We start from the raw sequence: 55,846 nt of genomic DNA, 5'->3' as shown, positions 1-55,846 counted from the left end.
GCCGCATCCGTCCTTCTGTACCACGCTATCGGGGTTGCGAGTCAGCGCGATGCCGGGAGGGAACTGGCCGCCACGGTGACGGACCGCGCGGCATTTCTCGACTCCACGCGCACAGCAGTGACGGACACCGGCGACTATCCGTTCCTGACCCGGATCGCGTCGCAGTTCGCACGCCACGACGACCGCGAGCAGTTCCAGGCCGGAGTCGACATCATCCTGGCCGGCATCGACCGAGGTTGAACCGACCGCCAGCCCACACCCCCGCTTGACAGGCTTGGAACAGTGTTCCATTCTTGGTTGGAACGGCGTTCCAACAACGAGCGGAGACAGTCATGGGTTCATCCATCTCGATCATCGGTGCAGGCCTCGGCGGCCTGGTGCTGGCACGGGTTCTGCACGTGCACGGAATCGCCGCCACGGTGTACGAGGCCGACGCCACGCCTGACGTGCGCACACAAGGCGGGCAGCTCGACATCCACGAGCACGACGGGCAAGTCGCCCTGGCCGCAGCCGGGCTCACCGAGCAGTTTCGGGCCATCATTCACGAGGGAGGCGAAGCGACTCGCGTACTACGCCCGAACGGCGAGGCTCTGTTCGACGAATCCGACGACGGCACCGGGGGTCGACCGGAGGTGCTGCGCGGCGACCTGCGACGCATTCTGCTCGACTCACTGCCCGCCGACACCGTTCAGTGGGGACACAAGCTCGCCTCCGTGCGCCCACTGGGCAATGGGCAACACGACATCGAGTTCGAGAACGGAACCACCACGGTCAGTGATCTGCTCGTCGGCGCCGACGGCGCGTGGTCACGAGTCCGATCTCTGCTCTCCGCCGCCGTGCCCGAATATGTGGGCACGGTCTTCATCGAGACCTACCTGCACGACGTCGATGCACGTCACCCCGCCACCGCCCGGGCAGTCGGTGGTGGCGCAATGTTCGCCCTCAGCCCGGGTAAGGGAATCACCGTGCACCGAGAGGTCGGCGGCATCCTGCACACCTACGTTCAGCTCAACCGCAGCCCCGAGTGGATCGACTCGATCGACTTCGCCGACGCCGCTTCCGCCAAAGCAACGATCGCAGCCGAGTTCGACGGGTGGGCAACGGAATTGACGGCGTTGATCACCGACGGGGAGACCGCGCTGGTTCCCCGCAGGATCTTCACGCTGCCCAACGACCACCACTGGGATCACACATCGGGAGTGACACTCCTGGGCGACGCCGCACACCTGATGCCGCCATCCGGCGACGGCGCGAATCTGGCGATGTTCGACGGTGCCGAACTCGCTCGCGCGATCGCCGATCACCGCGGCGACCTCGACACAGCTCTGTCGGTCTTCGAGAAGGCCATGTTCACCCGAAGTGAAGCGGTGGCCGTCCAGGCACACGAAACGCTCGACCTGTGTCTCGGGGAACGATCCCCGTTCGGGCTGATCGACCTGATCACCGGCGTCACCACCGGCAGCTCCGGTGATCGCCTCGCGCAGTAGCGCATTCGCTGTCCGCCGCGATGTCGAGTGCGAGGGTGGGACCCGACCGCCTCCTTGTCGGTCATGATGTACCGGTGCCGACTACCGATCCGTTCCATGCCCTCGTTCTGATGAACGCAGTGTTCGCCTCTGCCGCATGGAGTCTCGCCAAGCCCTCGTGGCCCGCAGCGATATCGCTGGTTGTCGCCTCCATCCTGTGGTTGTTCTTCAACGCCCCCATCGAAGGCGCAGTGTTGTACGTGGTCGACGCGGACAGAGGGTTGACCGAATCCGACTTTCTCACTGTTGCCGGGGTGATCCTGGCTGGGGTGACTGTTGCCAGAGTCCGTCGCGGCCGGCGACCGGGCGTCGACTCCTGAGCTGGTACCTCGTCGGTCAGATGTAGTCCTGTAGATGGATGCGCAGTCGAGTACCCGGTGATTGACTCTTCCCCGTGAGTCGTCCGATGAGTGTGTCCGTCACCCGAAGTCGCTGGTCGATCGTCGTATTGGCATGCGGCGGGGCGGCGTTGGTGGCCGCGTTCGTACTCGGCCCAGCTGCGTTGCTGCGCGGACGCTATCCGCAGTTCCAGGATCGATCCGTCATGAGTGAGCTGCTCGGCCGCGGCTTGGTCGAGTACTGGGGCAGCGGCGTCCGCACCTATCCGCCCGGCTTGGCGGAGATGGTGGACTACTGGTTCGAGTGGCACGCGATCAAGATCGTCATCTCGATGCTGCTGACCGTGGTTCTGGGTCTGCTCGCGGCGACTCTGTGGCGGCGATCTCTGACGGCAGGCGTAGGTTACGTGCTCACTGCGGCCACTACGACTGTGCTGTCGTTGTTTTCGGTGTTCGTGGCTGTGCTCAACATCCAGTCGACGGTCGCACCCGTGATCGCCCTGCTTCCGATGCTCTCCGCTGACAATGCGGACGGGCGAGCGGCGCAGTCTCTGATCGAGAACGGCGTGCAGAGCGGAGACACCAGGCCGCCTCTGCTCGAGTTGCTCACACAGGCCGAGCACTACAACTGGGCGGTGATCGTCGCTACCGCCGTCGTGATCGCGGTCGTCGCCACCGGAACCGTCATCGCCTTCCGACGCTACGGATCGACGGACGGTGCTCACCGCCGAATGTTCGTCATCCTCGGATCACTTGGTGCAGTGATGACGATCGCGATGGCGCTGCTGTTCGTCGCGGCCGTTGTTGCCGTCGTCGATCCTGGAGCAGCCCTGCTCGGCGCGGTCGGTTTCTGACTCTATTGCCGGCTGCGATCGCGGGCACGGGCACGGAATTGGCCGAGTGCGAGGACGATCAACGCGACCCCCAACAGGGTGAGGGGAATGTGGGCGAGGGGAGCGTAGATGTCGAGTACGACGAGCTGCCAAACCACCCACCCGATGGTCACCAGCCCCACGCACGCGACGTACACCGCCGCTTCGGACGCATCGACGAGCACCGCGGCCACGCAGATCAACGGCCCGAGGCCGAGAAAGAACAGCACGAACAACCCGGATACGCGGTAGTCCCAGGTGTGCCACGAAGGGAGCATTCCGACGTCTAACCCGAGCGACCGCCCACTGGGGTCGGAGGTCAAGGACAGTCCGTTGAACATCCCGGCTGCACCGAGCACGATCAGCAATGCCACCGTCGAGAGCTTGTTCACGGTGGCGTCATGAGTTGGTCGTCCTTCGGTCGTGGCCGCCGCACCCCGGCGTAGCTGTTGATCCTGCCAGAAGGAGGCCGCTCGGTCTTGTTCTATCCGAGAAAGCACTATGCGAGACTCAGCGTATGAGCATCAAGCTCGAAAACGTCGGCATCGCCGTCCGCGACATCGAAGCCACGATCGACTTCTTCACCGAGCTCGGCCTCACGGTCCTCGGCCGCGACACGGTCAGCGGTGAGTGGGCGGACACCGCCGTCGGTCTCGACGGCAACCACGCCAAGATCGCAGTGCTGCAAACCCCGGACGGCCTCGGCCGTATCGAGCTTTTCGAGTACATCCACCCCGACGCCATCGAGACGACGCCGACGCTGCCCAACGAGATCGGCATGCACCGCATCGCGTTCTCGGTCGACGACATCGACGCCGCTCTGGCGATTGCAGCCCGCCACGGTTACTTACCCCTGCGAGGCGTGGCTAATTACGAGGGCGTCTACAAGCTCACCTACCTCCGCGGGCCGAGCGACATTCTTCTGATGTTCGCGCAATCGCTTTCGACTCCCGAAAGCTAGGTCACCGCGTTGGCGGCTCGAACAACCGCGTCGAGGGTGGCGATACCGTGTCACACAGGACTGAGTCGTGCTCGCAGCAAACAGAATTCGTTACCTTCAGGATCGGCGAGCACGTGCCACGACTCCTGGCCGGTCTGACCGATGTCCACTCGTCGTGCGCCGAGCGCGAGAAGTCGTTCCAATTCGGCGTCCTGATCCCGATCGGTTGCGCTGACGTCGATATGCAAGCGAGGCTTCGCCTTTTCGGGATTCTCGTTACGACTGAGGATGATGGTCGGCTGCGACCCTCCGAACCCGTCGCGCGCACCGATCTCCACGGAACCGTCGTCCTCCCTGTCCAATACGACGAAGTCCAACACCTCACACCAGAACGTGGCCAAGGCCTCCGGATCGCGACAATCGAGCACGAGTTCACTGATTCGACATGCCATGGAGCGAATCTACACCTGGCTCAGGGTCGAAAAGTGCGTTGACGGCCGACCTCCTCCGAACACCTCTGTTCTCATCGGAATTGCCCAGGTATGCGCCCTTGACGGCCGAACACGCTACCGATCCCGCGCCAACCGCGGCAGATCCCGACGGGCGGACAAGAACGACGAGAAGGATGCGCAAGCCGTGGAGCAGGGTCGCAAACTGCGGGAGGAACACAACCCGGAACAGTGAGCTCAGCGAAAGAGCTAGACTTCCCGACGCCGTGCCCAACCACCTTTGGAGTCTCCACATGCCCCAGCTGAAGACCGTCAGCGAATTCACCGGCAAGTGGTTCGCCCTGATCGTCGTGGCCGCAGGAGCGCTGGCCCTGATCACTCCCGACACGTTCAGCGGCGGCACACCGGCCGTTCCGTGGCTGCTGTCGATCATCATGCTCGGCATGGGAATGACGTTGCGGCTCTCCGACTTCGCTGTCGTCGCCCGGCGACCGTGGGCTCTGTTGCTCGGGGTCGCCGCGCAGTTCATCGCGATGCCGCTCCTCGGACTCGGCATTGCCAACGCACTCGGACTGTCGGCGGCACTGACCGCAGGCATGGTGTTGGTCGGCTCCGCACCGGGCGGTACCGCATCCAACGTGATGGTCTATCTGGCCAAAGGCGATACCGCACTGTCGGTGGCGATGACGTCGGTGTCCACCCTGCTCGCACCGATACTCACGCCGCTGCTGGTGCTCTGGCTCGCCGGTGAGTATCTGCCGGTCGACGCCGGTGGACTGTTCGTCTCGATCCTGCAGATCGTGCTGGTACCAGTTGTGCTGGGAGTTGTTCTGCGCCTGCTGTTTCCGGCGATCATCGACCGCATGCTCGATGCTCTGCCGTTGATCTCGGTCGCCGGAATCACCGCCGTCGTCGTTCTCGTCGTGGCTGCCAGTGCACCCACACTGCTCTCGATCGGAGCACTCATCGTCGTGGCCGTGGTTCTGCACAATTCGCTCGGACTCGCGGTGGGGTACGGCATCGGCAAGGCGTGCGGACTCGATGTCGCCAGCCGACGCGCGATCAGCATCGAGGTGGGTATGCAGAACTCCGGCCTGGCCGCAGCACTCGCGTCGGTCCATTTCAGTCCCGCGGCAGCTCTGCCCGCGGCCATCTTCTCCGTGTGGCACAACGTCTCCGGCTCACTTCTGGCCAGCTACTGGTCCAGGCGATCGATCGAACCGCGGCCGACCGAGCGCACGCCGGAACCGACACGTACGACGACCGAGTAGAACCCGCACGCTGGATTTCGACACAGAATCCGGTGCAGCTGACCGCGCTGAGCGCGGTCGGCTGCACCGGATTTTTCGGTTCTGCTCCGCACCGTCCTTGCGTTATCTGCATTCATTATGCAATATATGCATTACGCTCAGTGTCCGCCGAGCTCGACGTCGAGGAGGCCCCATGATCACAGTGACCAGCGCCGCGGGTGGTGTCGGACGCTTGCTCGTTCGACAGCTCGCTGCGCAGAACGTGCCGGTCCGGGCGGTGGTCAAGAACACGACGCAAGCCGAGACCACCCGCGGCGACGGAGCCACCGAGGTCGTCGTGGGTGATCTCCGATCTCAGGACACGCTCCATACCGCCCTGGCAGGGACCGACGTCATCTACCACGCTGCACCGACGCAGATCATCGACGAGAAGCCGATCATCGATCACCTGATCGCAGTGGGACCGGCAAGCGGATTACAGCACATAGTTTTTCATTCCGTGATCCATCCGAACCTGCACCAACTGACGCACCATCACCAGAAGGACATCGCCGAAGGGATGCTGCGCGACAGCGGAATTCCCACTACGGTGCTCAGGCCGTCGCACTACATGCAGAACTACTTGGAAGTGTGGGAATTTCTGCAGGCCGGAGTGATGCCCTACCCGGTTTCTCCGGACAGCGTCATGGGCGTTGTCGACGTAGCCGACGTGGCCGAAGCCGCCGCGAACATCCTGATCGACCCATCGCCGCACAAGGGTCGCGTCTACGACCTGTCCACCGTGGAACTCACGCGTCACGAGATGGCAGAGATCTGGTCCGATGTGCTCGGCCACAAGGTGACTGCTCTTCGAATCCCGCCGTCGTCGCTGACGAACTCACTGACGGTGCTGCCTGCGCTTGCCCCGGTCATCGGACATGCGTTGGTCTCGACCAAACTGAAATCCATCGGCCACCTCGTTCGTGGTGCCAAGGCTGCGTCCAACCCGCGTGACATGAAGAACTGGCCCGCCGACGCACGCACGGCGTACCGAACGATGATGACCCACTACGACGGCTACGGCCTACCGGCAGGAGACCTGAAGGTTCTTCCGACGCTGCTCGGCCGTGCTCCCACATCGTACGAACAGTTCGCACGGCGTTCGGCCGCTGAGCTCGGGCGGTCGGACCGATGATCCGCCGAGGGCCCCACTACCGTCCCGGCCGGTCGTTGGTCACCGGCGCGAGTTCCGGAATCGGTGCCGAATTCGCCCGAGCGCTGGCGGCACGAGGATCCGATCTCGTACTCGTCGCACGACGAGAAGAGCGACTGACCGCTCTCGCGGAGGAGCTCGAGCAGAAGCACGGAATCCGTTGCCGCACAGTGGCCTGGGACCTGTCGGAAAAGTCGAGCGGACGCCGACTGCGTGAGCTGGTGCCCGAGCGGATCGATCTCGTCGTCAACAATGCAGGGTTCGCCGTACAGGGACCGTTCGCAGACGGCGATGCCGACGACTTCGAGCGCCTCGTCGCCGTAGACATTCGCGCGGTCGTCGACATCTGTTCGGCGTTCCTGCCGGACATGATCGACCGCAGGGACGGGACCATCGTCAACGTGACCAGCACGACTGCGTTCCAGCCCGTTCCGTCGCTCGCGGTGTATGCGGCCGCCAAAGCATTCGTTCTGAGCTTCAGCCAGTCCCTGTGGTACGAGTCTGCCAAGAACGGAGTCAGGGTGTTCGCACTCAATCCCGGGCCGACCCGCACCGAATTCTTCGATGTCATCGGAGACTCCGCCGCAGCGACCGGTACCTACCAAACACCGAACGAAGTCGTGGACACTGCCATGCGCGCACTCGACGCCAGAAGATCTCGGCCGCAGGTGATCTCGGGCCGACGAAATACCGCTCAGGCCATCGCGGCGGGTCTGGTCCCCGCGCGAATTCTGTTGCCCGCCCTCGCGCGCATGCTTCACTAGTACGGTTCCGAACGCGGCGTTCTCCCGACTCCCCCACCGAAATGTAGTGTCACGAACATGGCCAGGGTCTCCAGATTCACACTCGCCGATCGGCAGGAAGCGGTCGCGCGCGCCTTCGGCGGTGCCGAAAGCCCAGCGAGCGTGGCGACCTCGCTGGGTATCCACACCACCACGCTCTATCGCTGGGCCGGATCGTCGACCACCGACGAGCCCGGGCCCGCAGCGGCCCGACTGATCGAGGCCACCCAGGAGCTGTTGCGTCACGCCGACTACTCGGACATCACGATCGAAAGCGTTGCTGCCCGATGCGGTCTCGCACCGAGAACGGCGTTCCACCACTTCCCCACCAAACGTGAGCTGTTCCAGGCGGCGGTCGACGACGCCGCCACCGTACTGATCGGCCGCATTCACGAGGGCTCGATCGCCGCGACGTGGCCCGACTCGCCACTCGAGCAATTGCAGACGTTTCTTCACATCGCGGCAGCGAGCATCTACGACACCCCGCGTACCCATGTGCTGTTCCGCAATCTCGGAGTACCGAGATCCGAGGGCTCGGCAGAACGCTGGCACGACAGCTTCGTCGATGCGATCGCACAACTACTGAGGGCCGCGGCGGAAGCACGACAGATTCGCAGCGACACGGACATCGTCGCGACCGCACACCTCCTCACCGGCACCATGCGAGGGATTCACACAGCAGTATTCGAGGGCACGGACGCTGCCACCGCATTGAGTCTCGTCGACAGGGTTCACCTGTTGGTCCCACCGCGCTGACATCAAGTACGAGTCGAATACCTGAGCACAACAACGGAATTACGGTTCGGTGAAGGGCCGGTCGCACTACGCCCGCGAACGAAAATCATCTCGAGCCGGACCTGCTACCTCGACTTGTACTTCTCTCGGTGTGGTCATCGATCTCTCTCGGACAACCCCGCCCATACGCCGTGACGTTCCTCGAACGTCATGCAATGGTCGTAACACGAGTCGATGACCGGACACGCCGTGCAGATCAGCTTGGCGGCGCGTTCGCGCTCGGACTGTTCGCGACTGCTCTCGTTTCCGTCGCCGTAGAACAGATACCCGAAGCCGCGACAGTGTGCGTCTGCCTGCCATACCCACTGTTCGACCAGTGGCACCAGCACTTTCCGATTCCCGCTGTTCATTGCTTTCGACCCAGTCTTCTTTCACTGCGCACGATGGGCCCCGAGGCGTCCTGCCTCGGGGCCGATCGATCAGTCCGTGGTGATGACTTTCCCTCGAGTTTCGGGAACCAGAAGGCACCCGAGCATTCCCACGACCGCTCCGATGACTCCGAACCCCATTGCACGATGGATGTTTCCGTCGGCCAGCATGATCGCGAACAGCGGAAACAGTCCCGACCCGATACCGCGTGCCACGTAGTACGTGGCACCCGAACCGAGGGCTCGGTAGCGCGTGGGGTAGAACTCCGATATCCAGGTGCCGATCACACCGAATCCCGCATAGCCGATGGCACAGCCGGCCAGAGCTGCTGTGGCGGCGGTCCACACACTGCCCGTACCGGCAGGCATCTCGGTGTCCGACCCGATCGACAGAAACAGCCCGAATCCGACCACACCTACTGCACAGGACCAGAATGTGGATCCGCGGCGACCGATCCTGTCCGACAACGCTCCGAACGTGATGTACGAAGCGATGCCGAGCACAGTTCCGATCGAAAGCACGATCGTCGCCCAGCCCAACGACAACCCGGCGTATTCGCGCAGGTAGGTGGGACCGAACGTGATGTAGCAATAGCTGGCGGCGAAAATTCCGGTGGTGGCAAGGGTCAGGAACAGTCCACCGACGATCGTTCGACGCTTGTCGGCCGCGCTCGTCAGCTGCTGCGCTTCGGTAGGTTCCACGGCGACCAACGGCGGTGCGTCCTTGGCTGCGCGCCACACCTTGGATTCCGGCAGCATCCGGAAAGCGAACAGCCCCACTGCGACGCTCATGGCTCCGATGATGACGAAGCCGGTACGCCAACCGGATTCCGATCCAAGCGTAGTGATGGTGCCGAACAGAATTGCCTGAGTGATAAGAGTTCCGCAGATGAACATCCCCTGCAGAACACTCCCCATCAGTCCTCGGTTTCGCGTCTTCCACGTCTCGGTGAACATCGCGAAGATGACGCCAAAGGCACCGCCCATCGCCACACCTGCCAATACGCGGGTCAGGGTGAAGAGCTCGAAGCTGTCGAGGAAAGCACCGACGATCGCCAGCACGCCGTAGATGGCGGTGAACGCGACGTAGGTCGGCCGACGGCCCCAACGATCGGCGGTCCAGCCGAACAGGAAGCCGCCGGCAATCGACGCGATGCTCTGAGCCGTGATGACGCCGACCACAGCCTGAGTCGATACCGCGAACGAATCGGCGAGATCCCTCAACGGGTAGCTCAACAGGTTCAGTTCCATGCTCTCGATGAGGGCACCGGTGATGGCGAAGCCGAGAACTATCTTTCGTTCCTTCGGCGTGTACGCGTTCTCGGCGTTGAGCCGGCTCTCCCCCACTGCGCTGGTCGACTTCACAGTGCTCCGACCTTCCCTGCGCGAGCCCTGACCTTGTTGGTCATCGACCCGATTCCCGTGATGCTGCTGGTGATGACATCGCCGTCGGTGAGGAACCGCTGAGGCGTCATACCCAGGCCGACACCCGCGGGTGTCCCGGTGAAGATCAGATCGCCGGGGTAGAGGGTGACCTCCGACGATATGTACTCGATCAACTCCGGAATCGAGAAGACCAGGTCCCCGGACGTTCCGTCCTGGACGAGTTCATCGCCGATCCAACACTTCAACGACAGCCGATCGAGGTCCTCGAACTCGTCGGGAGTCACCAGCACCGGCCCGATCGGCGCGTAGTTTCGAAACGACTTGCCGAAGCTGTACTGCGGAGTGCTTCCCTGCAGCTGGACCTCTCTGTCCGAGATATCCTGCCCCACAGTCAACCCCGCGATGCAACTCCATGCGTCGTCCTTCGAGACCCTGGCTGCTTCCCGTCCGATGACCACCACCAATTCGACCTCCCAATCGACGGAGTCGCCCGACAATTCAACGTCGGCGTCCGGTCCGGCGATCGCCGACGGGAACTTGGTGAACAACAGCGGGACCGTCGGCAGCGGTGATCCTGCCTCGCGGGCATGGTCGACGTAGTTGAGCCCTACCCCGATCACCTGCCGTGGTCGGGGGCTCACCGGACCCACGTCGGCAGTGCCCGAAGACGCGGCCGGGTGATCGGGGTTCACCGCCGCGGCCCACGCTGTGAACTCCTCCCAGCGCTCGAAGATGTCTTCGATACGGTGGCCGAACCTCTCACCGCTGAGCCGAGCAACGTCGATCTCGGCCCCACCGTGCAGCAAGGTGAGCCGACCCGCATGATTGGCGATACGCATTGTCGAATCCTGTTCTGAGACTGTCGTTGGGCAACACTATGATTGGGACGATTGGTCGCTGACGAGTCGGTACGTGGACCAGCGCGCGTGTGCACCGATCCTGTCGACCGCCGCCGATACCGAACCTGTCGGGGACACCGCCAGCGATCCGTACTGCTCGATGACCACGAACACGGACGGTCGCTCGTCGGCCGCGGCGGCGCTGCCGGCCGCTTTTCCCTCCGCGGTGCCGTCTTTCGCCGACGCGGCGACCGCGTCCGTTTCGTAGACCGCGACTCCCTCGGCCAGACCGCTCTCGATCGTCGCCCTCGCGATGTCCTCCACCGCCTCGACGAGGGACCCGTTCATGCCCACCCCACCGGTGATCCGGCCCAACAGAATTCGGCCGGTTCGGCCCAGCCCTCCGCGGAAGCGTCGAGTTCCCACCGTTCTCTCGTTCTGGCGGAACAGCGCTACCGCATTTTTCGTGCGCGGTGTCGGTGAATCCAAGGCGGCGAGATACTCCGGGCTCGTCAGTACCTCGACCGAGTCCGTCTCGTAGATGGAGAAGTACTCGACTCGGGCAGCCCCTCTGTCGGGATCCTCGACGAATCGACGGGCGTTGCGGAAACCGGTGACAGCGAGCCTTTCCGGGAAGTGCTCACGTGAGTACCAGTCGTCGAATTCCGGAACATCGTCGCGGTCGACGGCAATTACGTTCATCAATGCGCCGGTCATCAGAACAGACCCTGCCGCTGTTGAAATTTGGTGGGCTTGCCCAACGTCTCGCCATCGCGGCCGACCCACGCTGCGACAGCGTCGATCATGAAGGACAAAGTAGTGGAGGGATATCCGAACTCCTTCTGCAGTGCCGTTCCATCCATCACGTACGAGGTACCCGTCTCGGTCCCCACGAATCTCGGTTCTTTGCCCAGGATTTCGCCGAATCGGTGCGCAAGCCATCGAATGGACACGATCTCCGGCCCGGTGATGTTCAGCCTCCGTGGCGGCGAGCTGGCAAGCGTCAGCGATCGAATCGCGTAGTCCGCGACATCGCGTTGCCAGATGACGCTGGCATGGCCCATCTCGAGTGGGATCTCGGATCCATCCTGAACTGCCTGCGCAATCTCCTGGAGCACTCCGTACCGGGTCTCGATCGAGTATCCGAGCCGGAAGATCAGCAAGGGCGTCCCGAACTGGAGGGAGTGGTACTCGAACACGCGCTCGCGTCCGACGCAGGAGGCCGCGTATTCACCGATGGGGTCGACCGGATCGTCTTCGCGCGAACCGCCCGTGGCGACATCCGCCAGCGGGTACGTCACCAGGGTGGAGAACGCAACGATTCTGCTGTCGCGATACTTGGTGGCGACCCGACCCGGCAGATACGCATTCATCGCCCATGTGAACGACTCGTTGCCTGTCGTGCCGAACTTGTTGCCTGCCATGAAGATTACGTTCGCGGCCTCGGGTAGGGCCTGTAGCTGGTCGTCGTCGGTCAGATTCGCGGCAACGCACTCGACGCCGTTGCGCTCGAGATACGCACGGGTACGCACGTCCGAGAACCGAGCGACGCCGAAGATCCGCTTGTCGGTACCCGCTGCCTCCGCGGCGCGCTTGGCCATCACCGCCACGCTCGGGCCGACCTTGCCACCCACGCCCAGCACTGCAATGTCACCCTCGATGGTCCGCATTGCGTCGATCAGTTCCTGCGACGGTGTTGCGAGCGCCTCTTCGATGGCGTCGACTCCGTCGAACTCGGTGTCCTGTTGCCGGGTTTCTTGCGTGATGCTCACGTGTTGTCCTCTCGTTGTGACCTGTGACATACATCGTGACCCACAATCAACCCACGCAACACCGGTCATATCGCTACCCGAAGAGCCGAAAGTGTGTGGGTTTCCCACAGTAGGGTGATGGAATGCGGAGTTACCACCGATCGATCGACGAACTGGTCGACGAGGCAGTCGGGCTCATCTGGAACACGTACCGCGGTTATACGAACGACGTGCTCAGCCGGAGCGAACTCGACTATTTCGTCCGTCGCAACATCGAGGTGGTGCTGGACTGCGTAGGACGCGGTGTCACGCCGTCCGGCGAGGAACTGGGCCATGCACGCGAACTGGGTATCTCGCGGGCGCAAGAGGGTGTACCGCTCGAGTCGGTTATTCAAGCGTTTCGCTCGACCGAGCGAGTACTGCTGCTGCATGTACTCCGTAGCCAGGACAGCGCGACGGGGACGACACCGACCGAACTCGCCCTCTCCTGCTTCGACGCGCTCACCAATTCGATGATCGACGCCTACCGTGAGGCCTCGTCCGTGATCGACGCAGTGACGCGCCGAGCCGAGGACGAACTGGCGACAGCACTGACGAACGGCTGGGACGTGGACACTCAGGAGCTGAACCGGTGGACCAGCGTGCTCGGGGTCGATCCGAACGCCGCGCACGTGTGCGCGATACTCACGATGGCCGACAGTGCAGATCCTCTTGCCGGCCAACGACTTCGACGTCAGGTGAGCAGTGCGCTGACCACCGCACGCCTCGGCCCCTCGATATTCGGGGAAGCAGACGGCAGCCTGATCGTCTTCGTACCGCTTCCCGACGGGCCGTCCTCGCTCGGAGCGCTCGACACCGTGCTGACAACATTGCTGAGGCATACCGCCGACTGTCTGGCGGTATCCGTGGGCGAAAGCACGTCCTCCTTGAGAACCGTCCATCGGTCCTTCACACAGGCGAGTGCGGTTCGCAACGCTTCCAACCCCGACCTGACGTCGAGAACCCTGGTGCACTACGCCGACGTACTGCTCGACATCCTCATCAACAGCGATGTGGAAGCACGAGAAAAGTTCGAGATCGACCGCGTCGGACCCATCCGTGACGCGGCGCACCTGATGGACACGATCACCGCTCTGGCCGAATCCAACATGTCGCAATCCGCCACCGCCAAAAGGCTTTACGTACACGTCAACACCGTGTCTGCACGGTCGAAACGAATACAGGAACTGACCGGTCGAAATCCGCTGGTCTTCAACGAACTGGTCGAGTTGTATCTCGCGTCGCGCGTGGTGGTACGAACCCGCACTTCCTGACGAACAGCCGAGTTGCGCATCTCCGGCACGGACCGCGGGACCAGTGTGGCCCGGCCTCCAATATGCTCGGTCGGTGAGAACTCGGATGATGGAGTCGAATCTTCGACATGCGCCGCTTGCGGGCGTGGCCCCGAATACCCTCTATCGCATCATGGCGCTCCGGGTCGCGGTGTTCGTCCACGAGCAGAAGATCGTCGACGAGGCGGAACTCGATGGCGCGGACCTACTTCCGACGACGGAGTTGTTCTGGATCCAGGACGACCACGGCGAGGTGTTGGCCACTCTTCGCGTCCTCGTCGACGACACGGTTCACATCGGACGGGTCGCGACCGCAGCTCATGCGCGCGGTAGCGGCTACGCAGGCGAACTCGTCGATGCCGCACTGACGGCCTACCCCGGGGTAGTCGAAATCTCCGCGCAAGCGCACCTCGAGAAATGGTACGAGCGCTTCGGATTCGTTCGAGTGGGAGAGCAGTACCTGGAAGCGGGAATCCCGCACGTGAAGATGCTCACCCGGGATGCAGACCCCCGATAGATCACGCGGACGACTACGGCTGCGCAGGGCGGCCCAGTCGGTAGCCCTGCAGCAAGTCCGCCCCGATCGACATGGCCGCCGCGAGGTCCTCGTCGGTCTCCACACCCTCGAACACGCATCGGGCGCTGGTCTTGCGCGCGAACTCGAGCACCAGTTCCGCCAAAGCCAGCTTCGCCCGATTCGCCCTCATCTCGTGGACGACGAAGGCATCGAGTTTGACGATCTCGGGTTCGAGCAGGACGAGATGCCGCATTCCCGCGTACCCCGATCCCAGATCGTCGACCGCCACGGCCACCCCGCCGCGTCGAAGCTCGGCCAGGACGGACACCACCGCGTCCTCGTCGACGAGGGCGGCATGCTCGGTGATCTCGACAACCAATGGCCGACGTCGCCCGACATCGAGCAGTACGTCGACCAGAGCCGAGTCGACCAATAGCGTTGCAGCGCTGAGATTCACCGCAACGAAAGGCCCACTCGGCAGACGAACGGATTCCTCCAGTGCTCTGACCGCCGCCGACCTGTCGAGCGCAGGACCCAAGCCACAGTGCGCAGCATCGGCAAACCATGCTTCGGTGTCACCGCCGCCGGCCGGAAAACGAGAAAGAGCCTCGTATCCCTCGATCGCACCGTCATCGGCTCGAACGATCGGCTGAAAGACGATCTGCGGACCACCGCACGCAATCACGGCCTCCACCCGACGCCTCGCACGCAACAGTGTCGAATGCAGCGGCGTCGAGGCACCTCTAGTCGACGACACGGGTCGTCGAATACATCGGAGAAAGCAGTTCGGCCGCGACCTCGATCAGTCGACGCTGCATGCTGCCAGAGGAAGATCGGCGAATCGGTCCATTAGGAACTGGGCAGCCTCGCCGCCGTAGCCGTCGATCAGCTGCGGTCCGAAGTGGTTGGGCAACACCGCACCCTGCAGGATCGGCGGCAACGAATTGGTTCGGAACTCCACCCGGGCACCGAGCGCACACCAGTCGTACGCCAGTTGCCTGGCCTGGCCGTACGGCACCGTGTCGTCATTTATTCCGCTGGTGATCATCACCGGAGCATTCGGCGTACTGCGGCCGATTCGTTGCTCGTCGAAGATCGCCCCGGCCTGCGGGATCCCACGCAGGTTCTCCAACATGGACTTTCCGTCCTTCGTCAGCGTCTCCGTGCGCAGGAACGGGTGCTCGAGAATCGTGTCGCCGATGCATTCCGTCGACAGCTCGTTCAGCACCGCCTTGCCCTGATCGGTGAGTCGCTCGTCGATGAGCGGGCGCAGACTCGGGTCACGTTCGACGAATCCGTTGAGGGCATAACCGATCACACCACCGATAAGTGTTCCGTCGACGGTCTTCAACACCTCGAGCAGATCGGCCGTCGGAGCCCCGGCCCACGTCCCCTTCAGATTCAGCTCCGGCGCGTACTCGCCGGCGAGTTCCGCGGCGGCCGCGGCAGCCCCACCGCCCTGCGAGTAACCCCAGATGCCGATCGGTGCATTCGCGTCGCCGCCCAATTCGACTGCAGCCCGAGCACCGTCGAGAACTGCGTGCGCCTCCTCCACCCTGTTCACGTACGTGTGTAGGCCAGGAGTCCCCAATCCGATGTAGTCGGTGACGAACACGTTCGCCCCCATCGACCCCCACAGAGTCGACGACAGCAGTTCCTGATTGAACGAGATCGACAGTGGTTGTGTCACAGCGTTGATGGAGGTGGGAAACGCTCTCGACGGGGCACATTGATCGCCCTGCCCGACGGTTCCCGGGGCGACGACGATCGTCGGTCGCGGGCCTGCTCCACGCCAGGGCACCTCGGTCTCGACGAACGTGCCCGACACTGCCACCGGCGTATCGTCCTGCGTACGCGAGGTGTACAACACCCGCTGCGCCTGGGCCGGATACGAGCCGTCGTTGCCCGGCAGTGCAGCGAACAACGACATCGGCTGGGTTCGATCGACGGATCCAGGGCTGTCGGTCGGCTGGGCAGGCGGGACGTAGAAGTCGTCGACGGGATCGGCGTGCGCGGCCGAGGCACCGAGTGCGGTCACCGAGGACGCGAGTACAGCGGTGACGACAACACCGATCATGCTGCGATACAGATGCATTGGGCTCTTTCTGCTGAGGGGTCAGACAATCGTGCCGAGGTCGCGGGCGACGATGTTGTCCAGCGCTCGTTCGGCCAGCGCCGCGATCGTCATGGACGGGTTGCAGGCCGCAGTGTTGCCCGGCATCAACGCACCGTCGAGAACGTACAGTCCGCGTTGACCGTGAACACGGCCGTCGAGGTCGCACACCGGGCCCATGTTCGCCCCGCCCAACGGATGCCAGGTGGAGGGGAACACCGCATTGGTATCGGTGAGGATGCTGCCCGAACCTGCGATGCGACGCACCGTCGGATCGATGGAACCGTCCTGAATAACGGAGTCGCCGTTCGCCGGCCAGTACAGCTGGGCTCGGTCACGCGTGGAATCGTAGGTGAAGTGGCCGCGACCGTCACTGACTCCGTAGCCGACGATCATCGTGCTGTGGGCATCGACGCCCAACGGCGGAATGGATGCCTGAATGACCGTGTGCGCGGTGCGCGGATCGTCCCAGTTCAAGCTGCCGAACACCACCGGACCACCCTGCGGCGTACCGAACTGCTGCTCGATACTCGACCACACGTAGATGCGATCGGCATTGGTACCCCAGCCCTGCCCGAGCTGGTCCGGTAGATCCGGGATGGCACCGGTGGCCCCGGCGCGGACCAGCAGCTTGGTGGTGTTCAGACTGCCTGCGGCCATGATCAGCGCACCGGTGGTGAGGATCTTGTTCTCCAACACCGTTCCGTCGGAATCGATTCGGTCGACATGGACAGTCCAGCGACCGTCGGTGGCACGCTCGACGTGCGTGACGTTGTGCTGCGTTGCCACGGTGGCCAGCCCGGTTGCCTCGGCAGCGGCGATGTAGGTGACGTCGACGGAATGCTTGCCGCCGTTGTTCACTCCGAATGCGCCCGCACCGTTGGTGTACGACGGCTTCATCACCCCGCGGGTTTCGTCGAGGGCGTAGTTCCAGTCGATCGGCATCGGAATCTTCGACACCGGCAGACCCGCCCGCCGCGCACTGTCCGCGAACACCCGTGCCGCTCGATAATTGGGCGTTGCGATCAACTCGTCAGGGGCCTGCGCGAGCTGCAGCATCCGCGCGACGCGGGGGTAGTGGACCGCGTTCAACGTGGCCCAGTCGAGGTCGATCGGAAAGTGAGTCTCGAAGACGGCCTGCGAGGGCTGCAGCGTCATTCCCTGGTAGATCAGCGACCCGCCGCCCACTCCGGCTGCACACAGAGCGGTCATGTTGTCGCCGGAGACTGCCTCGAGCAGGCCGACGTACGGATCGAACGGAACCGGTCTCCCGAACAGGTTCGGGCTGGAGCCGTACCAGAGCATCCGCTTGTCCGGCGCGGTCGCGTTGGGGAAGGTATCGGCATTCGGCCCTGTGGGCCAACGCCTTCCGCGTTCGAGCACCAGAACCGGGATGCCTGCCTCCGCCAAGCGCAGCGCCGCGACACCGCCCCCGAACCCCGATCCGATCACGACGACTCGATGGTCCTCACGGGTGAGCGGGACCTGAACCCTCGAACGCGGGGCGGCCTGCGCGGCACCGGTACCCGACGCCACGGCAGCAATCCCGGCCATCGCGGTCGCGCCCAGAAATGACCGGCGATTCAGTGTCGACACGTTCCCCCCAAGAGATTGCGGCGACGTACATCGAAACCCGAGTTACGTGTACGCGTCGTGCAAAACTAGACAGAAGGGGACTTGGGTGTCAAGTTTTCGACGCTAAGAAAAGGGCAGAACCGGGATCAACCATCGTTCGAGGTAGCGTCGCAACCCGTCGTCGTGGTGAATGGTTGGGTCGTCGAACAGAATCACCGACAGCCCCACCCGCACGATGACGCCGTCGATGCCGTGGAACAGCGCGGAATCGAAGCCCGGATTGCGCTCGATGTAACCGTCGAGAAACTGGCGTACCACCGGTTGTGCGCGATCCATCATGTCCGGGTCGAACAGTGGGTTCGCGTTGCCCGAGCGCAACAACGAGTTCAGAACCGGTTCGCGCCGAATGAGATTGCGCGCAGCGACCACGGTCTCGACGATGAACTCCGTCGGAGTTTCCGCCTGATCGGCCTTCTCCGTGATACCGCCCAGCACGTCCACGATCATTCCCACCATCGCCTCGGAGACCATGTCCTCGCGGGTGGTGAAGATCGAATAGACAGTCTGGCGCGTGACGCCCGCAGCGCGCGCCGCCGCAGCGATCGTGACACCCTCGAAGCCGGTCTCGGCGATCAACCCGAGGGTGGCATCGAGAATCTTCTGCTTGGACCGCACCGTCCGAGTATGACGGCAACCCGGCGTTGCGGCCGCATCCGATGACGAGCCGAAGACGATAAGCTCGATCCTGTTCATCGAATGGGGGTTCACACGTGAACGACGAGACGACGGCCGGGGCAACACTGCGCACGATCACCGGCACCACCAGCGGAGACCTCGAAGCAGTCGAATTCGACGGGCTGATCCACGCCCGGGGAATTCCCTATGCCACCGCCACGCGATTTCGTCGGCCCGAACCGATCGACACCCCGGATACGACGCGCGATGCCACCCGCCGCGGACCGGTCTGCATTCAACTGCCGTCCCGGATAGACAATGTCACCGGCCCCATGATCGACGGGCTCGAACAGAGCGAGAACTGCCTGGTGTTGTCGGTGACCGCTCCCGCTGCGGCGGAGGGACTTCCGGTCATGGTGTGGCTGCACGGCGGTGGCTACGTCTCCGGCGGCGGGGAGGCCGAGAAGTACGACGCCGACCATCTCGCTCGGGAGGGTGTCGTGGTCGTCAGCGTCACCTTCCGGCTCGGTGGGTTCGGTTACCTGACTCCGAAAGACTCGGGAGAGAGCAACATCGGTGTTCGAGATCAGATCGCAGCACTGCACTGGGTGTCGACCAACATCGTGCGATTCGGTGGTGACCCGCACAACGTGACTCTGTTCGGCCAGTCCGCAGGCGGCGATGCCGTCCTCACGCTCATGGCGTGCGAGTCGGCCGCAGGGCTGTTCTCGAGAGCAATAGTGCAGAGTGCGCCTCTCGGATTGCGGTCGGGACGTTCGGCTCTGTACGACACGGCACGAACGGCGTTCGCACGTCACTTTCGTACCGACCCGGCCACCGCTCCCGCGTCGGATGTGCTCGACGCAGAAAATGCCGTGACGCGAGCGGTGCGCAGGTTCGGTGCCGCAGGCGGAATGCCGTTCGGTCCGGTCGCTCACCTCGAACCACTGTCCGGCGACCCCGACGACGCCCTACGCCGAAGCGCCACCCGAGTCGAACTTCTGATCGGTCACACCAGGGACGACGCCGCCCCGTTCGTGGACATCGTGACGAACATGCTGTGGCTCAACAGGTTCGGCGTCGTGAGCTCGACGCTCACCGCGCCGGTGGTCCGTCTCGTCACCAGCATGCTGTTCGGCGTCGACGGGATGGTGAAGATGTGGCACCGCGCTGGCGGTCGGGTCGCCAGCTACCGGGTGGACTGGGCACCGAAAGGTGCGCCACTGGGGGCATGTCACTGCATGGAACTGCCACTGCTGTTCGGCGACGCGTGGTCGGACGCGCCGATGCTGGCCGGCCACACACCGCCGACGGCGTTGGCCGCCAGGGTCCGTCGCACGTGGGCCGCGTTCGCCCGAGAGGGAGTGGCCGGGCTGCCCGAGCGCGCGCTGGTGTTCTGACCGGCCACCTTCTCCGGCGTCAGAGCTGCACGTCGGCAAGCACACCGGCAACAACGAAACCTCCAGCGATGGCGCAGCCTGCCACGCGTGTCCTCTGCGGGAGGTACGCGGTCAGCGCGAATGCACCGGTGTCCCAGACATCGACAGCCACACCGGCTCGCAGCAAGGGACGCACCAGTTTCGGGGCGTACTTGGTAGCCGCATACAGCCCACCGCCGATGTAGATTTCTCGAATCCCGAAGGTGCGGGCGGCCGCTCGCGTGGTCGCCACTGCGGCGTCGGGGCCGGCGAGCAGTTCGTTGGCGCGGGTGGGAGCGATCATGTGGGCGACGCCGATGGCGGCGCGGCCGAGCCCGACGATTGCGGGCAGGCGTCGTACGAGTGTGGAGCCGATGGCCATGAATGCATTCCTCAATTCGTCGAGACAGCGCTGTCGCGTGCCAGCCGCCGGAGCAGACCGACCGGCTTCTTGATACCGAAGGCCACGATGGTGACCCGACCGTCGTCGTGATTCCACTGCAAGAGGGCCGACCCCTCGTCCACGGCCCCCTCGAGTACGGTCGGGTCACCCTGCAGCGGCAGGGGGCCGACAACCTTGATCGGCAACCCGAGGATCTCGGTCCAGAAGTAGTCGTCGGTGGGGGCGCAGGTCGGTTCCACGCCCAGCGCGGATGCCGCAGCCACTTTGCCCTGCGCAACGGCGTTGGACCAGAACGGAGCTCGGGCCGACGCGTCACGGAAGTAGGTGACGTCCCCGGCGGCGAACACGCCGGGAGCGGTGGTGGCACACTGCTCGTCGATGGCGACGCCCCGATCATCTGCGATCCCGGTTCCCTCCAACCACTCTGTCTCTGGAAGATCACCCGCGCAGGTGACCACGAGATCGGCTGTGCGCGTGCCGTCACCGAGTTCGATGCCGGTCACCGGATCCCCGGTCAGGCCAACCGGCCCGTCGGCAAGGACGAACTCGATCGACCATTCCTTCGCGCGCCGGGCGATCGCCTCGGACAGAAACGGCCCGAGGAGCCGCTGCAGCGGTGGATCGACATCGACGACGGTGACCTCGACACCGCGAGCGGCGCACGCGGTGGCAACTTCCAGACCGAGGAAGCCTGCCCCGACGACGACTGCTGTTCGAGCCTCGTCCAGCTTCGGACGCAGCGCCCGGACGTCGGCGAAGGTCCGCAACACGTTCTCGCCCGCTTGCTGCGGATCGGCTATCCGTCGGGCCGACGCCCCTGTCGCCACGATGAGGGCGTCATAGGGAACGTCGGTGCCATCGGCAGTTGTCACGGTGCGGCGATCGGTGTCGACCGATACAGCGCGATCGCCGATCGAGGTGATACCGAGATCGGACAGATCCCACGTCTCGGCCTCGGCCACATCACCTTTGAGGACGTGCTTCGACAACGGCGGCCTGGCGTAGTAGCCGTCGGGGTCCGCACCGATCATGGTGAGCGCGCCATCGTGACCCCGCGCGCGGAGCTCACGGGCCGCGGTGCAGCCTGCGATGGAGTCACCGACGATGACGATCCGACGTTCAGCGGTGCTCACTTGCTCTCTCGGAGGGCCGCTACCGGACAGACGCCGATCGCAGAACGTGCCCCGGAAGCAAGGTCGTCCGGAATGTCGTTGTCGTCGAAGGCATAATGAAGCTCGCCCTCGTCATCGAGGCTGAAGACCTTCGGAGCTTGATCGGCACAGATTCCATGACCTTCGCACCGATCCCAGTCGACGTCGATTCTCATTGCTGTGTCCCTTCTGTGGCCACCAATGTCAGCGGCAACTTTTCGTAGCGGTGAATGACGTTGTTGACGGCCCGTTTCGGCGTTCCCGACGGGACGAACCGTTCGACCCTTCGCGCCAGCACTCGGAGCATGGTCTGCGCTTCGAGGCGCGCGAGACCCTGACCCGCACACCCATGCGCTCCTGATCCGAATCCGAGTTGCCTTGCGGCGTCACGGGTGACGTCGAATGCGTCGGGGTTGTCCCACTCGCGTTCGTCCCGGTTCGCCGACGCGTAGACCACCAGCACACGTGCACCTTGCGGAATTCGCGATCCATCGATCTCGACGTCGCGCACTGCTCGGCGAGAGAAGGCCCTGATGGGTGATTCGTACCGGACGACCTCGTTGACGGCGTTGGGAATCAGATCCGGGTCCTGCCGAATGGCCTGCCACTGCTCGGGGTGGCGAGCAAACAGATCGAGTGCCCCGGAGATCGCTCCGATCGTCGTGTCGAGCGATGGGCCGAGGTAGTCGATCATCAGTGCCGGGCATGCGGACTTGCTGATCTTGTTCTCGTCGGCGGCTTTGAGCACGTCGTCGCCCATGCTCCCGGGGAGCACCGATCGCTGCCGCACCACCTTCCTCGAGAACGCGAGCATCTCGGTGGCCGCCTTCACGGCCGTGACGGAGTGACAATTGACGGGCCCGAGCGAGTCGAATGTTGCTCCAGCCCAACGGAGCAGCTCCTCACGACCGTCCTCGGGCCACCCGACGAGGTCGGGCACGACGGACATCGGCAGCGCGGTGGCGAGGTCGTCGACACCGTCGACGAACTTCTTGCTCAGGGCCGCATCGACAATGCCCTCCGCCTTCTCCTCCACCGCGGCCTTCATTTTTCGCACGGCCTTCGGGGTCAAGCGGTGCGCGAGAACCCCACGCTTGGTCGCGTGCTCGTCACCGTCGCTGTTGAGCGTCGTGCCGCGTCCGAGCCTGTTGGCAACCGGATTGAGTCCGACCCCGTCCCCGGAGATGAAGGTCTCGTCGTCGAGCAGGACCTTCTTGCAGTCGGCATAACGCGAGATGGCGAACACCTGCTGATTCGGCAGCCACACCACCGGTCCGAGCGCCCGGAGCCTCGCGTAGTGCGGGTACGGATCGAGGATCGCATCGGTGGAGTAGATGTCGGTGCGGTACTCCGGGATCGTTGCGTTCGTTGTCATGGGGTCCTTTGCCAGGAAGAGTATGTTCACGCTGCCCAAACGTGTCATTGACGATATCGTCACCCATGACACAGCCGCCCGTCAAGCTTTTTGACGAATTCGTCATGATTCGAACGCGATAGGCTACCCTCACGCACACCGCAGAGCAGGAGCAGACCGTGACCGAAGGCAACCGCGTCGAGCGCCGCAAGGCACGCACCAGAGCCGCGCTGGTCCGCGCAGCTCAAGGGCTTCTCGCCAGCGGAAACACCAACGCACCGGTCCTCGAGATCACACAGGCAGCCGACGTCAGCAACGGATCGTTCTACAACTACTTCGAGAGCAAGGAAGAGCTGTGGCAAGCGGCCATCGACTCCGCCCTCGAATCGGCAGGTGACTATCTCGACTCGCTCACCGTCGACCTGGACGATCCGGTCGAAAAGTTCACCCAGTCCTTTCGATTGTCCGGACGGCTCTTCCGCCTCGAACCGGAACTGAGTCGTGTCCTGCTCAACTCCGAGGCCGCGGCATTCGCCGCAGCCGGGGGCCTGGCCCCGCGTTCGCGTCGTGATATCGAATCAGCCGCCGCACAAGGACGATTCGATGTGGACGACGCGGATGTCGCACTTGCCATCGTGGCCGGTTCTCTGCTGTCGATGGGCCGACTGCTGCTCGCCCAACCCGAGCGCGACGAAGCGGCAACCGTGGACGGCACGACACAGCGCGTTCTACGGGCACTCGGAATCTCTGCAGACGAAGCCGAAATCCTCTGCAGCCGAGAACTTCCGACGTCGTACAGCGGCGGAGTTCACGCAGCGATCGACCCCTCGGGCCAGCCGATCACATAGCCGACCAGAGTCAGTCGTCCACGGCCCTGAGCGCGACGCTCAGCGCCTCTTGCGCCGATATGTCCGCGTCGATCGCACTGCGCAACTCGGCATCGTCGAGGTCGACCGACAACGGGACATCGGTGTCGGACTGTCCACGTAGATCGGCCAGTACGTGCTCCCGATCCTTTGCTCGCCGATAGTCGGCAAGGGCCTCGTCCTGCTTCTCTCGTGCGGTGGCCACGACGTCAGGCCCGATGGTGTCGCGCGGGGACGTGTGCAGGCATCTCGACAGGCACCGGTGCGGCTCCGCGTTCGACCTTACGATCACTACCTCGCGTGCTCATCTTCATGAAGTTCTGCAGTTCGTCGTGGATAGGTGTGTCGGTCATGAGACTCGACCTTCTCGACCTACGATGCGCAGGTCGGTTCGGTTTCGCTGAACCATTGTGTGCGCTGAACGAGCGGCGTGACACCGACCCTACGGCCTTTCCTCCCACTCGGTCCACGCTGCGCCGAACATCGTCGACCGGAACTTCGTTGCTATCGACGAGCGAGGGGCTCGGAGTCTACTGTCGGTCACACGTCGACTAGGTCGATCGCGAAGAAGCGGCAGTCGATGGCCGACCCTCCGTACACAGCGGACGGTAGCGGCGACTCGAACCTCGGCAAACCTTCCTACCGAGGACACATGCTGTTGGCCCGGCGCACGTGCGGCAGCGGCATTCGACGTACAGGATCGAGACCCCAGTGCTCACCTACAGCTTCAACCTCGATTACCGCGGCATCTGCCCGATCTGTGAGCAGATCACGTTGGGAGAGAACGTCATCGATTCGCAGGCGGTCGGACCGACCAACAGCCGCATCTATGCCTCCTGTGACGCCTGCGGATGGGAAGGGCCCGGCTGACAGCTCAGCCGATCACCGGCTTGCGGTCCTTCGTCAATTCGTCGAGTTCTGCCTGCATCGCCGAGTGCACGCGGTGCGCGAAATCCTCTGCGGACTCGTCGGGCTCGGGACGCATCGGCGCCAGAACCGACGTCTGAAGCTTCGTCGGTAGAGGTAGATACGGAAGCAACCCGACCACCCCCACATTCACGCCCCAGGGAATGGATACCGACAGCGGCAGCGTCTTGACCCGAAATGCCGTCTTGTCCAATCGGAGCGCCTTGGCGATACGACGTCCACTGCTGAGGACGAGGAGTGACTCACCCGCGCCCGCGGTCACGACCGGAACTATCGGCACCCCGGCTTCCATTGCGAGACGCGCGTAACCACTGCGTCCGCCGAAGACGATTTCGTTTCGGTGCCGCCACGACTTCAGCGCATCGAGGTCACCGCCCGGGAAGACCAGGACATTGTGCCCCTCTTCGAATGCGTCGAGAGCGTTCTCTCGCGCGGCCGGCCGCGCGCCGAAGGGCTCGAGCAACTTTCCTGCACGCAGTGTCCACGCGATCTGGTGCGTCAACGCGATCACTTCCCTGGACAGGCCCAGATCGTCGTACGCTGCCGCGAACGCGAACACGTTCAGATCGATCACGCCCCCGAACCCGTGATTACACACGAACAACACCGGCTCATCGGGAACCGGTTGCGCGACGGACACTTCGAGGCGGTTGTAGAGACGGACCGCATTGATCCCCATGGCCCGAATCGCGCGAGGTACTTTGTGCATGCGCGCACTCTAGCGGGCGCCCACGCATTTCCGGGTTGGATCCATCGGAGTTCGGACCAGCCGGCGGCGACGAAGTGGCCCGCGAGCTCACGACGCCGGAGAGCGAAGCACCGGAGCCTGGATCGAGTACTGCATCCGACGACACCCTCGACGAGAAAGTAGCGAAGTGACCGATTCCGAAATCCAACGATGGCAAGACATGAAGTGGAACAACCACACTCGTGACTTAGACGTGGACGGATCGCGTATCCACCTCGTCGACCTGAATCCGACCGCAGACGAGGTGGTGATCTTTCTGCACGGCATTTCGGCTAGCTGGCGCTGGTTCATCGAGATCCTGCCCGAGGTCGCGCGGTCGCGTCGAGCCATCGGCATCGACCTCCCAGGCTTCGGTGGCTCGCAATTCTCACGAGGGCACAGCAGCTTCGCCGCACTCGCCGACTCTGTCGCCGCAGCGTGCGCGAGCCTCGGTATCACGCGCGCAACGTTCGTCGGACACTCCATGGGTTCGATCGTGGCGACGCGGCTGGCGGCGGATCACCCCGGGCTGGTCGAGCGGCTCGTCGTCACCGGCGGACCGATCCTCTCGCTCACCGGCCTCACACGACGTCCGATCAGCACCATCCGTGATCAACCACGCGCGGTGGCGACCCTGTTGGCAGAGTTGGTCACGATCGGCCTCCCCATGCCGAACTGGTTGGCGCACAGGGCCGCACGATCACCCCTGCTCCTCAAGGCCGCCCTCGGACCGTTCGTGAACCGGACCGACCGACTCGACCCCGAGCTCATGGACCAGGTGATGTCCACACTGGGCGCACCCGGATCGTTCCCGGCGCTGCTGTCCACCGCATCCGCCGACCCGAGTGCCGGTCTGGACCGCATCACCTGCCCGACGCGGATCATCCGCGGACCGGGTGATCCCCTGTCGCCACCCACCGACGTTCAGCGGTTCCTCGACGCCGTTCCGACCGCCACCGCAGTCGAGATCGAGGGCACCGGACATTGGCCGCACATCGAGAAACCGACCGAGTTCCTGGCCGAACTGACTGCCTTCCTGGACATTCCGGCACAGCAGCGCTGACCGCTTCGTCGAGCACGACCGATGGTGCACTGCCGAATGTAGCGCACCATCGGTTCGTGTCGCGCGAGGGCTACACGCCGGCGGACACCGCGAAGTAGTGCCCCCATTGTCGGCTCACGAACTCGCTCAGCTCCCGCCTAGCGTCCTCACCCGATGCCGATGAGCGCCAGGCACTGTGGCCGTCGGGCCGCACGAGCACCGCTCCGGTCTCACCCACCTCGTACAGTCCGATCAGCTCGTCCCGAGCGGCACCTGCCGGTAGTTCCGCAGAGATCAAGGTGACGCCGGGTCCGACCTTGTCGAGCTCGGACACCACGCCTGCCCACCTGTCGCCATCGAAAGTGAACAGCGACAGCGTGTTCGGGTCGAGTGTCTCGTGCACCGCCACCTGCGCACCACCCACCGAGACCATCGCGTGGGGGAGTCTTGCCCCCGGGTAGGTCGTGGGCAGGTAATCCACCACGTCTTCGGCTGGCTTTGCCGACGGGTCCCGTGCGATCAACGGACTGGCGTAGAGGTAACCGAACTGCAAGCCGATCGACACGAAATGCTCGACCTGAAGCGGGATGGCGTTGGCGATCTCGCGACGAAGCTGGGCGGACCCGGGTGCGTCGGGATCGACTTTGTGCGATCGCGCCATCTGCTTCCGGGTGGCAGCGGCAGCCAGTGGCGCGATCAGCTTTCCCGGAACCTTGTTCAGCGGCGGCCGACCCACCACCTGAGTCGCTTTCGCCAACATCTTGTTGGTGATGCCCACCCTCTTCCCGATGTCGTCCATCCGGAAGTGGTTCGCCACACTCTGCTCGGCGAACTTCTCCACCACCGGACGACGCTCGGTCTCGTAGGTGTCCAACAGAGACGGGGACGCGGTGCCGGACAGAACGGCGTCGAGCTTCCAGGCCAGATTGTGGGCATCCTGAACACCCGAGTTCAGCCCGAAACCACCGGTGTGCGGAAACCGGTGCGCCGCATCGCCGAGCAGGAGCAGACGGCCACGACGGAACGCATCGGCGGTCTGCGATGTCATCACCCAGGTCCCGGTCGACTCCAGATCGAAGTCGTGTTCTCCCAACACCTTCGGCAGCGTGCGTGACCAGTACGCTCGACTGTCCTTGGCGATCTCCTGGTCGGGGTGCAGGTACGCCGTCATCAGAATGTATCGATGGTCGGCATGCGCGATCATCACTCCGCACAGGTCCGGCGTGTAGATCCAACTGAGCAGCGGCCGAGCATCATCGGGGAAGAGTGTCGTCGAGGTGAAGAAGGCACTGCCCATGTTCGCCAGGACAGGTCCGGTCAGTCCGACCCCGGTACCGTCTCGCGTCGCGCTGTTCGCACCATCGCATGCCAGCACGTACTCGGCCTCGATCTCGGCCACTCCGCTTGCGCAACGCCCACGCACACGTGCACCGGACGAGTCGGTGTCGACGGACTCGACAGCGCATCCGCGGCGAAACTCGATCAGCGGTTCGGCGTCGAGCGCATCCCACAGTGCCGGCATCAACAGATGCTGACCTATGTGCGAGACCAGGAACGGACTCTGACTCTCGACGATTGCCTTGCGCTCGGGGTCAGAGAGCAGGTCGATCGAACCGATGGCCTCGTCCGCGAGATTCCCGAACCAGCTGATGAGATTGACGGTCTCGTGCGGCGGCGACATCGCAGCGATCGAGCGCGCCAACTCGGAGCTGTATTCGTTCCAGATCTCGAGAGTGCGGGCGTTGATCACGTGCGCGGCGGGATGAAACAGCGGCGCGTTGCGGCGCTCGAGCACGACACTGCGAATCCCTCTGCGTGCCAACAGCAACGCGGCGGTACAACCGGCCGGTCCGGCTCCGACCACGGCGATCGGCACGGTCATCGGACCACCGTCTCCTGCATCCCCAGATCGATGGCTCCGTCGGCGGTCCTGATACCGGCAGTGATCACATCGTCGACCGAGAGGTAATCGGGATTCTTCGCCTGCCGGGCGAAGAAGAACTTCCACTTCAGCGCCGGCGGAATCAACTCACCGATCTTCTGCACGATCTTGGGCGGCGCGGAAATGGCGGTGCCGATCGGTGTTCCGGTGAGGAGTACGTCGCCGGCAGCCATGTTCTGGAAGCGGGCCAGCCTGGTGAGCGCCTCGGCCGGCGGAGTGATCAGGTCGTTGCCGATCGTCTGGTCCTGGCGCGTCTCGCCGTTGACCGCCAGCGTCATGTGCAGCTCGGGGATGCGGCGGAGCTCGTCGTTGTCCAACAGCACCAACCGAGGACCCAACGGGGTGAACGTGGGATACGACTTGCTCTCGTACACCTGAACTTTCGTCAACTGGATCTCCCGCGCGGACACATCGTTCGCCACGATCACCCCGGCTACGTAATCCGAGAGGTTCTCGTCGGTGACCGTCGTACCGATGGGAATCTCGGCACCGACGACGATCCCCAGTTCGATCTCGTAGTCCAACAGCGCCACCTCGGGTGGCTGGCGGATCGGATCGAACGGACCACTGACCGACGCCGAGGACTTACGAAAGAACGTCGGCTGTAACGTGTTCGGATCGGAACCCGCATCGATCGCGTGGGACCGATAATTGAGCAGCTGCGCCACCACCCGGCACGGTGTGGTGACCGGAGATACGAGCTCCAGCTCGTCGACACTCGCCCCTGCACCCGACGCACCGGTGATGGCGTCGCGGTCGGCAAGAAGTTCGCGGGTGGTCTCGGCCGTCGTCTCGATTCGGATTGCACGGTCGCCGTCGAGGCGCCACCAACCGTCGATGGTCCGGACTACGTTGACTGACATGTGAGTCTCTGTCCCCCTGGTTCGATCGAAATCGGCGCGTTCACAATGTTTTCGGTGTGATGGTCTTCTTGTTCGCGACCACCGGATGGCCCGGCCGAGTTCCGGCCTCGCGTCGGCGAAGCTCCTCGTGCGGCACGCCGTTGCGCAGCTGGCTGAGCAGGTAATCGGGGTCGATGTTGACGCCGATCGGGTTCTGGGCGAACTCCTCGGTGAAGAAGAACGCCGCGGTGTTCTCGGCGTCGAAGTTCTCGACCTGGAACTCGAGGCGCACCCCGTCGGGATCCTCGTAGTAGAGCGAGATCGTCGGTCCGTGATTGATCGACCAGACGGGGAGGATGCCCAACCGCTTGAGCCGCACGTAGTTCTCCAGCAACCGCTCGAGCGAAACGAACGTCAGTGCGATGTGATCGATCCCGTATGCCTTGCGCTTGAACTTGGAGAACGGGAAAAGGAACCTGACCGGCTTCGGAACGGCGATGATCGCCAGTCGATGCGACTCGTCGTCCCAGGTCAAGAACGTGATTCCCTCGTCCTGGTAGACGATCTCGGCACCGAACACCGCTCCGTACCAGCGCACCATCTCCTTGGTGCGAGCCGACTTGACCACCCAGTGGGCGATGAGATCGGGAGCAACCCTCGGCGCTCTCCGACTCCCTGCATCCTGCGTCGCACTCATCGAACGAGCCTCTCCTCGGGTCACCTGTTGTGACCTACGCTACGACCACTTTGACTGACAATCAAGAAATTGATCGAGCGTCAGGAGAGATCGCGCCGGGTGGGCTAATGTCGGATCGGTGTCGAACAACTCGCCCACCGGTGCCGAGCGGTCTCGCCGTGCCCGCCCCCGACTGGATCGTCGGCAGGCCTTGATCGACGCCGCCATCGAGCTGCTGGCCGAGGGCAACAGCGCCGACATCAGCGCGGCCGCGATCTCCCGTCGAGCGGGCGTCGCACACGGACTGCTGTTCTACTACTTCACCGACAAACAAGGCCTGGTCGCGGCCGCCCTCGCCGACGTGCTGTCGAAGCTGGCCGAGTTTCAGGAGCCCGCCGCCGACGAGACATCCGTGCGCGCACGCATGGAAGGTTTCGTGCGACGCCACATCGAATTTCTCGAGCGCCACCGTGCCCTCTACGTCCGAGTGGTCCGGGAAGGTGAATTGGGCGATTCCGTCGTCGAACATGCCGTCCGAGAGGCACGGGCCGAGGGCGCACGTCAGGTCGCAGCCCTGGCCGAGCTGCCCGATCCACTGTCCCCGCTCCAAGCGGCGGCGATCTCGGGATGGACCGGCTTTCTCGACCGCACAGCAGACGCCTACTTCGACACTCCAGGGCTCGAACTCGATGCGATCGTAGCGCTGGTGGTCGACGCCTTCGAAGCGGTCGTCGACGCATCGAAGTAGACCCACCGGCGTCTCGGAAGAGGTCAGAACGACCATATTTGCCCACGCTCCTGCACCGGATATTGAGCAATATGCACCCTGCGGGACTCAGCACTTGCGCAACAACGCAGGCTGCTGGTGCACTGTCTCCCATCGCAGCTCAGTTGCATCCTCTCGGCGATTCGAAACCCGAACGCCCGCCCGGACCGCAGAACCGCACTCGGTTCTCCCTCGTCCGCTCTACTTTCTTCGTGCCCCCGGCACATTCGACGTCGATTCAGGAGCACCTGTCATGACCAGCATCAGTCCCGCCGATCACCGCTCACCCACCGGTGATCACCACGATCTGCACGAGCTCGCCCAGCGGGTGCTGTGGCTGTCGACGTCGATGATTCACCATGCCAATCGAATTCGGCCCAACCCGACCGGACTCAAGGTCGGCGGCCACCAAGCCTCCTGCGCGTCGATGGTCTCGATCATGACCTCGCTGTGGTTCGAGCAGCTGCAGCCAGGCGACCGTGTGTCGGTCAAGCCTCATGCCTCGCCGGTGCTGCACGCGATCAACTACCTGCTGGGTGAGCTGGACCAGAAGTACCTGACGACACTGCGCGCATACGGCGGTCTGCAGTCCTACCCCTCGCGGGCCAAGGACCCGGACACCGTCGACTACTCCACCGGATCGGTCGGCATCGGTGCCACGGCACCGATCTGGGGAGCGATGTCCCGACGCTTCGTCGAGGACCGGTTCGGTCCGGAGGAATCCACACCGAAGACGCCCGGATTCAGCGGACGGCAGTACTCGTTGGTCGGCGATGCGGAACTCGACGAAGGCGCGGTCTGGGAGGCGATCATCGACCCGGGCATCGCCGAGCTCGGCGAGATCGTCTGGATCGTCGACCTCAATCGTCAGTCGTTGGACCGAGTGGTCCCCAACATCGCCGCCCGTCGCCTCGAGAAGATGTTCGACGCCGCCGGCTGGCAGGTCATCACCGTCAAGTTCGGCCGGTTGCTCGAGGACCTGTTCGCCAAGCCGGGGGGCGACGCACTCCGTACGCGCATTCTGGACATGCCGAATCCGGAATACCAACGTCTGCTGCGCTGCACCGCCGAGGAGGTGCGCACCAGGCTTCCCGGATCGGGTCCCGACGCCACCGCCATTGCCGACCTGATCGCCGATCTCGACGACACACTACTGACCGAGTCCATTCGCAATCTGGGCGGACACGATCTGGATGCGTTGCGCGAGGCCTACTCTCGCATCGACGACACCCGACCCACCGTGATCATCGCGTACACGGTCAAGGGATTCGGCCTGCCGACCCAGGGACATCCGCAGAACCACTCCTCACTGCTGACCGTCGAGGAGTACGCAGAACTCGCACGTACCCTCGGCACCGATCCCGAACAGCCCTGGGGACGCTTCGATTCCGACAGCGGACCCGGCCGGCTGTGTGCTGCCACCGCCGAACGGCTACGCCGCGAACCGATTCCCGCGTCGACGCCACCCGCCGTCCCCACCGACATCGGACGCACCCCCAAGGGCACGGCCACCACGCAGGCCGCGCTGGGACGCACCCTGATCGACCTCACCCGAGAAGCCCCCGACGCGGCTCGTCGTGTCGTCACGGTCAGTCCCGACGTCAGTTCGACCACCAACCTCGGCGGTTGGGTCAACAAGGTCGGCGTCTGGTCGTCGTCGGATCGACACGACTGGTTCGGCGACGACGCCGAGACGATCATGCACTGGCGCGAAGGGCCGTCCGGTCAGCACATGGAACTCGGTATCGCAGAGACCAACCTGGTCGGCCTGATGGGCGAGCTCGGTGCCACGTGGAGCCGGTGGGGAGAGCCGCTGTTCCCGATCGGGGTCATGTACGACCCCTTCGTCGAGCGCGCACTCGAGCCGTGGTCTTACGGCATCTACGCGGGTGGTCAATCGATTCTGGTCGGCACGCCGTCGGGAGTCACCCTGGCCGCGGAAGGTGGTGCGCACCAGTCGATCAAGACCCCGTCCATCGGACTCGAACAGCCCGGCTGCATCACCTACGAGCCCGCATTCGCCATCGACGTCGAATGGACACTGCTCGCCAGCATCGGCCGACTCGGACGCCCCGACGGCTCCTCGGCATACCTGCGTCTGTCGACGCGTCCGGTGGACCAGTCGAAGGCGGACGTCCCCAGCGATCCGGCTGCCCGGGAACGCAGGCGTCGGCAGGTCGTCGCGGGCGGCTATCCGCTGGTGCGTCGAGACGGAGCAACGGTGACCATCGCCGCCATGGGCGCGTTGATGACCGAAGCCCTGGACGCCGCAGAGCGTTTGGAGCGGATCGGCGTCATCGCCGACGTTCTGTGCATCACCAGCCCGGGCGAGCTCTACCGCGCGCTGCAGGCGCGGCAAGGACACCACGTCGGCGAATCCTGGATTCTCGATCAGCTGCTGCCCGCCGACCGAGCGACCCCGATGGTGACGGTGCTCGACGGGCATCCACACACCCTCGCGTTCCTCGCCACCGTCAACAGGGTTGCGTCGACATCGTTGGGCGTGAGCAACTTCGGACAGGTGGGCTCACTCGACGAGGTGTACAAGCACCACCGAATCGACACCGATTCCATCGTGGGCGCAGCTCTCGATGTGACCGGTCGGTGACAGGGCTCCTTCGACAGCGAACGCAGCCATGACCGCATCGTCGACGGTGCCGCTCGCCACCTCGGCGATGTCGGGACTGCTCGGAAAGGGTTACACAGCAGATCGTCTCGACTGATCAGCGAACATCTCGATCGCCCCGCTCGCACGTGCGGGGCGATCGGCGTTTCACGCGAGGTACTCCGCGAGTCCGTTCAGGGTGGCGGTGAGCTTCTTCCTGAACGTGCCCTGCAGCGCCTTGCCCACCACTCCGAACAACAACGGACTGGTCACCTCCAGCTCGAGGGTGACGGCGGAGCCGCCTCCGCGAGCGGCGCAGTTCATCGTCAGCCGAATCTTCGATCCGGTCGACCCGGCACCCACCAGGACCAATTCCTCCGGCGCACGCAGACTTTCGACCTGGAACTCGATGGTGTCGATGATGCTCGCGATCTTGATCTTCTCGACCATCGTCGACCCGACTTCGAGGTCCCTCGGGGGCGTCTCCACCCACTCCTCGTGCAGGGCATGCCACTTCTCGAAGGTGCTGACGTCGGACAGAGTTGCCCACACGTCGTTCTGCGAGGCAGGCAGTTCCTGCCTCATGGTGATGTTCAGCATCGGAGGTTCCTTCGCTCGAGGACGGTGTTTCACCACTACGCCATAGGATTGATCGGAAGTCAATATTGACCTCAAGTCAAGTACCGTTTAGTTTCGTGACACACGCCTCACAGCCACGGGGCCGAACCGGAAGACGAGCCATGACGACGACCGAAGCGCTGCCCATTGCAACCGCCACCGATGTGATCGCCAACCTTCGAGCCCTCGTGCCCGACCTGAAGGCCGGAGCCGCCGAGAACGAGAAGGCACGACGCCTCTCCGAGGACACCGTCGACGCCCTCCGCCGCGCTGGCGCATTTCGAGTCGCAGCACCGGCGAAGTTCGGCGGACTCGAAACCGACCTGCGCACCATGCTCGACGTGTCCGCGATCATCGCCGAAGGTGACGCCGGTGCCTCCTGGGTGACCACCTTGTCCAACGTGAACAACTGGGCTGCAGGCCTTTACAGTGACGCGGCTCAGGCCGAGATCTACGCCGACGGCCCCGACGCCATCATTTCCGGCGTCGTCACCCCGGGCGGCACCGCCCGGAAGGTCGAGGGCGGCTACCGACTGACGGGAACATGGCCCTACGCCTCGGCCAGCCTGCACTCGCAGTGGTTCACCGGCGGAATCATCGTCAACGACGACGACGGCGACATGCTCGACCAGGGTATGGCGCTGCTCCCGCGCACGGACTACCGCATCGACGACACCTGGTACGTGGCAGGCATGCGTGCATCCGGGAGCAACACCGTCGTCGCCGAGGACGTCTTCGTCCCCGAACACCGGATGCTGTCGATGATCCCCGCATTCAGCGGTGCCAACGTTGCCGAACGTACCGACTCCGCCTTCGCCCGTTCGGCCTTCGGGCCCATGCTCGTCATGGTTCTCGTCGGTCCACAGCTCGGAATGGGCCGCGCTGCAGTGGAACTGGTACGAAAGAAGGCCGCAGAGAAGGCCCTCGCCTACACCGTGTTCGACCGTCAGGCCGATTCGGTGGCATTCCAGATGCTGCTCGCCGAAGCAGCGCTGAAGGTCGACACCGCGCATCTGCACGCCTACCGCGCAGCAGAGGACGTCAAGCGGTGGGCCGAGGCCGCCGAGTACCCGGACCTGCTCTCCCGTGCGCGTGTTCGCGGCGACGCAGCCGTTGCACTACGGAGCATCAACGAGGCGCTGAACATGCTCGTCGACGCCACCGGTGCCGGAGCCTTCGCCGAAGTCAATGCTCTGCAGCGCATTTGGCGCGACTCCAATGTCGGTGCCCGCCATGCCGTCATGCTGCCACGAGTGTCGATCGAGACCTACGGCAAGGCGCTGCTCGGTTTCGATCTGCACGACCACATCACCCCGATCATCTGATGACGTCCTAGGCTCGTACCGAGCCCTCGGTGACAGCCGGACGGGCAGGCCAAGGCAGATAGGACTTTCGGTGCCAGATCGTTCCGCCAAACCGGTTGCCCGAGCCAACCGGGCCACCGCCCGAGCGGCCGAGACCCGGCAGCGAATCGTCGACGCAGCGGCGAGCCTGTTCGCCGAGGCCGACTACGACAAGGTCGCCGTCTCGGACATCGTCGAGTCGGCCGACGTTGCCCACGGCCTCCTGTTCCACTACTTCGGTAACAAGAGGGGCATCTACCTCGAGGCGATGCGGGCCACCGCCGCGGCCATGTCGGAGGCCTTCGCGGACATTCCCGACTCGACACCCGACATCCAGATTCGGGCTGCGCTGACCAGCCACCTGAACTATCTCAGCCGGCACCGAGGACTGGCGTTACGAATGGTGTTGGGCGGCAGAGGCGCAGACCCCGAAGCCTGGGAAGTGTTCGAGAACGCGCGAACCGCAGTGCTGGAGGCGGCGGCCACGCAACTCGGACTCGACGCGGAGAACGCAAGCGTCGGACTCGTCGGGCACAGCATCGTCGCGGCAATCGACGGCGCGACGGCCCGATGGCTCGAACAGGACGCCAGAATCGACGTCGAGCAGATGGTCGAATGGTTGGTGCACATCATCGTCGCGTGCCTGCGTACCGCACCGGTCCTGGACCCGGCCCTGAACGTCGACGACGCTGTCGAGGCGATCCTCGGACGCGGCTAGGTTACCGACCGACGCCCGCGAACCCTGGTCACCACAGTCGAACCGACGACCACGAGGGCTGCGAGAATTGCGGTGTATCCCACCGTGGAGTTGGTCAGCTCGCCGGACAGGCGACCCTGCGCCAGCCATCCCAGTCCCCACCCGATCGACAGCATCGGAGCGATCGCTCCGCGCGAGTAGCGGGCGAGCAGCAGCCCTACTGCCGCTGCAACGACGAGCACCACGATCGCCCAGACGGTTGCACCTGCACCGCCGGTGAACCCGAGGCTCACCAACCAGGCAGAGATGTTCGCGATCGTCGCGACACACACCCAACCGAGGTAGAGGCCCATCGGGCCGTCGGTGATCACTGCGTCGGCGACGCCCTCGGGCCGGAGCTGCTGCATCAGTACGAACACGCGCACGAGCGCCGCCAACAGCGCCACGATGACCAGCACGCTCAACCACACCTGGCCGAACTGGACCGCGAGAATCCAGGCCGGATTGAGCAACATCGACGCGATGATCGGTGCCCTCAGCGCGTCGTGGCGTGCAGTGCGCCCGGGCAGGAGCTGCCAGACGGCATAGACGATCAACCCCGCGTAGATCACCGACCAGATCGAGAACGCGGGCCCCGCGGGTGCCACCAGAGTCGACGTGGCACTGAGCGCTCCGTCCGCCGCTTCGGCGATGGGCGTCCCGATCCATACGCCCGACCCGAGAAAAGACACGACAACGGCCACGACCGCACTGAGAACGACGCCGATTTTCACAGTCGAGTTGGTCCCCGATCGACGTGCAGTGCAAACACAGCAGCAGCCCGGTTCTGGTAGACACGCGGTGTGCATTCCTACTCGCGTTCGATCTCTGCTGCCGTCTGCTGCCTCGCGGTGGCCGTGACCGCCGGATGCAGTTCCACGCCGGAGCCCGCTCCCACGGAATCGACGTCTGCTCCGGAACCGCAGTACGAGTTCACAGGAGTGCCCGGCACCGTTCTCGATTCCGCGGACTTCGGTGATCGATCCCCCGCCCTCGCCGCGACCGGTGCCACGCTCTACCGATTCGTCTACGAATCGACATCGGGCGTCGACAATTCCCCCACCGCGGTCTCCGGGGTGGCAGCCGTTCCGGCGGGCACGCCGCCCGAGGGCGGGTGGCCGATCATCGTCTACGGGCACGGCACCACCGGTGTGCAGGCCGATTGCGGACCGACCCTGTATCCCGATCTGCTCGGATACCAATTTGCGGTGCAGGACTTCACCGCACTCGGGTACGTCACCGTGCTACCCGATTACCAGGGCCTGGGCACCGGCGGTGGCACCCACCCGTATCTGGAGCCGCGAACCACCGGAAACAACATGATCGACGCGGCTCGCGCGGCCCGCACCGCGCTGCCCGACGTCTCCACGCGCTGGGCTGCCGTCGGCCTGTCGCAGGGTGGTCAAGCCGCCTGGGCTGCAAACGAACTCGCCGCTTCCTACGGTCAGGGCCTGGACTTGGTGGGATCGGTGTCGCTCTCGCCCCCGACAGATCTGAAGCCGCTGATTCGATCCAGTAACGACGGCACCCTGACCAGGCCGCAGAAGGAACTGTTGCCGTACCTGCTCTACGGCGCTGAGCAGGTCGACCCCTCGATCGATCCGACGGACTACAGCGGCAGTGTCGCCGAGAGCAACAACGAACTGCTGCTCACCTGCTCGGGCGGCGACACCGCAGGCAAGGAGCGAGCCGTCCAGGCGATGGCACCCGACGAGTTCGCGGCCGACTCCACCGAATCCGAGCAGAAGCTGATCGACGTGGTCGATCGCTACACACTCCCGCAGGTGCGAACGGAGGTACCGCTGTTCGTGGCGTACGGCGCGAAAGACGACGTCGTTCTGCCGCAGTGGACTGCCGACGGTGTCGAGAAGGCCTGCGCCCTGGGCGATTCGGTCGTCGCCCAGGAACAGCCCGAACAGGGCCACGACGTCAGCGACGAAGCGGCAATGCAATTCCTGGCCGCCCGGTTCGCAGGACAGACGGTACCCAGCACATGCTGACGAGCGGCTCTGCACCCGAACGAATCACCGAGTACACCCACGCTGGTCTCGTGTTCGACGTCCTCGACCAGGGACCGCTCGACGGCCCGGTCGTGTTGTTGCTGCACGGATTTCCCGAGCGTGCATCGTCGTGGTCCGCGGTGATGGAGATACTCAACGAGCACGGGATGCGCACGATCGCACCGGATCAGCGCGGATACTCCCCACGCGCCCGGCCAACGAGGCGACGAGACTATCGCGTCGGCGCACTGGTGGGCGATGTGGTCGCCCTGATCGACCTCATCGGAACGCCGGTTCACCTGGTGGGACACGATTGGGGAGCGAACATAGCCTGGGTCACCGCCGGTCGTCGTCCCGACCTGGTCTCGTCTCTGACGGCGCTCTCGGTACCCCACCCCGGCGCATTCATGACCGGCCTGCTCAGCTCGAAACAGATACTGCATTCCTGGTACTTCGCGTTCTTCCAACTGCCGGTGCTGCCCGAGAAGTGGATGACGCAACCCGGCCGCAGGGCCGAAAGATGGTACGAGAAAAGCGGAATGACCGAAGCCGATCTCGAACGCACGCAGACGGAGATCGTCGACTACGGCGCGCTGCCCTTCGCCGTCGACTGGTATCGGGGCCTACCGTTCTCGAGCCCGGGCATCGGCCGCCTGCGCATCACCGTGCCGACGTCGATGGTCTGGAGTGACGGTGACACCTTCATCGGACGCTCCACCGTCGAGAGTGCCCAACGGTACGTCGATGCGGCCTACACACTGACCGTGTTGCCCGGCGTCTCGCACTGGATTCCGACACAGGCACCCGATGCGGCTGCCGCTGCAGTGATGCGATCGAGTGCTCCCCATGGCACTTGACCGCACCACTGCCGTCGGCGTGCTCACCGAACTGGTCACGCAACGCACCGTGTCCGGCGACCCTGCGCCCCAACGCTCCTCGATGGACGCCGTCGTATCCCTTCTGAGGGCGCGGACGACCGGCGTTGCAGTCGAGGGCGATCGAGACGGCGCGCACCCGTGGCTGCTGATCACCAACGACGCCCCTCCTACGACCACGCGACTGATGTTCGCCTGCCACGTCGATACCGTTCCCGCGGGCGATCTTTCGAATTGGCAGTTCGATCCGTTCGCCGCGGACGTCGAGGGCGGAGTGATGCGAGGCCGGGGTACGTCCGATATGAAGGCAGGCCTTGTGGCCGCCACGGCCGCTGTGCTCGCCGCCTTCGAGAACGGTGTTCCTGCAGCACTGTTGCTCACGAGCGACGAAGAGATCGGCTCACTCGGAGCGCTCGCCGCCCGTCACGCCGTCGCCGAATGTTCGGTGGGTGCCGTGGTGGTGCCCGAGGCGACCGGAAACCAGGTGCATCTGGGCCACCGCGGAGCATTGTGGGTCGATGTCACCACCAAAGGCATTGCAGCACATGGCAGTACACCCCAGCGAGGCGAGAGTGCAATCATGAAGCTCGTCGACGTCCTGGCACGGGCACGCGAGGAGCTCCCGCTGTCGACGGATCCGTTCCTCGGTGCCGAGACGTTCAACGTCGGGCTGATCGACGGGGGTTCGGCCCCCAACATCGTCCCGGACACCGCACACGTCGTCGTCGATCACCGGACCGTCGGTGACGGCTCGGCACTGCTGTCGTGGTGGCGGGATCAACCCGAGGTCGACCACATCGAGGCACGGATCGACCTGCCCGGTGTGCGGACGGCCGGTGGCAACAGCTGGATCGACGAGCTACCGCATTCCGTTGCGACAGAACCGGTCACGTACTTCACCGACGCGTCCATCATCGCCGCGGCGGCTCCCGGTGCGCCGATCGTCGTGTGGGGACCGGGGACTCCGGCCCTCATGCATGCCGCCGACGAAACCGTCACGCTCGACGAGCTCGATGCGGCCATCACCGCCTACACCGCAGTGACACGCGCCTGGCCGACCGTCGACTGACGGACCACCAACTCCGCCTGCAGAGCGATGTGCGCGGTGCCCGTCTCGTCACTGTTCATCGCCTGATCCAACAGCCGAGTGGCCTCGGCAGCAATCCGTTCCTGCGGCTGCCGGACGGTCGTCAGCGGCGGATTGCTCAACGCGGAGAACGGAATGTCGTCGAACCCGGTCACCATGACATCGGTCGGAACCGACAGTCCGAGAGCCTGGCAACTCTGCAAAACACCGAGCGCGATCAGATCGTCGGCACACACCACCGCGTCGGGACGAGAGGCCGCTTCGAGTATGGGCCGAGACGACTCACGGCCCCAGTCGATCGAGTAGTCGCCCAACAGCGTCCACTCCTCTCGCGTCTCGATACCCGCTCGCTCCGCGTGGCGAAAGAAGCCGGCTCGACGTAGCTCGGTCGACGAATTGGTCAGTTCGGAACTGATGAATGCCGCGCTCCGAACACCGAGACCGGCCAGGTGGTCCATCACCAGCGCCTGTGCGGCATCGTCGTCGACCCCGACCCAGTCGGTGTGGGTGTCGAGCGCGAACCGGTCGAGTTGAACGACAGGGATCGCGCGAGCCGTGGTGCGCACGGCCTCTGCGGACCGCTCGCCATGGCACGGGCTGATGATGATGCCGTCGACCTGACGCGAGACCAAGCTGCGCAGCCTCTGCGCTTCGACGTCCGGGTCGGATCGGGAGTCGCACAGAAACAACTGCAAGCCGCGCTGTGACAGCACATGCTCGACGTTGACCACCAGCGAGGTGAAGAAGGGATTGGCAATACTCGGCACCACCATGCCGACGGTGTCCGTTCTGTTGCGGCGCAGGGAACTGGCGATGATGTTGCCCGAATATCCCAGATCCTCGGCCGCCCGTCGGATGGTGGCAGCAACGTCTTCCGAGACCGGACGTGAACCCGAGAGCGCTCGAGACACCGTGGCTGTCGAGACGCCTGCGCGCTCGGCAACGTCGCGAATGGTTGCTTTACGCATCCAACTCCTACTCTCACGTGTGGACCCGAGGCTATCGAACCGCGCGGTCGCTTGCGTTGCTGTTTACACAGTAGAGGCAATCGTTTACATAAACGACTCCGAAATTCCTTGACACGAACGGGTACCGATCCCTTACGGTGCATACATGCGAGGTAATCGATTACATCCTCTCGCCCGACGATCACCCGAGGAGTTCCCTACGTGAGTACGTCCCTGTCGGACCAGCACCCAGAGCAGTCGCTGGGAGTCTTTCCGACCAAGCCGTCGGCCCTGGCCGCGATGTTCACCTCGGCACCAGCACTCATCGGTGCCATCCACCTGCCCGCCCTCCCCGGCAGCCCGCACTACAAGGGCCGGCCCGTCTCGGAGATCTCCGAGTTCGCCCTGGCCGAGGCGCACGCATACATCGACAATGGTTTCGACGGAGTCATCGTCGAGAACCATTGGGACATACCCTTTCTCAAGCCGGGTGAACACGGATACGAAACCGCGGCCAGCATGGGCGTCGTCACCGCCGCCGTCGTCGGCGACTTCGGCGACCGCGTCGGCGTGAGCATCCTGTCCAATGCCGGCGAATGCGGCGTGGCCGCAGCGTGGGCAGCGGGCGCGAGCTTCGTCCGCGTCAACCAATGGGCCAACGCGTACATAGCCAACGAAGGATTCATCGAAGGCCAGGCCGCCAAGACCACCCGCTTCCGCCACCGCATCGGTGCCGACCCGGTCAAGATCTTCGCGGACGTGCACGTCAAGCACGGCGCGCATGCCATCGTCGCAGACCGCACGATCGCCGAACAGACCGAGGACGCCGAGTTCTTCGACGCCGACGTCCTCATCGCCACCGGCTCCCGCACCGGAGACGCCGCCTCCGTGGACGAGGTCTCGGTGATCAAGAACAACACGATGCTTCCTGTGATCATCGGCTCCGGAATCACCGCGGCCAACGTGGGCGAGCTGATGAAGGAATGCGACGGGGCCATCATCGCGTCGTCGGTGAAGGAGAACGCCCGCTGGTGGGGACGCGTCGCAGGCGAGAAGGTTCGCGCCGTCGCCCGCGCAGCTGGGAAATAGCCGATGATCGTCTTCTTCGGCTACGCCAACAACGATGTGACGGTGCATGTTCCGCATGTCCCGGTGCTGGGAGAGAGGGTGCAGGCAACGGCGATCGACACGATCGACGGCGGCATGAACGCCAACGCCGCGGTCTCCGCAGCCCGTATGGGTGCCCGCGTGGCCTTCGCCGGCGCAGTGGGCCCCGACGCCAGGTCCACCGAGTTTCTCGCCGGACTCGAGCACGACGGAGTAGACACCAGCTGGGCCCCGCGTGACGCTTTCCTCTCCACCGCAGTCGTTCTCATCGCCGAGGGCGGTGATCGATCGATCATCAGCCAGGACGACGCCAACGACGCACAACGGCTGGCAGCAGTCCTCGAGGCCCTCTCCTACGACGGCGGCCGACTGTTCGTCGACGGCTACCGAGCAGAGATGCTCCCCGCCGAACTGCCCGACAACGTCAGCCTCGCCATCGATCTCGACGGCTGCGACGATCTCGACGCCGCACTCCATGCGTTCGCCCTCGCCGATCACGTCATCGTCGGACGCAGCCTGTGGCAGAACAGCTTCGGCATAGATGCCGAACGGTGGTCGACGATGACCGCCGAGCACGACACTCACCTCGTCGTCACCGACGGCGAGCACGGGTGGACCCTGGTGACACCCTCGGGTGAGACGATCACCGAACCCGCAGTACAGGTCGACGTCGTCGACGCCGTCGGAGCCGGAGACTGCTTCTGCGGCACCTACATCGCCTTCGTCGACGCAGGCGAACCCCCGGCTCATGCAGCACGCCTCGCCGGGGCGTCCGCTGCTCTCGCATGCGCCACGGCCGGACCACGCGGCTGCCCCAGCATCACCGAACTCAACGAATTCACTGCCACCCTGGCCACTGTCGATCTTCAGGAGACCCGATGATCAAACGCGCACTCCCCCTCGTCCTCGGCACAGCACTTGCCCTCGGTCTCACCGCATGCGACTCCGCCGCCCCCAGCGACACCGCGGGCGGCACCGACGCCTCCGCATCGTCCATTCCGGATCCGTCCCGCGTCGCCGACACCTGCGACGGCAAGAACGGCACCCTCAAGGTCGGCCTGGTGACCATCAATCTGCAAGCTCTGTTCTTCAACCAGATCAACAACGCCGCCCAGAAGGTCGCCGACGAAGCCGGTGTCGACCTCCAGATCATCAGCGGCAACGACGATTCGGTCACCCAGGCCAACGCATTCGACAACCTCATCGCTTCCGGCGTGGACGCCATCATCGTCGACGCCATCGACACCGACGGCATCAAGCCATCCGTGTCCAAGGCCGCCGCAGCAGGTATCCCGGTGGTGGCCGTCGACGCCACCGTCGACGACCCGGGCATCTCGACCCAGGTGGGAACAGCGAACGCCGAGGGCGGCGCTCAGATCGGTGACACACTCGCCGAGCTGGCGAACGACACCGGCACCGTCGGTATCGTCGGCGCACTCAACAGCACGATCCAGCTCGAACGTCAGAAGGGCTTCACCGACACGGTCTCCGCCGCTGGCATGACCGTCGGCACGGTCGTCGACGGTCGCAACATTCAGGAGAACGCGCAGACCGCCGCAGAGAACCTGCTCACCGGCAACCCGGACATGGAATACGTCTACGCCACCGGCGAACCCGCACTCATCGGGTTGGTCGCGGCAGTGAACAGCCAGAGTGCACAGGACCGGATCAAGGCCGTCGGATGGGACCTGTCGGATCAGGCTGTCTCCGCCCTCCAGGCGGGCTGGCTCGAGGGCGTCGTGCAGCAGAACACCTTCGAATTCGGCTACGAGGCAATGAACGCCGCGATCGATCTCGGTTGCGGTCGCACCGCACCCGCGGACATCCCGGTCCCGACGCAGATCGTCACCCCCGCCAACGTGGGCGACTACATGTACTACCTGGAGAAGTAGCCTTATGGCACACCATGATCCGACAACACCGTTGATCGAACTGTCGGGAATCACCAAATCGTACGGCCCGGTGAAATCGTTGCAGGGAGTCGACCTCCGGCTCTCACGCGGCGAAGTACTCGGAGTCGTCGGAGACAACGGCGCCGGCAAGTCGACGCTCATGAAAATCCTTGCCGGCGCCGTTCAACACGACGGTGGTGAGATGCGAGTCAACGGGGAACCGGTGCGCTTCTCGACACCGCTCGATGCGCAGCAGCAGAAGATCGGCATCGTCTATCAGGATCTGGCGCTGTGCGACACCCTCGATGTCGCGAGCAACCTGTTCCTCGGCCGTGAACCCCGCAAGGGACCGTTTCTGGACCGGCACGGCATGCACGAACGCGCCGCGAAGATCCTCGCGGACCTGCACGTCAAAGTGAAGTCGACGTACCAGGAGATCGGCCAACTCTCGGGCGGGCAGCGGCAGACCGTCGCCATCGCCAGGGCCGTCTCGTTCCGGCCCGACGTGTTGATCCTCGACGAGCCAACGGCCGCACTGGCCGTCGCCGAGGTGGAATCGGTCCTGAAACTCATCACGGACGTTGCGGCCCAGGGCGTCGGCGTCATCCTCGTGACGCACCGCCTGCAGGATCTGTTCCGAGTCTGCGACCGCATCACCGTCATGTACGAGGGACAGAGCGTCGACGACGTTCCGATCGGCGAGCTGAACATCGAATCGCTCGTCGGACTGATCACTCGCACTCCGGTTCCCCAGCGCTCACCGTCCTCGCCGGAAGGCCGCCCATGATCACTCTCGACAAGAACGCACAGCCCAGCGTCTCGAAACTCGCTGCGCGACCGACATTGTGGCAACAGACCAACAAGCCGACACTGGCCATGCTGGCCGTCACCGTCGCGGTGGCCCTCGTCTTCTCGGTGACCACGTCGTCGTTCCTGACGTTCACCAACATCTCCAACCTCGCCACGCAGATCGCACCGGTCCTGATCATCGCCGTCGCGATGACGTTCGTGATCACCACCGGCCAGATCGACCTCTCCGTCGGAGCGACGGTCGCATTCGTCGCCGCGATGAGCGCCGAGCTCATCCAGGCAGGCGTCGACTCCTCGGTCGTGTTCGTCGCGGCTCCACTGATGGGTGCGGCGTGGGGACTGGTCAACGGCTGGCTCGCTGCCTACCAGGGCATTCCACCGTTCATCGTCACACTCGCCACGCTCTCGATCATCCGCGGCATCGCGCTGTACCGCACCGAGGGCTTCTCGGTTCCCATCACCCCGGGCACCGCGTTCGCCAAGCTCGGCACGGCGTCGTGGCTCGGGTTCTCGGCGAGCGCCTGGATCGCCCTCGCCGTGGTCGTCATCGGCGCGGTTGCGCTGGGTCGCACCCGCTTCGGCCGCTACGTCACCGGAATCGGGTCCAACGTCGAATCCGTCCGACGCTCCGGCGTCAACACCCGTCGCGTGTTGATGATGACGCTGGTGTTCACCGGTCTTGCCGCCGGCATTGCAGGCCTGCTCATCGCCGCACGACTGGGATCGGGTTCCGCCAACTCCGCCAACGGTTTCGAGCTGACCGTCATCACCGCGGTGGTGCTCGGCGGAACCAACCTGTTCGGTGGACGAGGAACCGTGGTCGGTACCGTGATCGGTGCGGTCCTCACCGGCATCATCGCCAACGGCCTGACGCTGCTGGGCGTGAGCCCCTTCCTCACGCCCATCATCACCGGAATCGTTCTGCTCGTCGCCATCTGGATCAACATGCGTGGGCACTCGTTGGCGTCACTGTTCAAGCACCTGCAGAGCGCACCGGGCAAACAGTGATCGTCCGGACGGTGACCGGTCCGGTCGACTCGAGCGAGCTGGGGTTGGTGTTACCGCACGAGCACCTGCACAACGACGCCTCGGTGGCGTACTCGGAATCGCCCGATCCCGCTGTGGCGCAGGTTCTCTCCGGACCGATCTCGGCCTCGGACGCCTGGTTGTTGCACGACAATCCGTATCACAGCGCCGACAATTGCCGGATCGACGACGCGGCGGCCGTGTTGGCGGACCTGAAAACCTTTGCCGACCACGGCGGGACGACCATCGTCGATCTGACACCACCGGGCATCGGTCGTCGACCCGAGATCCTGGAACGGTACTCCAGAGACTCGGGGGTCCGGGTCGTCATGGGCTCGGGCTGGTACCTCGAGGCCACGCACCCGGACGAGGTCGCCTCGCTGAGCGTCGACCAACTCGCGTCGGGACTCGTTGCCGAGTTCTCCTCGAACGACGGGCCTCGCCCCGGGGTCATCGGGGAGATCGGAGTCTCGCCGTCGTTCACCGCCGCCGAGAAGAAGGCGTTACGCGCCGCATGCGTCGCGCAACGAGAAGTCGCTGTACCACTGTTCGTTCACCTTCCGGGGTGGCAGCGGCGTGGGCACGAAGTGCTCGACATCGTCGTCGAGGAGATGGGTGTCGACCCGAGTGCTGTGGTGCTCTGCCACATGGACCCGTCGGGCAACGATCCCGACTACCAATGCGCTCTGGGTGATCGCGGGGTGTATCTGGAATTCGACATGATCGGCATGCCCTTCGAGTTCCCGGGTGAGGGTCAGTCTCCATCGCCCGCCGACACCGCCTTCGCGGTCGCCGGTCTCATCGGCGGCGGATACCGACGGCAATTGCTCCTCAGTCACGACCTGTTTCTCAAGTCGATGCTCCGCGCATTCGGTGGCAACGGTTTGGCCTACGTACCAGTCTCTTTCGCAGCACGACTCGTGCGAAGCGGAATCGATCCCCAGCACGTGTCCTCGCTCATGCGAGACAACCCGAGGTCGCTCTTCGAGAGCGCCGGAAAAGGATAGAGAACCACCATGGGTAAGAAAGTTCTGATCGCCGGTGAAAGCTGGATGACAACCTCGACGCACGTCAAGGGCGTCGACGAATTCACCGTGCACTCCTACGTGGAAGGTGTCGGACCACTCAAGGACGCCCTGGCTTCCCGCGGACACGACGTGGTGCACATGCCGGCGCATCTGGTGCCGACCCAATTTCCCGGTAACGCCGAGGCTCTGTCCGCCTACGACGTCATCGTCCTCTCGGACATCGGCGCCAACTCGATTCAGCTCGCACCCAGCGTCTTCGATCGTTTTCAGGCAGGCGAGGACCGCCTGGTCGAGCTCCGGAACTGGGTGCACGACGGCGGTGCGCTGCTGATGATCGGCGGATACCTTTCGTTCTCCGGGTTCCAGGCCCGCGCTGCGTTCCGGCAGACAGCACTCGCAGACGCTCTGCCGGTGACGATGCTCGCCGAAGACGATCGCGTGGAGACCCCAGGTGGCATGGTCCCCGTGGTCGTCGACGACAAGCACCCCACCGTGAGCGCCAGTGGGATCGAGTGGCCTGCACTCCTGGGCTACAACCGAGTGATCGCCAAGGACGGAGTTGCCGTCCCCGCCACCATCAACGGAGATCCGCTCGTCGCTGCGGGCACCTACGGCAAGGGCCGCTCGGCGGTCTTCACCTCGGACTGCTCACCGCACTGGGCACCGCCGGAGTTCTGCGAGCAGTGGCTCGGCTACACCGATCTGTTCGACGGCCTGATCACCTGGTTGTCCGCGGAATGAGTCGCTCCGCCGAACTGATTGCGCGGCAACAACGCAACCTCGTTGCAGCGCAGCGCGTCCCCTTCATCGTCGAATCGATCGACGGCACACTACGCGACGACCACTTCCGGCGTTACCTGGTGATCGAGGAGGCGTTCGTACTCACCGCGGTGCGCATCCTGGGACTCGTCGTCGCAGAGTCCGAGTCCTTGGACGACGCAACCGATCATGTGGTGTCACTGTCGAATCTCGTCGGTGAGCAGCGGGAGTACTTCGCCGGGCTACGTGAGCAGTTTCCGTACGACGGCGATACCGACGAGTTGATCGAGAGATCGTCCGTACTGTCCGACTACGCACTGGGACTTGCCCGTCGAGACGGCAGGGCCGCAGCACTCGTGGCGATGTTCGCCGCAGAGACCCTGTACCTGTCCTGGTGCCGCGCAGCACTCCATATGTCGGCCGATCGCGAACCGGCGCTGCAGGAATGGATAGAAATGCATACCCGACCTGCTTTCGTGGCGCAGGTCGACGCGTTGGCCCGAGAGGTCGACGCCATGAACGCTGTGGACGATGCAAGGCTGGACGAGTGGTTCGCAGGAATGTTGGCCGTCGAGAACGAATTCCACAACGCGGCGATGGACTAGTGCCTGCGGCAGTGGTGTGACAAGGCCTGCGGGTCGTTCCGCAGGCTCCACTCCCATGTGCCGCCTGGGGCACTCAACCACACCACTGCCGCAGGCACTTACAGGCGTTCGACGATGGTGGCGTTCGACAGGCCGCCCGCCTCGCACATCACCTGCAGCCCGAAGCGTTGCTCACGTTCGGCGAGGGCGTGGACCATGGTTGTCATGATGCGCGCACCGCTGCCGCCGAGGGGGTGACCGATGGCGATGGCTCCGCCGTTGACGTTCACCTTGCTCGGATCGGCGCCGGTCTCCTTGGCCCATGCGAGCACCACGGAGGCGAATGCCTCGTTGACCTCGAACAGGTCGATGTCGCTCATCGTCAACCCCGCCTTGGCGAGCACCTTCTGCGTGGCCGGGATGACGGCGGTGAGCATCATCAGCGGATCGTCACCGACCACGGCGAAGCTGTGCAGCCTGGCCATCGGCGTGAGGCCGAGCTCCTTCGCCTTCTCGCTGGTGGTGATCATGACCGCGGCGCTACCGTCGTTGATCTGGCTTGCGTTGCCCGCGGTGATGTTCCATTGGATTTCGGGGAACCGCTGCGCCATGGCGTCGCTGTAGTACGCCGGACGCAGCCCTGCCAGGGCCTCCAGCGTCGACCCGGTGCGGACCCCCTCGTCACGGTCGAGCCCGCGGATGGCGCTGATCTCCCTCTTGAAGCGTCCCTCTTCGGTTGCCGCCGCGGCCTTCGCGTGACTGGACAATGCGAATTCGTCCATTTCGGTCCGGCTGATACCCCACCTGGCCGCGATCAGTTCGGCACTGATGCCCTGCGGCACGAGACCGTCCGGATACCTCTCGGCGAAACCGACACCTGCCGGGTCCTCGGTACCGATCATGTTCGAGCCCATCGGGATTCGACTCATGGACTCCGACCCGGCCGCAATCGCCAGATCGTAGGCACCGGAGATGACGCCCTGAGCGGCGAAGTGAATCGCCTGCTGGCTGCTTCCGCACTGACGGTCCACCGTGGTCGCAGGCACGGATTCGGGATAGCCCGCCGCCAATGCAGCACGTCGAGTCATGTTCGACGCCTGATCCCCCACTGCGGTGACGACACCACCGATGACGTCGTCGATCTGGCTCGGGTCGATTCCACTGCGCTGCACAACTTCCCGAAGACTGTGCGCCATCAGGTCCACTGGATGTTCGGGATGCAGAGTGCCGTTTGCCTTGCCCCGCCCGACCGGGGTTCTGACTGCCTCGACGATGACTGCGTCTCTCATGACGGCTCCTTGTCCGATCGACCCGTTCCTGTCGGATCGCTGGCACCACGGTACGAGCTGGCTATAGTTTTGTAAAGTCAGTAGTATCGTGACATGCCCCTCCACATGGACGGCCCACTGTCCGACCTCGACTCCTGGACGGCCGGTGACCGCTGCTCCATTGCGCGCGCCTTGTCCGTGGTCGGAACCCGATCCGCCATGCTGATCCTGCGCGAGGCCTTCTACGGCACGACGCGATTCGACGACTTCAGCCGACGCGTCGGCATCACCGACGCCAGCAGCGCCGCCCGACTCAAAGAACTCGTCGACGCGGGCATCTTCGTCAAACAGCCCTACCGCCCCGACAAAGGACGAAAACGCTACGAGTACATCCTGACGAAAATGGGGGAAGACCTGCTGCCCGTCGTACTCGGGCTGATGCAATGGGGCGACGAGTATCTACAGGATGATGACGGGCCCCTCGATGTGGTTGATGCACAAGGGAACCCAGTGCACGTCCGGATCACCGACAACAACGGCGCGGAAGTGCCGGTGAACGAACTGAGAGTGCGCATCGCCTAGCTTCCGGTGTTCGACTCGGAGAGACGCACGCACAGCGGGCACGACGCGTAACCTGCTGCACGTGGGCAACGATCGACGGCGTGGCACCGGAGGCCGACCAGACAGGGCCTGGACCGCACTGGTTTTCGGTCTCACCCTGGCCGCAGCCCTGTCATCGCTGTGGCACTTCGCCGCGCCCCTCGCGCCCTTCGACCCGGCGGCTGTATCCGGCGAGACCGGAAGCGTATCGATCATTGGTTACGCGCAACTGTTCACCGAACAGGGGCCACCATGGTTTCCGTCGTCGCTCGTCATCGGCGCACTGACACTGTGCGTGGTCGCTGCGGCAGCACGGATTCGAGGATCTCGGCAGTCGCTGTTCTGGTGGCCCTTGCCGACGTCGGTGTTTCTCGGAGCTTCCTTGTGGGCCTCCGCCGCCGTCGGACCGCCGCAGGTCTCGGCCATTGCCTTGGTTCACCCCGACTCGATGGCCGCGCAGATGTCGGAGTCGCCGCTGTTCCGAGAATCGAGTCTCGTGTTCCTGATCGAATGCTTGGCAGTGTCGATCGTGATCGGCGCAGTTTTCGCGGGTGTTCAACACAGGGCCGACCGACGCTGAGGCCGAGTACGTTCAGGCCGTGACCGCCTGGCGTTGTGCGATGCCCCGCGATGCGGTCAACTGTTTCTGCAGGATCGATGGTGCTGCAGCGCATGCGGCAATCGGGCGCGCGCTGCACGACACCACGCCGTCAAGAAGGGCAGATCATGAACATTTCGGTACATCAAGTGGTCGTCGACTGCACCGACGCCCGTGAGTCCGCCGAGTTCTACCGGCAACTGCTGGGATTCGAGTACATCCCCGGTGACGCCGAGACGATCGATCCGGATTGGCTCGCGATCACCGCGCCGGACGGTTCGTGGCGAATCGCGTTTCAACAGATCGACTCACTACCGGCCGCAACATGGCCGGACGGCGAGCACCCTCAGATGTTGCACCTGGACTTTCGCGTCGACACCGTCGAGCAACTCGACGAAGAGCACACGCGCGCACTCGAATTGGGTGCGCAACTATTGCGGGACCTGCGGGACGACCCGGAAGAGCCGATCCGAATCTATGCCGACCCGGCCGGCCATCCGTTCTGCATCTTCGTCGGGACGTGAACCGGCGCCCCGCACATCAGCTCCCCACATTCGGATACCCGACGCCGATCGGAGTCACATATCCACAACCGAGGAGCCGATCCGCGGACTACGGACGCCAACCGAGCATCCGAGTGGTGTGGTCGAGTGCCGCCCGGGGCACACAACCACACCACTGCCGCAGGCACTCAGCCCAATTGCACTGTGACCGTGGCGCGGTGACCGAAGATTCGCTTGCCCTCGAACGTGGCACCCAGTGAGATGACCGCAGTACGCGTCGCCTCGTCCTTGGACTTGATCTTGCCGGTGAAGACGATCTCGGCGGCCTTGTGGGTGTCCACCGGGATGGGGGTGGTGAAGCGGACGGTGTAGTCCTTCACAGCGCCCGGGTCGCCGAGCCACTCGGTGATGTACCCGCCGCCTACGCCCATCGTAAGCATCCCGTGGGCCAGCACGTTCTCGAGATCGATCAGCTTGGCGAACTGCTCGCTCCAGTGAATCGGGTTCGCGTCGCCGGCAACACCTGCGTAGTTGACCAGGTCACCGCGGGTCAGGCGCACCGTGCGGGGCGGCAGTTCGTCTCCGACGTTCACCTCGTCGAACTTCTGTGTGGGCCGACCCCGGTACTCCTCGACGACCAGAGGTTCGTGTTCCTGCGGAGTGGACAGTGTGCCGCTCTCGCCGGAATCGGCACCGCTGACGTCCGTCGTCGCGCCGAACATCACCAAGTTCTTCGCAGACTCGGCGATGGCCGGATCGATCTCGCCGGACCGACCGACGAGCAGCGTGGTGTACGTGGTCTGCACCAGTTCGTTCTTCTGGTTGGACACGACGTTCTTGGTGACCATCATGTCGCGTCCCATGACCGTCTTGAACGAGTCGAGCGAGACATCGCACGTCAGTTGATCGCCGGCGAGGATCGGCTTCTGGAACACCAGCACCTGATCGGTCTGGAGGATCTGGCTCAGGTCGTAGCCCTCGGCGATGGACTGGAGAAGCTTCTTCTGCGCAAGGGTGCCGACCAGCGACATGAACGTCAGAGGCGCGACGAGGGCACTGTGACCCAGCGCGGCCGCGGCATCTCCGTCCCAGTGGGCGGGGTGGAAATCCTGGACGGCGCGGGCGTACTCACGGACCTTCTCGCGGCCCACCTCGTAGTAGTCCTCGGTGCGGTAGTGATAACCGACCATGCTCCGAGCATGTTCCGCCGGATCGAATGCTTCACCGTCGGTTGCTGCCGTACCGGACTCCGCTACCTGCTCTGCCACTGTTGTCCCACCGTCTCGTACCCCACTGTTCACCATTACCCGAGCAACCTACCGAACAACGGCGTTCGTTGGCCAGGCCGGCGGGTTCAAGCCGAGCGGTGTCGCGGTGAGTCGTGGTAGCCCACCATGCCCACCATCGAGGCATGTTGCGACGGCGCGACGTTGGCGATCGTGGCACCCCGCGGGCGGTGTCGACGCGACGCGACCGCGTCGACGGCCATCAGAGCCGCACCGTGCGCGGTGAGAGACTCCGGATTGGCGGGTGCGACGACCGGCAGCATCAGATCACGACGGAACAGGCGCCGCAGCGTCGGAATGTTGGCGCAGCCACCGACCATCACCAGGGCGTGAACGGCACAGGGCGCGTCGACGATCACACTGGCCACCCAGTCCTCCAACGACCGAATGCTGCGTTCGAGAACATCATCGAAAGTGTTGCGCCACAACCTGACCGGACCACCGACGAAGGGGCCGGCAACTTCGGCCACCCGCAGTCGAGAAAGCTGCTCACGCGCCGTTCGGACCGATACCGTCAATTCTGCCCGTGCCCGATCGGACGCCAACTCGTCCGCTCCGTACGTCGAGAGCAGGTAGCGGGAGAGTTGCTCGTCGCAGCTGTTGCCTCCGAACAACGTGGTGCGCACCGAACTGAAGACCGTACCGGTGGCCGGGTCTGCCACGGACACCGTGGTGCCCGACGCCCCGATGTCGCAGACCGCGACCGTACGAGCGCCCTCGAGCTGGCCCGTTCCCTGCAGATACCGCAGCTGAGCTCCGAGTTCGGAGGCGACCAGCAGTCGATCGGCCTCGTACGTGGAGTAGGCGGACGTACGCGCGCGAGCACCGGGATCGTCGGGTACCGCCAACACGATGTCCGTTCGGTCGACCATCTGATCGCGCGACATGGAGTCCAGCAAGTCGATGGCGACCTGAAGGTGATCGTCAGGATCGAACGAGTGAACGATGTGGGCCGACCGCACCGACTCGTCGATCGCATCGACTGCGACCCCTCGGGCAGTGGCAGAACCCACCGAAACACCAAGGACTGTTCTCATGATTCCTCGACTCGACTGGCTACTCCGACCTGCCGATAGTAAACCGCCGAACCGTCGTCTGGACAGCAATCTCGGTATCTGAATGAACTTTCGGTTTGTTTTGGGACATATAACAAGTAGCGGAACCCGTACCGACCGATCTCAGGCGACGTGATCGAAAGGATCGCGACGGTACGCCAGCAGCGGACCCCACTCCTCCTGCGCCGAGGTCATCGCCGCACAGGCGACGCCGTTGGCCGAGTCCATTCCGCGCGCGGCCGCGACGATGGACCGAGCCGACTGCACGAGGGAGACATCGAATCGGAAGCTGTGCGCCGCCAATTCGGCGAACGCGTCCTCCGGACTACAGCCGCGCAGCGCGATGAGAACACCCACCGCCCTGTCGATAGTGGTGCGAGTCAACGGTTCTGCTGCGGGATTCTCGGTCATCGAATACTCACCGTCTGCTGGTCGATGACTCGATGGTAGCCACGCATGAGCAGAAGTTCAGGTGTCGGAGTCGAATTCACACACCCGTCACGAGAAGGACTTGTCCAAGTATCAAAAATGCACGCTCACAAGGGAATCAACGAATCGATCTCACTCGACCGGACTCGCCGCCGGTTCTTCGTCGACGGTCGTGGGTTCGGTGGTGACCGGAACCTCCGTGGTGGTCTCGATCGGGCTCGTGGTCGTCGGAGGATCGGGGTCGGGTTCCGGCTCGACGGTCGTCGTTTCTTCTCCACCCGAATCACCACCGCCCCCCGAGTTGCCGCCGCCCGACGCCCCGCCGTCCGCATCGCCGTCCGAGTCGCCACGACCTTCGCTGCCGCCGCCGGAGACCACGCCGGGTCTGCCGCCACCCGATCCGGCCCGGGAGTCCCCACCCCCCGACGAGCTCATCGACGTGGGGACCGGACTCGCGGGGAGCGCTTCACTCCAGGTACCGACCGGCACCGGCCCGTACACCTGTGCCTCGAACACCCCGGCCTCGATGGACGGAACAGCCGACGGCGCAGGCGGGGGGACCGCCGAACCCGCGACCACCGACACCGACGACGACGCGACCTCGCTGCCCCCGGCCGACGGCATCTCGGTGCGATCCGCGCTGTCGACCACGGAATTCTGGGTCGGACCGGCCGCCGACAGCGCCCACACCGTGGCTCCGCTCAGTGCGGCGAGAACCGCGACGCCCAAACCGATCATCGTCAGTCGCGCACCGCGTGGAGTGCCGGCCGCATCGCTGCCGGAACCGTTCCAGACCTCGTCGACCGACTCCGCAGGGACGTCGACCGGCCCGCCTGCCCATGCAGTGAGGGCGTCGACGGTGCCGATCAGTGCTGCTGCGACTCCCAGCGGAACCTCTGCGTTCAACCGCGGATCTCCGGCATCGACCACCACGACATCGCGAACCTCATGGGCGGCGAGCGCTGCACGGACGATTCCGCAGAGCGCGATGCTGTCGCACACCACTCCGGAACCGCTGATCCGCAGGTCGTTCTGGGCCGCTTGCACCCTCATGATTCCGAGCATCGTGGTGACGGCGTCACCCACGCCGCCGGGAACCGCCGCAACGGACACGGTGCGCGTGGAGATGGCTCCCAACTCGGGTAGATCGGCCTCGACCAGCACGGCCGACACTTCTTCGGCACCGACGTGTATCCCGAGCGCAATGGCCATGGTCGTCGACTCCCCCCGACTTCAATTCGGGATCAGAGTACCCTTCGAGCCCGAAATCGGGGAAACAAATTGTTTTGCTCGATCAGAACTCCAACCTGCTCGCCTCGTCGCGGGCCGTCTCGGCGGCCCGGCGCTCGCGCTCGAAGAGCAGGCCGAAGGTGAATCCGTTCTCCCCCGCCGTCGTGCCTGCTCGCGCGCCGAGGGTACGCAGAATGTCCGCCGCGATCACCGCGTCCTGATGCTCTCCCAGCACCTCCTGAATCGTCTTGAAGTGCTTGATGTTCGCTTTCGAGACCTTCTTGTCCACCACCGGCGCAACCAACTCGGCCGCATACCGTGCTCGTTTCGATGCCTTTCGTGCCCGATGCAGCGCCTCGTCGTCGGTACCGCGCACGGCACTCTTCGTCCGATCGATCGCTTTCTTTCCTGCCTTGCGTGCCAGCTTGACCAACACGCGGTCGGTGACCTCGCCGTCGGTCGGTAGCCCGCGCGACCACTCCGCCAGCGTCGTGAGCAGCGCGCGGTAGCGCTCTCCGTCGAGTTCGCTCATCGCCGCCTCGCGGTACCGAATCTGCTCGGCGAGCAGGTCGTTCTCGATGCGCGACGCGACCGGCCCGAGCACCAGTTCGGGCGGTAGTTCGCGCAACGCGGCGGCGAACCGGGCA

At 64.4% G+C, this 55,846-nt stretch carries 64 protein-coding genes (2 of these 64 cut by a window edge); 34 read left to right on the top strand and 30 right to left on the bottom strand.

The features are described from left to right. The 4 genes from CH276_RS04430 to CH276_RS04415 form a co-directional block, all read left to right on the top strand. Nucleotides 1-240 carry the 3' portion of a TetR/AcrR family transcriptional regulator gene (locus CH276_RS04430; protein ID WP_094630662.1) on the top strand. It extends 423 nt beyond the left edge of the window, so only the last 240 of its 663 coding nucleotides appear in the window; its start codon lies beyond the left edge, outside the window; the stop codon is at nt 238-240. Nucleotides 241-332: 92 nt separating this feature from the next. Continuing rightward, nucleotides 333-1,487: an FAD-dependent oxidoreductase gene (locus CH276_RS04425; RefSeq protein WP_094630475.1), complete on the top strand. Its 1,155-nt coding sequence runs from the start codon at nt 333-335 to the stop codon at nt 1,485-1,487. 74 nt (nt 1,488-1,561) lie between these two features. After that, nucleotides 1,562-1,846, top strand: a complete 285-nt coding sequence (locus CH276_RS04420) for a hypothetical protein (protein ID WP_094630476.1) — start codon at nt 1,562-1,564, stop codon at nt 1,844-1,846. Nucleotides 1,847-1,932: 86 nt separating this feature from the next. After that, nucleotides 1,933-2,718 (top strand): hypothetical protein, encoded by a 786-nt coding sequence (locus CH276_RS04415; RefSeq protein ID WP_141214660.1) that lies wholly within the window; start codon nt 1,933-1,935, stop codon nt 2,716-2,718. Between the two features lie 2 nt (nt 2,719-2,720). On the opposite strand, the gene CH276_RS04410 is transcribed toward CH276_RS04415, so the two are convergent. After that, a complete protein-coding gene (locus tag CH276_RS04410) occupies nt 2,721-3,128 on the bottom strand; it encodes a hypothetical protein (protein ID WP_032396566.1) in 408 nt (135 codons plus the stop codon). A gap of 125 nt (nt 3,129-3,253) precedes the next feature. Here CH276_RS04410 and CH276_RS04405 point away from each other — a divergent pair, with 125 nt between their 5' ends. After that, nucleotides 3,254-3,697 (top strand): VOC family protein, encoded by a 444-nt coding sequence (locus tag CH276_RS04405; RefSeq protein WP_094630478.1) that lies wholly within the window; start codon nt 3,254-3,256, stop codon nt 3,695-3,697. A 50-nt stretch (nt 3,698-3,747) separates the two neighbouring features. On the opposite strand, the gene CH276_RS04400 is transcribed toward CH276_RS04405, so the two are convergent. Beyond that, nucleotides 3,748-4,128 (bottom strand): VOC family protein, encoded by a 381-nt coding sequence (locus tag CH276_RS04400; RefSeq protein ID WP_094630479.1) that lies wholly within the window; start codon nt 4,126-4,128, stop codon nt 3,748-3,750. A gap of 290 nt (nt 4,129-4,418) precedes the next feature. Here CH276_RS04400 and CH276_RS04390 point away from each other — a divergent pair, with 290 nt between their 5' ends. From CH276_RS04390 to CH276_RS04375, 4 genes are all read left to right on the top strand, one after another. Further along, nucleotides 4,419-5,396: a bile acid:sodium symporter family protein gene (locus CH276_RS04390; RefSeq protein WP_094630481.1), complete on the top strand. Its 978-nt coding sequence runs from the start codon at nt 4,419-4,421 to the stop codon at nt 5,394-5,396. Nucleotides 5,397-5,568: 172 nt separating this feature from the next. Beyond that, the gene (locus CH276_RS04385; protein ID WP_094630482.1) at nt 5,569-6,549 is read left to right on the top strand and encodes an NmrA family NAD(P)-binding protein; all 981 of its coding nucleotides are present in this window, start codon (nt 5,569-5,571) and stop codon (nt 6,547-6,549) included. Next, entirely contained in the window at nt 6,546-7,331 is a 786-nt protein-coding gene (locus CH276_RS04380) for an SDR family NAD(P)-dependent oxidoreductase (RefSeq protein ID WP_094630483.1), read from the top strand. Before CH276_RS04385 ends, CH276_RS04380 begins: the two co-directional genes overlap by 4 nt. A 57-nt stretch (nt 7,332-7,388) precedes the next feature. Next, nucleotides 7,389-8,105, top strand: coding sequence for a TetR family transcriptional regulator (locus CH276_RS04375; RefSeq protein ID WP_094630484.1), 717 nt, complete (start codon nt 7,389-7,391; stop codon nt 8,103-8,105). 134 nt (nt 8,106-8,239) lie between these two features. Here the strand turns inward: CH276_RS04375 and CH276_RS04370 are convergent, their stop codons facing one another. The 5 genes from CH276_RS04370 to CH276_RS04350 form a co-directional block, all read right to left on the bottom strand. Continuing rightward, entirely contained in the window at nt 8,240-8,494 is a 255-nt protein-coding gene (locus CH276_RS04370) for a WhiB family transcriptional regulator (protein WP_094630485.1), read from the bottom strand. A 69-nt stretch (nt 8,495-8,563) separates the two neighbouring features. Continuing rightward, the gene (locus CH276_RS04365; RefSeq protein ID WP_094630486.1) at nt 8,564-9,877 is read right to left on the bottom strand and encodes an MFS transporter; all 1,314 of its coding nucleotides are present in this window, start codon (nt 9,875-9,877) and stop codon (nt 8,564-8,566) included. Then, complete coding sequence (locus CH276_RS04360; protein WP_094630487.1) at nt 9,874-10,737, bottom strand: fumarylacetoacetate hydrolase family protein; 864 nt, start codon at nt 10,735-10,737, stop codon at nt 9,874-9,876. Before CH276_RS04360 ends, CH276_RS04365 begins: the two co-directional genes overlap by 4 nt. A gap of 36 nt (nt 10,738-10,773) precedes the next feature. Continuing rightward, nucleotides 10,774-11,454, bottom strand: coding sequence for a DUF4286 family protein (locus tag CH276_RS04355; protein ID WP_094630488.1), 681 nt, complete (start codon nt 11,452-11,454; stop codon nt 10,774-10,776). After that, entirely contained in the window at nt 11,454-12,509 is a 1,056-nt protein-coding gene (locus CH276_RS04350) for an NAD-dependent epimerase/dehydratase family protein (RefSeq protein WP_217901387.1), read from the bottom strand. The genes CH276_RS04355 and CH276_RS04350 overlap by 1 nt, the downstream gene beginning before the upstream one ends. Before the next feature lie 122 nt (nt 12,510-12,631). Between CH276_RS04350 and CH276_RS04345 the strand changes: the two genes are divergently transcribed. Both CH276_RS04345 and CH276_RS04340 read left to right on the top strand, forming a co-directional pair. Continuing rightward, nucleotides 12,632-13,801 carry a PucR family transcriptional regulator gene (locus tag CH276_RS04345; RefSeq protein ID WP_094630489.1) on the top strand — a complete coding sequence of 390 codons (1,170 nt, stop codon included), beginning with the start codon at nt 12,632-12,634 and terminating at the stop codon, nt 13,799-13,801. Between the two features lie 88 nt (nt 13,802-13,889). After that, entirely contained in the window at nt 13,890-14,336 is a 447-nt protein-coding gene (locus CH276_RS04340) for a GNAT family N-acetyltransferase (RefSeq protein ID WP_094630664.1), read from the top strand. A gap of 13 nt (nt 14,337-14,349) precedes the next feature. Here the strand turns inward: CH276_RS04340 and CH276_RS04335 are convergent, their stop codons facing one another. The 4 genes from CH276_RS04335 to CH276_RS04320 all read right to left on the bottom strand — a co-directional run bounded on the left by CH276_RS04335 (nt 14,350) and on the right by CH276_RS04320 (nt 18,699). After that, nucleotides 14,350-15,093: an EAL domain-containing protein gene (locus CH276_RS04335; protein WP_176459100.1), complete on the bottom strand. Its 744-nt coding sequence runs from the start codon at nt 15,091-15,093 to the stop codon at nt 14,350-14,352. 45 nt (nt 15,094-15,138) lie between these two features. Further along, nucleotides 15,139-16,431, bottom strand: coding sequence for a lipase family protein (locus CH276_RS04330; RefSeq protein WP_254924197.1), 1,293 nt, complete (start codon nt 16,429-16,431; stop codon nt 15,139-15,141). A gap of 21 nt (nt 16,432-16,452) precedes the next feature. Beyond that, nucleotides 16,453-18,045, bottom strand: a complete 1,593-nt coding sequence (locus tag CH276_RS04325) for a GMC oxidoreductase (protein WP_094630491.1) — start codon at nt 18,043-18,045, stop codon at nt 16,453-16,455. Nucleotides 18,046-18,147: 102 nt separating this feature from the next. Next, complete coding sequence (locus CH276_RS04320; RefSeq protein ID WP_254924198.1) at nt 18,148-18,699, bottom strand: TetR/AcrR family transcriptional regulator; 552 nt, start codon at nt 18,697-18,699, stop codon at nt 18,148-18,150. A 95-nt stretch (nt 18,700-18,794) separates the two neighbouring features. Here CH276_RS04320 and CH276_RS04315 point away from each other — a divergent pair, with 95 nt between their 5' ends. Further along, a complete protein-coding gene (locus tag CH276_RS04315) occupies nt 18,795-20,099 on the top strand; it encodes a carboxylesterase family protein (RefSeq protein ID WP_254924199.1) in 1,305 nt (434 codons plus the stop codon). A gap of 19 nt (nt 20,100-20,118) precedes the next feature. On the opposite strand, the gene CH276_RS04310 is transcribed toward CH276_RS04315, so the two are convergent. Genes CH276_RS04310 through CH276_RS04295 form a run of 4 tightly spaced genes read right to left on the bottom strand, consistent with a single transcriptional unit; the run spans nt 20,119 to nt 23,046 of the window. Beyond that, a complete protein-coding gene (locus tag CH276_RS04310; RefSeq protein WP_094630493.1) occupies nt 20,119-20,499 on the bottom strand; it encodes a hypothetical protein in 381 nt (126 codons plus the stop codon). Between the two features lie 11 nt (nt 20,500-20,510). Further along, nucleotides 20,511-21,653 carry an NAD(P)/FAD-dependent oxidoreductase gene (locus CH276_RS04305; protein WP_094630494.1) on the bottom strand — a complete coding sequence of 381 codons (1,143 nt, stop codon included), beginning with the start codon at nt 21,651-21,653 and terminating at the stop codon, nt 20,511-20,513. Then, a complete protein-coding gene (locus tag CH276_RS04300; RefSeq protein WP_032405340.1) occupies nt 21,650-21,847 on the bottom strand; it encodes a ferredoxin in 198 nt (65 codons plus the stop codon). The genes CH276_RS04305 and CH276_RS04300 overlap by 4 nt, the downstream gene beginning before the upstream one ends. Continuing rightward, the gene (locus CH276_RS04295; RefSeq protein ID WP_094630667.1) at nt 21,844-23,046 is read right to left on the bottom strand and encodes a cytochrome P450; all 1,203 of its coding nucleotides are present in this window, start codon (nt 23,044-23,046) and stop codon (nt 21,844-21,846) included. The genes CH276_RS04300 and CH276_RS04295 overlap by 4 nt, the downstream gene beginning before the upstream one ends. Nucleotides 23,047-23,204: 158 nt before the next feature. Here CH276_RS04295 and CH276_RS04290 point away from each other — a divergent pair, with 158 nt between their 5' ends. Then, a complete protein-coding gene (locus tag CH276_RS04290) occupies nt 23,205-23,873 on the top strand; it encodes a TetR/AcrR family transcriptional regulator (protein WP_094630495.1) in 669 nt (222 codons plus the stop codon). A 10-nt stretch (nt 23,874-23,883) separates the two neighbouring features. Here CH276_RS04290 and CH276_RS04285 read toward each other — a convergent pair whose 3' ends face one another. Both CH276_RS04285 and CH276_RS28375 read right to left on the bottom strand, forming a co-directional pair. Further along, nucleotides 23,884-24,096: a hypothetical protein gene (locus CH276_RS04285; protein WP_032405338.1), complete on the bottom strand. Its 213-nt coding sequence runs from the start codon at nt 24,094-24,096 to the stop codon at nt 23,884-23,886. Nucleotides 24,097-24,100: 4 nt separating this feature from the next. Further along, nucleotides 24,101-24,244, bottom strand: a complete 144-nt coding sequence (locus CH276_RS28375; RefSeq protein ID WP_176459099.1) for a hypothetical protein — start codon at nt 24,242-24,244, stop codon at nt 24,101-24,103. Nucleotides 24,245-24,602: 358 nt separating this feature from the next. Here CH276_RS28375 and CH276_RS28370 point away from each other — a divergent pair, with 358 nt between their 5' ends. Then, on the top strand, nt 24,603-24,761 hold the full coding sequence (locus CH276_RS28370) for a hypothetical protein (RefSeq protein WP_176459098.1): 159 nt from the start codon (nt 24,603-24,605) through the stop codon (nt 24,759-24,761). Between the two features lie 4 nt (nt 24,762-24,765). Here CH276_RS28370 and CH276_RS04280 read toward each other — a convergent pair whose 3' ends face one another. Further along, a complete protein-coding gene (locus tag CH276_RS04280; RefSeq protein WP_094630496.1) occupies nt 24,766-25,527 on the bottom strand; it encodes a lysophospholipid acyltransferase family protein in 762 nt (253 codons plus the stop codon). A gap of 166 nt (nt 25,528-25,693) precedes the next feature. Here CH276_RS04280 and CH276_RS04275 point away from each other — a divergent pair, with 166 nt between their 5' ends. Next, the gene (locus CH276_RS04275) at nt 25,694-26,608 is read left to right on the top strand and encodes an alpha/beta fold hydrolase (RefSeq protein WP_094630497.1); all 915 of its coding nucleotides are present in this window, start codon (nt 25,694-25,696) and stop codon (nt 26,606-26,608) included. Between the two features lie 70 nt (nt 26,609-26,678). Here CH276_RS04275 and CH276_RS04270 read toward each other — a convergent pair whose 3' ends face one another. Genes CH276_RS04270 through CH276_RS04260 form a run of 3 tightly spaced genes read right to left on the bottom strand, consistent with a single transcriptional unit; the run spans nt 26,679 to nt 30,068 of the window. After that, the gene (locus tag CH276_RS04270) at nt 26,679-28,469 is read right to left on the bottom strand and encodes an FAD-dependent monooxygenase (RefSeq protein ID WP_094630498.1); all 1,791 of its coding nucleotides are present in this window, start codon (nt 28,467-28,469) and stop codon (nt 26,679-26,681) included. Beyond that, complete coding sequence (locus tag CH276_RS04265) at nt 28,466-29,392, bottom strand: fumarylacetoacetate hydrolase family protein (RefSeq protein WP_094630499.1); 927 nt, start codon at nt 29,390-29,392, stop codon at nt 28,466-28,468. Before CH276_RS04265 ends, CH276_RS04270 begins: the two co-directional genes overlap by 4 nt. A 40-nt stretch (nt 29,393-29,432) precedes the next feature. Next, on the bottom strand, nt 29,433-30,068 hold the full coding sequence (locus CH276_RS04260) for a VOC family protein (protein WP_094630500.1): 636 nt from the start codon (nt 30,066-30,068) through the stop codon (nt 29,433-29,435). A 118-nt stretch (nt 30,069-30,186) separates the two neighbouring features. Between CH276_RS04260 and CH276_RS04255 the strand changes: the two genes are divergently transcribed. Continuing rightward, entirely contained in the window at nt 30,187-30,795 is a 609-nt protein-coding gene (locus tag CH276_RS04255) for a TetR/AcrR family transcriptional regulator (protein WP_032396596.1), read from the top strand. Nucleotides 30,796-31,066: 271 nt separating this feature from the next. After that, nucleotides 31,067-33,421, top strand: coding sequence for a transketolase-like TK C-terminal-containing protein (locus CH276_RS04250; protein ID WP_094630501.1), 2,355 nt, complete (start codon nt 31,067-31,069; stop codon nt 33,419-33,421). Nucleotides 33,422-33,586: 165 nt separating this feature from the next. On the opposite strand, the gene CH276_RS04245 is transcribed toward CH276_RS04250, so the two are convergent. After that, entirely contained in the window at nt 33,587-34,018 is a 432-nt protein-coding gene (locus CH276_RS04245) for a type II toxin-antitoxin system Rv0910 family toxin (RefSeq protein ID WP_094630502.1), read from the bottom strand. 140 nt (nt 34,019-34,158) lie between these two features. Here CH276_RS04245 and CH276_RS04240 point away from each other — a divergent pair, with 140 nt between their 5' ends. Both CH276_RS04240 and CH276_RS04235 read left to right on the top strand, forming a co-directional pair. Beyond that, complete coding sequence (locus CH276_RS04240) at nt 34,159-35,361, top strand: oxidoreductase (RefSeq protein ID WP_094630503.1); 1,203 nt, start codon at nt 34,159-34,161, stop codon at nt 35,359-35,361. Between the two features lie 70 nt (nt 35,362-35,431). Continuing rightward, nucleotides 35,432-36,097 (top strand): TetR/AcrR family transcriptional regulator, encoded by a 666-nt coding sequence (locus CH276_RS04235; RefSeq protein ID WP_176459097.1) that lies wholly within the window; start codon nt 35,432-35,434, stop codon nt 36,095-36,097. Here the strand turns inward: CH276_RS04235 and CH276_RS04230 are convergent. After that, nucleotides 36,094-36,849 carry a TspO/MBR family protein gene (locus CH276_RS04230; RefSeq protein WP_094630505.1) on the bottom strand — a complete coding sequence of 252 codons (756 nt, stop codon included), beginning with the start codon at nt 36,847-36,849 and terminating at the stop codon, nt 36,094-36,096. The two genes, CH276_RS04235 and CH276_RS04230, sit on opposite strands and share 4 nt — an antisense overlap. Nucleotides 36,850-36,918: 69 nt before the next feature. On the opposite strand from CH276_RS04230, the gene CH276_RS04225 reads away from it, so the two are divergent. Genes CH276_RS04225 through CH276_RS04215 form a run of 3 tightly spaced genes read left to right on the top strand, consistent with a single transcriptional unit; the run spans nt 36,919 to nt 40,059 of the window. Next, complete coding sequence (locus tag CH276_RS04225; RefSeq protein ID WP_094630506.1) at nt 36,919-38,115, top strand: alpha/beta hydrolase family protein; 1,197 nt, start codon at nt 36,919-36,921, stop codon at nt 38,113-38,115. After that, nucleotides 38,109-38,972, top strand: a complete 864-nt coding sequence (locus CH276_RS04220) for an alpha/beta fold hydrolase (protein WP_094630507.1) — start codon at nt 38,109-38,111, stop codon at nt 38,970-38,972. Before CH276_RS04225 ends, CH276_RS04220 begins: the two co-directional genes overlap by 7 nt. Beyond that, nucleotides 38,962-40,059: a M20/M25/M40 family metallo-hydrolase gene (locus CH276_RS04215; RefSeq protein ID WP_094630508.1), complete on the top strand. Its 1,098-nt coding sequence runs from the start codon at nt 38,962-38,964 to the stop codon at nt 40,057-40,059. Before CH276_RS04220 ends, CH276_RS04215 begins: the two co-directional genes overlap by 11 nt. On the opposite strand, the gene CH276_RS04210 is transcribed toward CH276_RS04215, so the two are convergent. Beyond that, nucleotides 40,020-41,045: a LacI family DNA-binding transcriptional regulator gene (locus tag CH276_RS04210; RefSeq protein WP_094630509.1), complete on the bottom strand. Its 1,026-nt coding sequence runs from the start codon at nt 41,043-41,045 to the stop codon at nt 40,020-40,022. The two genes, CH276_RS04215 and CH276_RS04210, sit on opposite strands and share 40 nt — an antisense overlap. A 201-nt stretch (nt 41,046-41,246) precedes the next feature. Between CH276_RS04210 and CH276_RS04205 the strand changes: the two genes are divergently transcribed. The 8 genes from CH276_RS04205 to CH276_RS04170 are packed head-to-tail and all read left to right on the top strand — an operon-like array spanning nt 41,247 to nt 48,251. Next, on the top strand, nt 41,247-42,113 hold the full coding sequence (locus CH276_RS04205) for a BtpA/SgcQ family protein (RefSeq protein WP_230596918.1): 867 nt from the start codon (nt 41,247-41,249) through the stop codon (nt 42,111-42,113). A 3-nt stretch (nt 42,114-42,116) separates the two neighbouring features. Continuing rightward, a complete protein-coding gene (locus tag CH276_RS04200) occupies nt 42,117-43,013 on the top strand; it encodes a carbohydrate kinase family protein (protein ID WP_094630510.1) in 897 nt (298 codons plus the stop codon). Continuing rightward, a complete protein-coding gene (locus CH276_RS04195; protein WP_094630511.1) occupies nt 43,010-44,023 on the top strand; it encodes a substrate-binding domain-containing protein in 1,014 nt (337 codons plus the stop codon). Before CH276_RS04200 ends, CH276_RS04195 begins: the two co-directional genes overlap by 4 nt. Before the next feature lie 4 nt (nt 44,024-44,027). Then, nucleotides 44,028-44,810 carry an ATP-binding cassette domain-containing protein gene (locus CH276_RS04190; protein ID WP_094630512.1) on the top strand — a complete coding sequence of 261 codons (783 nt, stop codon included), beginning with the start codon at nt 44,028-44,030 and terminating at the stop codon, nt 44,808-44,810. Next, nucleotides 44,807-45,841 (top strand): ABC transporter permease, encoded by a 1,035-nt coding sequence (locus tag CH276_RS04185; RefSeq protein WP_094630513.1) that lies wholly within the window; start codon nt 44,807-44,809, stop codon nt 45,839-45,841. The genes CH276_RS04190 and CH276_RS04185 overlap by 4 nt, the downstream gene beginning before the upstream one ends. An 11-nt stretch (nt 45,842-45,852) precedes the next feature. After that, a complete protein-coding gene (locus CH276_RS04180) occupies nt 45,853-46,866 on the top strand; it encodes a phosphotriesterase family protein (RefSeq protein WP_254924202.1) in 1,014 nt (337 codons plus the stop codon). A gap of 9 nt (nt 46,867-46,875) precedes the next feature. After that, nucleotides 46,876-47,628, top strand: coding sequence for a glutamine amidotransferase (locus CH276_RS04175; RefSeq protein WP_094630515.1), 753 nt, complete (start codon nt 46,876-46,878; stop codon nt 47,626-47,628). Beyond that, complete coding sequence (locus CH276_RS04170; protein ID WP_094630516.1) at nt 47,625-48,251, top strand: TenA family protein; 627 nt, start codon at nt 47,625-47,627, stop codon at nt 48,249-48,251. Before CH276_RS04175 ends, CH276_RS04170 begins: the two co-directional genes overlap by 4 nt. 98 nt (nt 48,252-48,349) lie before the next feature. Here the strand turns inward: CH276_RS04170 and CH276_RS04165 are convergent, their stop codons facing one another. Next, nucleotides 48,350-49,519 carry a thiolase family protein gene (locus tag CH276_RS04165; RefSeq protein ID WP_094630517.1) on the bottom strand — a complete coding sequence of 390 codons (1,170 nt, stop codon included), beginning with the start codon at nt 49,517-49,519 and terminating at the stop codon, nt 48,350-48,352. Nucleotides 49,520-49,612: 93 nt separating this feature from the next. Between CH276_RS04165 and CH276_RS04160 the strand changes: the two genes are divergently transcribed. From CH276_RS04160 to CH276_RS04145, 4 genes are all read left to right on the top strand, one after another. Then, nucleotides 49,613-50,080, top strand: coding sequence for a winged helix-turn-helix transcriptional regulator (locus tag CH276_RS04160; RefSeq protein ID WP_094630518.1), 468 nt, complete (start codon nt 49,613-49,615; stop codon nt 50,078-50,080). A 61-nt stretch (nt 50,081-50,141) separates the two neighbouring features. Beyond that, entirely contained in the window at nt 50,142-50,678 is a 537-nt protein-coding gene (locus CH276_RS04155; RefSeq protein WP_094630519.1) for a hypothetical protein, read from the top strand. Nucleotides 50,679-50,711: 33 nt separating this feature from the next. After that, a complete protein-coding gene (locus tag CH276_RS29255; RefSeq protein WP_217901388.1) occupies nt 50,712-50,828 on the top strand; it encodes a CGNR zinc finger domain-containing protein in 117 nt (38 codons plus the stop codon). Then, entirely contained in the window at nt 50,825-51,220 is a 396-nt protein-coding gene (locus tag CH276_RS04145; RefSeq protein WP_094630521.1) for a VOC family protein, read from the top strand. The genes CH276_RS29255 and CH276_RS04145 overlap by 4 nt, the downstream gene beginning before the upstream one ends. Before the next feature lie 167 nt (nt 51,221-51,387). Here CH276_RS04145 and CH276_RS04140 read toward each other — a convergent pair whose 3' ends face one another. The 5 genes from CH276_RS04140 to CH276_RS04120 form a co-directional block, all read right to left on the bottom strand. Continuing rightward, nucleotides 51,388-52,503, bottom strand: coding sequence for a fused (3R)-hydroxyacyl-ACP dehydratase subunits HadA/HadB (locus CH276_RS04140; RefSeq protein WP_032396614.1), 1,116 nt, complete (start codon nt 52,501-52,503; stop codon nt 51,388-51,390). 50 nt (nt 52,504-52,553) lie between these two features. Continuing rightward, on the bottom strand, nt 52,554-53,522 hold the full coding sequence (locus CH276_RS04135) for an Hsp70 family protein (RefSeq protein ID WP_032396615.1): 969 nt from the start codon (nt 53,520-53,522) through the stop codon (nt 52,554-52,556). A gap of 141 nt (nt 53,523-53,663) precedes the next feature. Next, nucleotides 53,664-53,951, bottom strand: a complete 288-nt coding sequence (locus CH276_RS04130; protein WP_032396616.1) for an ANTAR domain-containing protein — start codon at nt 53,949-53,951, stop codon at nt 53,664-53,666. A 150-nt stretch (nt 53,952-54,101) separates the two neighbouring features. Then, nucleotides 54,102-55,181 (bottom strand): hypothetical protein, encoded by a 1,080-nt coding sequence (locus CH276_RS04125; protein ID WP_094630522.1) that lies wholly within the window; start codon nt 55,179-55,181, stop codon nt 54,102-54,104. An 82-nt stretch (nt 55,182-55,263) separates the two neighbouring features. Next, nucleotides 55,264-55,846 carry the final stretch of a CYTH and CHAD domain-containing protein gene (locus CH276_RS04120; RefSeq protein ID WP_094630523.1) on the bottom strand. 860 nt of this gene lie beyond the right edge of the window, so the window shows 583 of its 1,443 coding nt (coding positions 861-1,443); its start codon lies beyond the right edge, outside the window; its stop codon occupies nt 55,264-55,266.

Source organism: Rhodococcus sp. 06-470-2, assembly GCF_002258235.1.
GTDB lineage: Bacteria > Actinomycetota > Actinomycetes > Mycobacteriales > Mycobacteriaceae > Rhodococcoides.
The sequence above is the reverse complement of the archived record's forward strand: the minus strand, read 5'-3'. Positions and strand labels throughout refer to the sequence as shown.

Bases quoted from the DNA above. Each gene is read 5' to 3' on its own strand.
- CH276_RS04345 (WP_094630489.1), top strand. From the start codon at position 12,632: ATGCGGAGTTACCACCGATCGATCGACGAACTGGTCGACGAGGCAGTC.
- CH276_RS04125 (WP_094630522.1), bottom strand. From the start codon at position 55,181: ATGGCCATTGCGCTCGGGATACACGTCGGTGCCGAAGAAGTGTCGGCC.
- CH276_RS04250 (WP_094630501.1), top strand. From the start codon at position 31,067: ATGACCAGCATCAGTCCCGCCGATCACCGCTCACCCACCGGTGATCAC.
- CH276_RS04400 (WP_094630479.1), bottom strand. From the start codon at position 4,128: ATGGCATGTCGAATCAGTGAACTCGTGCTCGATTGTCGCGATCCGGAG.
- CH276_RS04160 (WP_094630518.1), top strand. From the start codon at position 49,613: ATGCCCCTCCACATGGACGGCCCACTGTCCGACCTCGACTCCTGGACG.
- CH276_RS04215 (WP_094630508.1), top strand. From the start codon at position 38,962: ATGGCACTTGACCGCACCACTGCCGTCGGCGTGCTCACCGAACTGGTC.
- CH276_RS04360 (WP_094630487.1), bottom strand. From the start codon at position 10,737: ATGCGTATCGCCAATCATGCGGGTCGGCTCACCTTGCTGCACGGTGGG.
- CH276_RS04145 (WP_094630521.1), top strand. From the start codon at position 50,825: ATGAACATTTCGGTACATCAAGTGGTCGTCGACTGCACCGACGCCCGT.
- CH276_RS28375 (WP_176459099.1), bottom strand. From the start codon at position 24,244: ATGACCGACACACCTATCCACGACGAACTGCAGAACTTCATGAAGATG.
- CH276_RS04220 (WP_094630507.1), top strand. From the start codon at position 38,109: ATGCTGACGAGCGGCTCTGCACCCGAACGAATCACCGAGTACACCCAC.
- CH276_RS04340 (WP_094630664.1), top strand. From the start codon at position 13,890: ATGGAGTCGAATCTTCGACATGCGCCGCTTGCGGGCGTGGCCCCGAAT.
- CH276_RS04170 (WP_094630516.1), top strand. From the start codon at position 47,625: ATGAGTCGCTCCGCCGAACTGATTGCGCGGCAACAACGCAACCTCGTT.
- CH276_RS04425 (WP_094630475.1), top strand. From the start codon at position 333: ATGGGTTCATCCATCTCGATCATCGGTGCAGGCCTCGGCGGCCTGGTG.
- CH276_RS04310 (WP_094630493.1), bottom strand. From the start codon at position 20,499: ATGGCCATCGGCTCCACACTCGTACGACGCCTGCCCGCAATCGTCGGG.
- CH276_RS04415 (WP_141214660.1), top strand. From the start codon at position 1,933: ATGAGTGTGTCCGTCACCCGAAGTCGCTGGTCGATCGTCGTATTGGCA.
- CH276_RS04355 (WP_094630488.1), bottom strand. From the start codon at position 11,454: ATGACCGGCGCATTGATGAACGTAATTGCCGTCGACCGCGACGATGTT.
- CH276_RS04370 (WP_094630485.1), bottom strand. From the start codon at position 8,494: ATGAACAGCGGGAATCGGAAAGTGCTGGTGCCACTGGTCGAACAGTGG.
- CH276_RS04375 (WP_094630484.1), top strand. From the start codon at position 7,389: ATGGCCAGGGTCTCCAGATTCACACTCGCCGATCGGCAGGAAGCGGTC.
- CH276_RS04200 (WP_094630510.1), top strand. From the start codon at position 42,117: ATGATCGTCTTCTTCGGCTACGCCAACAACGATGTGACGGTGCATGTT.
- CH276_RS04195 (WP_094630511.1), top strand. From the start codon at position 43,010: ATGATCAAACGCGCACTCCCCCTCGTCCTCGGCACAGCACTTGCCCTC.
- CH276_RS04385 (WP_094630482.1), top strand. From the start codon at position 5,569: ATGATCACAGTGACCAGCGCCGCGGGTGGTGTCGGACGCTTGCTCGTT.
- CH276_RS04270 (WP_094630498.1), bottom strand. From the start codon at position 28,469: ATGACCGTGCCGATCGCCGTGGTCGGAGCCGGACCGGCCGGTTGTACC.
- CH276_RS04165 (WP_094630517.1), bottom strand. From the start codon at position 49,519: ATGAGAGACGCAGTCATCGTCGAGGCAGTCAGAACCCCGGTCGGGCGG.
- CH276_RS04190 (WP_094630512.1), top strand. From the start codon at position 44,028: ATGGCACACCATGATCCGACAACACCGTTGATCGAACTGTCGGGAATC.
- CH276_RS04210 (WP_094630509.1), bottom strand. From the start codon at position 41,045: ATGCGTAAAGCAACCATTCGCGACGTTGCCGAGCGCGCAGGCGTCTCG.
- CH276_RS04280 (WP_094630496.1), bottom strand. From the start codon at position 25,527: ATGCACAAAGTACCTCGCGCGATTCGGGCCATGGGGATCAATGCGGTC.
- CH276_RS04300 (WP_032405340.1), bottom strand. From the start codon at position 21,847: ATGAGAATCGACGTCGACTGGGATCGGTGCGAAGGTCATGGAATCTGT.
- CH276_RS04185 (WP_094630513.1), top strand. From the start codon at position 44,807: ATGATCACTCTCGACAAGAACGCACAGCCCAGCGTCTCGAAACTCGCT.
- CH276_RS04175 (WP_094630515.1), top strand. From the start codon at position 46,876: ATGGGTAAGAAAGTTCTGATCGCCGGTGAAAGCTGGATGACAACCTCG.
- CH276_RS04265 (WP_094630499.1), bottom strand. From the start codon at position 29,392: ATGTCAGTCAACGTAGTCCGGACCATCGACGGTTGGTGGCGCCTCGAC.
- CH276_RS04240 (WP_094630503.1), top strand. From the start codon at position 34,159: ATGACGACGACCGAAGCGCTGCCCATTGCAACCGCCACCGATGTGATC.
- CH276_RS04260 (WP_094630500.1), bottom strand. From the start codon at position 30,068: ATGAGTGCGACGCAGGATGCAGGGAGTCGGAGAGCGCCGAGGGTTGCT.
- CH276_RS04330 (WP_254924197.1), bottom strand. From the start codon at position 16,431: ATGCATCTGTATCGCAGCATGATCGGTGTTGTCGTCACCGCTGTACTC.
- CH276_RS04380 (WP_094630483.1), top strand. From the start codon at position 6,546: ATGATCCGCCGAGGGCCCCACTACCGTCCCGGCCGGTCGTTGGTCACC.
- CH276_RS04390 (WP_094630481.1), top strand. From the start codon at position 4,419: ATGCCCCAGCTGAAGACCGTCAGCGAATTCACCGGCAAGTGGTTCGCC.
- CH276_RS04130 (WP_032396616.1), bottom strand. From the start codon at position 53,951: ATGACCGAGAATCCCGCAGCAGAACCGTTGACTCGCACCACTATCGAC.
- CH276_RS04295 (WP_094630667.1), bottom strand. From the start codon at position 23,046: ATGACAACGAACGCAACGATCCCGGAGTACCGCACCGACATCTACTCC.
- CH276_RS04405 (WP_094630478.1), top strand. From the start codon at position 3,254: ATGAGCATCAAGCTCGAAAACGTCGGCATCGCCGTCCGCGACATCGAA.
- CH276_RS04140 (WP_032396614.1), bottom strand. From the start codon at position 52,503: ATGGTGAACAGTGGGGTACGAGACGGTGGGACAACAGTGGCAGAGCAG.
- CH276_RS04135 (WP_032396615.1), bottom strand. From the start codon at position 53,522: ATGAGAACAGTCCTTGGTGTTTCGGTGGGTTCTGCCACTGCCCGAGGG.
- CH276_RS04245 (WP_094630502.1), bottom strand. From the start codon at position 34,018: ATGCTGAACATCACCATGAGGCAGGAACTGCCTGCCTCGCAGAACGAC.